The 57671-nt window shown below is 39.4% G+C and carries 38 protein-coding genes (1 of these 38 running past the window's edge); 23 read left to right on the top strand and 15 right to left on the bottom strand.

The window, feature by feature from the left end; genetic code table 11:
* The 4 genes from HCG69_RS00185 to HCG69_RS00170 all read left to right on the top strand — a co-directional run.
* Positions 1 to 37 carry the final stretch of a RagB/SusD family nutrient uptake outer membrane protein gene (locus tag HCG69_RS00185; RefSeq protein ID WP_221648342.1) on the top strand. The gene continues 1391 nt to the left of window position 1, outside the view, so 37 of the gene's 1428 nt are visible here — the last part of the coding sequence; its start codon lies off the left edge, out of view; its stop codon occupies positions 35 to 37.
* A gap of 7 nt (positions 38 to 44) precedes the next feature.
* Positions 45 to 548, top strand: coding sequence for a hypothetical protein (locus tag HCG69_RS00180; RefSeq protein ID WP_007483069.1), 504 nt, complete (start codon positions 45 to 47; stop codon positions 546 to 548).
* A gap of 28 nt (positions 549 to 576) precedes the next feature.
* On the top strand, positions 577 to 3072 hold the full coding sequence (locus HCG69_RS00175) for a glycosyl hydrolase family 18 protein (RefSeq protein ID WP_221648341.1): 2496 nt from the start codon (positions 577 to 579) through the stop codon (positions 3070 to 3072).
* 278 nt (positions 3073 to 3350) lie between these two features.
* Complete coding sequence (locus HCG69_RS00170; protein ID WP_221648340.1) at positions 3351 to 5783, top strand: glycoside hydrolase N-terminal domain-containing protein; 2433 nt, start codon at positions 3351 to 3353, stop codon at positions 5781 to 5783.
* Here HCG69_RS00170 and dacB read toward each other — a convergent pair.
* The 3 genes from dacB to HCG69_RS00155 form a co-directional block, all read right to left on the bottom strand.
* Positions 5750 to 7150 carry a D-alanyl-D-alanine carboxypeptidase/D-alanyl-D-alanine-endopeptidase gene (gene dacB / locus HCG69_RS00165; protein WP_221648339.1) on the bottom strand — a complete coding sequence of 467 codons (1401 nt, stop codon included), beginning with the start codon at positions 7148 to 7150 and terminating at the stop codon, positions 5750 to 5752. The two genes, HCG69_RS00170 and dacB, sit on opposite strands and share 34 nt — an antisense overlap.
* 16 nt (positions 7151 to 7166) lie before the next feature.
* Positions 7167 to 8510, bottom strand: coding sequence for a dihydrolipoyl dehydrogenase (gene lpdA, locus HCG69_RS00160; RefSeq protein ID WP_221648338.1), 1344 nt, complete (start codon positions 8508 to 8510; stop codon positions 7167 to 7169).
* An 89-nt stretch (positions 8511 to 8599) separates the two neighbouring features.
* Complete coding sequence (locus tag HCG69_RS00155; RefSeq protein WP_221648337.1) at positions 8600 to 8998, bottom strand: PH domain-containing protein; 399 nt, start codon at positions 8996 to 8998, stop codon at positions 8600 to 8602.
* A gap of 106 nt (positions 8999 to 9104) precedes the next feature.
* Here HCG69_RS00155 and nadB point away from each other — a divergent pair, with 106 nt between their 5' ends.
* Entirely contained in the window at positions 9105 to 10676 is a 1572-nt protein-coding gene (gene nadB / locus HCG69_RS00150) for an L-aspartate oxidase (protein ID WP_221648336.1), read from the top strand.
* A 205-nt stretch (positions 10677 to 10881) separates the two neighbouring features.
* Here nadB and HCG69_RS00145 read toward each other — a convergent pair whose 3' ends face one another.
* The 5 genes from HCG69_RS00145 to HCG69_RS00125 form a co-directional block, all read right to left on the bottom strand.
* Entirely contained in the window at positions 10882 to 11082 is a 201-nt protein-coding gene (locus HCG69_RS00145) for a hypothetical protein (protein ID WP_221648335.1), read from the bottom strand.
* A gap of 138 nt (positions 11083 to 11220) precedes the next feature.
* Entirely contained in the window at positions 11221 to 13503 is a 2283-nt protein-coding gene (locus tag HCG69_RS00140; protein WP_221648334.1) for an alpha-N-acetylglucosaminidase, read from the bottom strand.
* 148 nt (positions 13504 to 13651) lie between these two features.
* Positions 13652 to 14518, bottom strand: coding sequence for a T9SS type A sorting domain-containing protein (locus tag HCG69_RS00135; protein ID WP_221648333.1), 867 nt, complete (start codon positions 14516 to 14518; stop codon positions 13652 to 13654).
* A 40-nt stretch (positions 14519 to 14558) separates the two neighbouring features.
* Complete coding sequence (locus HCG69_RS00130; protein ID WP_221648332.1) at positions 14559 to 15794, bottom strand: glycoside hydrolase family 88 protein; 1236 nt, start codon at positions 15792 to 15794, stop codon at positions 14559 to 14561.
* Between the two features lie 123 nt (positions 15795 to 15917).
* Positions 15918 to 17027, bottom strand: a complete 1110-nt coding sequence (locus tag HCG69_RS00125; RefSeq protein ID WP_221648331.1) for an alginate lyase family protein — start codon at positions 17025 to 17027, stop codon at positions 15918 to 15920.
* Between the two features lie 363 nt (positions 17028 to 17390).
* On the opposite strand from HCG69_RS00125, the gene HCG69_RS00120 reads away from it, so the two are divergent.
* From HCG69_RS00120 to HCG69_RS00090, 7 genes are all read left to right on the top strand, one after another.
* Positions 17391 to 18329 carry a hypothetical protein gene (locus tag HCG69_RS00120; RefSeq protein WP_221648330.1) on the top strand — a complete coding sequence of 313 codons (939 nt, stop codon included), beginning with the start codon at positions 17391 to 17393 and terminating at the stop codon, positions 18327 to 18329.
* Positions 18326 to 20713, top strand: a complete 2388-nt coding sequence (locus HCG69_RS00115) for a polysaccharide lyase family 8 super-sandwich domain-containing protein (RefSeq protein WP_221648329.1) — start codon at positions 18326 to 18328, stop codon at positions 20711 to 20713. The genes HCG69_RS00120 and HCG69_RS00115 overlap by 4 nt, the downstream gene beginning before the upstream one ends.
* A gap of 328 nt (positions 20714 to 21041) precedes the next feature.
* A complete protein-coding gene (locus tag HCG69_RS00110; RefSeq protein ID WP_221648328.1) occupies positions 21042 to 22859 on the top strand; it encodes a beta-galactosidase family protein in 1818 nt (605 codons plus the stop codon).
* Positions 22860 to 23078: 219 nt separating this feature from the next.
* On the top strand, positions 23079 to 26165 hold the full coding sequence (locus HCG69_RS00105; protein WP_221648327.1) for a TonB-dependent receptor: 3087 nt from the start codon (positions 23079 to 23081) through the stop codon (positions 26163 to 26165).
* A 6-nt stretch (positions 26166 to 26171) separates the two neighbouring features.
* Complete coding sequence (locus HCG69_RS00100) at positions 26172 to 27875, top strand: RagB/SusD family nutrient uptake outer membrane protein (protein ID WP_221648326.1); 1704 nt, start codon at positions 26172 to 26174, stop codon at positions 27873 to 27875.
* Between the two features lie 30 nt (positions 27876 to 27905).
* Entirely contained in the window at positions 27906 to 30893 is a 2988-nt protein-coding gene (locus HCG69_RS00095) for a SusC/RagA family TonB-linked outer membrane protein (protein ID WP_221648325.1), read from the top strand.
* Positions 30894 to 30906: 13 nt separating this feature from the next.
* Positions 30907 to 32649, top strand: coding sequence for a RagB/SusD family nutrient uptake outer membrane protein (locus HCG69_RS00090; RefSeq protein WP_221648324.1), 1743 nt, complete (start codon positions 30907 to 30909; stop codon positions 32647 to 32649).
* Positions 32650 to 32809: 160 nt separating this feature from the next.
* Here HCG69_RS00090 and HCG69_RS00085 read toward each other — a convergent pair whose 3' ends face one another.
* On the bottom strand, positions 32810 to 36946 hold the full coding sequence (locus HCG69_RS00085) for an ATP-binding protein (RefSeq protein ID WP_221648323.1): 4137 nt from the start codon (positions 36944 to 36946) through the stop codon (positions 32810 to 32812).
* 205 nt (positions 36947 to 37151) lie between these two features.
* On the bottom strand, positions 37152 to 37730 hold the full coding sequence (gene rbr, locus HCG69_RS00080; RefSeq protein ID WP_002558465.1) for a rubrerythrin: 579 nt from the start codon (positions 37728 to 37730) through the stop codon (positions 37152 to 37154).
* A 266-nt stretch (positions 37731 to 37996) separates the two neighbouring features.
* Between rbr and HCG69_RS00075 the strand changes: the two genes are divergently transcribed.
* Positions 37997 to 39700, top strand: coding sequence for a SulP family inorganic anion transporter (locus tag HCG69_RS00075; RefSeq protein ID WP_221648322.1), 1704 nt, complete (start codon positions 37997 to 37999; stop codon positions 39698 to 39700).
* A gap of 121 nt (positions 39701 to 39821) precedes the next feature.
* Here the strand turns inward: HCG69_RS00075 and HCG69_RS00070 are convergent, their stop codons facing one another.
* Both HCG69_RS00070 and HCG69_RS00065 read right to left on the bottom strand, forming a co-directional pair.
* Positions 39822 to 40595, bottom strand: coding sequence for a radical SAM protein (locus HCG69_RS00070; protein WP_221648321.1), 774 nt, complete (start codon positions 40593 to 40595; stop codon positions 39822 to 39824).
* 62 nt (positions 40596 to 40657) lie between these two features.
* Positions 40658 to 42688: a helix-hairpin-helix domain-containing protein gene (locus tag HCG69_RS00065; protein ID WP_221648320.1), complete on the bottom strand. Its 2031-nt coding sequence runs from the start codon at positions 42686 to 42688 to the stop codon at positions 40658 to 40660.
* A gap of 95 nt (positions 42689 to 42783) precedes the next feature.
* Here HCG69_RS00065 and HCG69_RS00060 point away from each other — a divergent pair, with 95 nt between their 5' ends.
* Positions 42784 to 43389, top strand: coding sequence for a DUF4294 domain-containing protein (locus HCG69_RS00060; RefSeq protein ID WP_229091608.1), 606 nt, complete (start codon positions 42784 to 42786; stop codon positions 43387 to 43389).
* 79 nt (positions 43390 to 43468) lie between these two features.
* On the opposite strand, the gene HCG69_RS00055 is transcribed toward HCG69_RS00060, so the two are convergent.
* Positions 43469 to 44008: an RNA methyltransferase gene (locus tag HCG69_RS00055; RefSeq protein ID WP_044094798.1), complete on the bottom strand. Its 540-nt coding sequence runs from the start codon at positions 44006 to 44008 to the stop codon at positions 43469 to 43471.
* A 467-nt stretch (positions 44009 to 44475) separates the two neighbouring features.
* On the opposite strand from HCG69_RS00055, the gene nadA reads away from it, so the two are divergent.
* The gene (gene nadA, locus HCG69_RS00050; protein WP_007483044.1) at positions 44476 to 45414 is read left to right on the top strand and encodes a quinolinate synthase NadA; all 939 of its coding nucleotides are present in this window, start codon (positions 44476 to 44478) and stop codon (positions 45412 to 45414) included.
* A 57-nt stretch (positions 45415 to 45471) separates the two neighbouring features.
* Here the strand turns inward: nadA and HCG69_RS00045 are convergent, their stop codons facing one another.
* Together HCG69_RS00045 and HCG69_RS00040 are read right to left on the bottom strand one after the other, a co-directional pair.
* Positions 45472 to 47784 carry a two-component regulator propeller domain-containing protein gene (locus tag HCG69_RS00045; protein WP_221648319.1) on the bottom strand — a complete coding sequence of 771 codons (2313 nt, stop codon included), beginning with the start codon at positions 47782 to 47784 and terminating at the stop codon, positions 45472 to 45474.
* 10 nt (positions 47785 to 47794) lie between these two features.
* The gene (locus HCG69_RS00040) at positions 47795 to 48376 is read right to left on the bottom strand and encodes a non-canonical purine NTP diphosphatase (RefSeq protein ID WP_221648318.1); all 582 of its coding nucleotides are present in this window, start codon (positions 48374 to 48376) and stop codon (positions 47795 to 47797) included.
* A 42-nt stretch (positions 48377 to 48418) separates the two neighbouring features.
* Here HCG69_RS00040 and HCG69_RS00035 point away from each other — a divergent pair, with 42 nt between their 5' ends.
* From HCG69_RS00035 to HCG69_RS00005, 8 genes are all read left to right on the top strand, one after another.
* Positions 48419 to 49948, top strand: a complete 1530-nt coding sequence (locus HCG69_RS00035) for a phosphoethanolamine transferase (protein WP_182416626.1) — start codon at positions 48419 to 48421, stop codon at positions 49946 to 49948.
* 2 nt (positions 49949 to 49950) lie between these two features.
* Entirely contained in the window at positions 49951 to 50949 is a 999-nt protein-coding gene (locus HCG69_RS00030; RefSeq protein ID WP_221648317.1) for an acyltransferase family protein, read from the top strand.
* Positions 50950 to 51337: 388 nt separating this feature from the next.
* Positions 51338 to 52591 carry a tail fiber domain-containing protein gene (locus HCG69_RS00025; RefSeq protein WP_221648316.1) on the top strand — a complete coding sequence of 418 codons (1254 nt, stop codon included), beginning with the start codon at positions 51338 to 51340 and terminating at the stop codon, positions 52589 to 52591.
* Positions 52592 to 52604: 13 nt separating this feature from the next.
* Entirely contained in the window at positions 52605 to 53642 is a 1038-nt protein-coding gene (locus HCG69_RS00020; protein WP_221648315.1) for a leucine-rich repeat domain-containing protein, read from the top strand.
* 8 nt (positions 53643 to 53650) lie between these two features.
* Positions 53651 to 54256 (top strand): leucine-rich repeat protein, encoded by a 606-nt coding sequence (locus HCG69_RS20595; RefSeq protein ID WP_255585201.1) that lies wholly within the window; start codon positions 53651 to 53653, stop codon positions 54254 to 54256.
* Positions 54257 to 54315: 59 nt separating this feature from the next.
* A complete protein-coding gene (locus HCG69_RS20590) occupies positions 54316 to 54681 on the top strand; it encodes a T9SS type A sorting domain-containing protein (RefSeq protein ID WP_255585200.1) in 366 nt (121 codons plus the stop codon).
* A 100-nt stretch (positions 54682 to 54781) separates the two neighbouring features.
* The gene (locus tag HCG69_RS00010) at positions 54782 to 55798 is read left to right on the top strand and encodes a leucine-rich repeat domain-containing protein (protein WP_195351281.1); all 1017 of its coding nucleotides are present in this window, start codon (positions 54782 to 54784) and stop codon (positions 55796 to 55798) included.
* 7 nt (positions 55799 to 55805) lie between these two features.
* On the top strand, positions 55806 to 57623 hold the full coding sequence (locus tag HCG69_RS00005) for a C25 family cysteine peptidase (protein ID WP_255585199.1): 1818 nt from the start codon (positions 55806 to 55808) through the stop codon (positions 57621 to 57623).
* Positions 57624 to 57671 lie beyond the last annotated feature (48 nt).

The following is a 57671-nucleotide window of genomic DNA, read 5'->3' as shown; positions in this document are numbered from 1 at the left end:
GGAACAGAATCCAGGATATGAAACTACTAAAAAATAAAAGCGATATGAAATCAACATTCAAGCTACTTCTGCTTTTAATGACTCTCTCATTCATTGCTTGTGACAAGAACGAAGATGACTTCTCAAAAAAAGACAGTTATCTGTATGTATGGAACATACGCACATGGAATGTGGGTACGGAAAGTAAACTTTCTGATATAAAAGTAACCTATTTCTTCAAAGGGGATACCACCCGGATACAGAATATTAACTTCTGGGTAATCAAAGAAAAAAGTACCCTCTATGCCGAAGAGGCCATGAAACATACCGACAGGGCTTTTCAGGTAACGTATCCTCAGAAAGATCCTAACCAGAAAGAGTTCAAGAACCAATGTTCTTTCCGCTTCAGTGAAGGATTCAATGTAGATTATGACGGTGATCCGATTGTACCGGGAGGAAAATACAGACTGGTAGTAAAAGCCATTGCTACCGACAACAAAGTGGTAGACAGCCCTACCACCGAATCGGGGGTATTCGAGATATACGACCCTAACAGTCCTGAAGAATAAACTTTGTTTAATTTAAAATAGATACCAAATGAAAAAGAATTTGTTTTTATGCCTGCTGTTTTTGTTAGGCATTCTCAATGTATCTGCCCAGACGACAGGTAACAAAGGTTTCAAGTTGAACGTAAATGCCGGAGATGCTTATCTGGATTGCGGAGATATCACACAGCTCAACAAAGCCGGAGCTTACACCATAGAGGCATGGGTGAATATAACCCTGGATGAGCTGGCCGATCGTTTCATTATCTTCAAAAAAGAGCAACCCGACGAGCGTAACCGTATTAAGGTACAGGTAGAAAAAAATGGACAGATCTACGTTATGCAGGCTAACGGAGATGGTGCTTATGCACAAACATCTGCCGGATGCTATCCGAAAAGTGGCTGGCACCATGTGGCTTTAGTTTATGACGGAACAAAATCAAGCACCGACGAAGGAGTTATCATTCTCTATATCGACGGTATCCGCCAGTCTTTCTCTAATGCTTTCTTCAAACCTACCACAGGTGACATTGACGCGCCATTCGTATTGGGTGGTGCTTCTCTTGCCTGCTACGATGAAGTCAGAGTATGGAACAAGTCTCTCAGCCTTGAAACCATATCTAAATGGAAAAGCTATAAAGTGCTCGATACACACCCGGATAAAGCCAACTTAGTGGCCTATTATGATTTCCAGAATGTAACAGATACCAATGTTCCCGATTTACAGGGTGCTTATCCGGCTACTTTTAAAGCAACGGAAGCTGAAGTAAAAAACATCGACCTGAAGATCTTTGAAGAAGTAGGCGAAATGACTATCGAAAGCAGTATGGTTTCTCAGAAGACAGGTAATGCCTATGCGAAAGAAGACAACATTGAATTGCTTACTCTGAAAGTAAACACCGTTGGTGCAGGCGAACTGTCACTTACCGGACTGGACTTCTCGCTGAACGGTACAACCAAGCTGACTGATATTGCTACTATCAATGTGTACTATGCCGGTGACAAAGCACAGATCACAGACGAATCACTCACAATGAACTACCAGGCACTTCGCCCGGGTACCGGTAAACTGGAGTTACGTGATGGAGATAATGCAGGTAAACAACCACTTAGTGTAGGAAATAACTTCTTTATCGTAGCCATCCGGTTGAAACCGACAGCCACTGACGGAAATAAACTGGACGGGCAAATCACCAAACTGTACTTCAGTAACGGGAAAGATGTAGTTCCTGAATCTTCTGACCCGGATGGTGATATGACAATCCGCCAAATCAACAAGCTCGACGCAGCAGCCTATACACAGAAGTGTACTGACTATAACAATAAGATAGTATTCGGCTGGTTCCCCTGGTTCAGTGTTACCACTATTGACAAAGTAGACTGGAAAGGCCTCACTCATATTGCTCCTATTGGTTTTGAAATCGACAAGGGAGGTTATACCCCCACTTTCGAAGATAAAGGTATCGACCTGAAATGGCCCTGGATTGACTTTATTAACGCAGCGCACAAAAATGGTGTGAAAGTATTGGCTGCCATCACCGGTAATGTTCGTGACGGTGGAAATACAGCTTTCTATGTAGATCTGTTTGGCGATTCACAAAAGATGCGTGCTGCAGCCGTTGCCATAGCTAAGTTTGTTGACAAATACAACCTGGATGGTATTAATATGGATATTGAAGAGTTTTACAACTCCGTCCCCAATCACGGTGCAAAATATAATGAACTGGCTAAATATATAAAAGAAGAGCTCGACAAAATCAATCCGGATTTCGAACTTTCTATTGCTACCTATCCGGGAAATGAAAGCAATGAATGGGATTTCAAAGGAATGCTCAAAAGTGCCGACTACCTTACTATCATGATGTACAACATCGGACAAACATTCACTTGCCCGCTGAACGATGCACAAAGAAGAATCAAGCAGTTCTGGCTGGATATCGACATTCCTGCATCTGACATTGTTATCGCATGGCCCTACTATGGCAATATCTACAAGAACGGATCAAAATTCGGAACAGCTACTTTAGGTGATGTACCCAAGTATGCCAAAGACAATGATATCACTTGGGATGACGCAGCAAAATGTAATGTTTATAAGTATACCGAAGACGGTGCCAATATGGTGGCTTATGCCGAGGATCTTCAGAGCCTCCGCTTAAAATATGACTATACTACCAAAGGCGGCTTCAAAGGTATTGGTATCTGGGCATTGGGTCAGGATGCAGGTATGGAAGACCAGGCATACGGATTGATTCGCGAATTCTACGATTCTACCTATCAAGGAACAGGAATCAGCAAGAACCAGTCCAATGGTAACATATCCGTTTATCCTGCTGCTGTAGAAGATGAACTGTTCATCAACTTAAAAGACAATGACGGAGCCAATGTTACAGTTACTGTTTACAATATGATGGGACAGGCATTGAAAAACATAAATTTAGCTTCCGGCGTACGGTCTGTTCACCTTAACAGCCTTTCTACCGGTTGCTATATAGTGAAAATTCAATGTGAATCAGAAGTGGCAAGCTTTAGAGTTGTAAAGAAGTAAACCTTTCCGCTCTTTTTGGCAGATATTAAAACTCACCACAGAGTAACACAGAGTTCCACAGAGTTTAAATCTTTATTGAAACGCAGATGAACGCAGATTTTCGCAAAGGAAAACAAATATATGATAAAGAACTACAGTCTTTTAATCTGTGTTCATCTGCGATCATCCGCGTTTCATCAGATAAATACTACTCTGTGAAACTCTGTGTTACTCTGTGGTGAAAAGACTTCTGATACACCCGCTTTTTCTTCGGTAGATTTCCAGTAAATACAGATATTATGAGGTACAAAATTCTTCTGCTACTCCCGATAATGGCTTTTCTTGCCACCTTACCAATACGCCTGTATGCAACTAATGAATGCTTATCCCCCAATGAGACATTATGGTTTCGCTATCCGGCCCAAAGCTGGTCCGAACAGGCTTTACATATCGGCAATGGTTATATGGGTGCCTCTTTTTACGGGGAGGTAGAGAAGGAACGTTTTGATATCGCTGAAAAAACATTCTGGGCAGGAGGTCCTCATGCTGCCTCCGATTTTAATTACGGAATAATCAAAGGAGGTAAGGACAAGATAGCCACTATCCGGCAGTTAATAGTAGAGCGCCGGTTTGCTGAAGCCGATTCCCTCTCCCGTATCTACATGACCGGAGATTATACTAACTATGGCTATTTTTCAATGGTAGGTAATCTGTGGATTGACTTTGGCAAAAACAAACAGCCCGTACAAAATTACCTGCGCGGTATCGATCTATCCACATCCCGTGGTTTCGTTGAATATACACAGGGAGGTGTACAGTTTAACCGTGAGTATTTCTGCAGTTATCCTGATAAATTGATGGCACTTCATTTTACGGCCGATAAAGCAGGAAAGATTAGTTTCTCTCTTTCCCATTCACTCGTCTATCAGCCCGAAGAGATCATAGAAAGTGAGAATGGACTTACTTTCAATGGGATCATCCGGGAAAATGGATTAGGCTATACCATCCGTATTAAAATTGTTCAGCAAGGCGGAAGTGTCAAAGTAGCCCATCAACGGATTGTAGTAGAAAAAGCCAATGAAGCCACTGTATTCTATGCGGTCGACACTGAATATGCTCCTGTATACCCCCTATATAAAGGAGAGAACCCGCAACAAAATACCGGGAAGGTAATAACAAAAGCCATTACAAAAGGCTACGAGACAGTCAAAAACACACATATATCCGATTATCAGACGTTGTACAATCGGGTCAGATTCACTCTTACCGGAGACACGGCTTCCGAACAACTTCCAACCAATGTACGTGTGAAACAATTGCAGGAAGGATTTACCGACGACGCCTCTCTGAAAGTTTTAGGGTTCAACCTCAGCCGTTACCTGCTGATAAGTGCCTCCCGCCCCGGCACACTACCTTCTACCCTGCAAGGTGTATGGAATACCTTTGAAAAGGCTCCGTGGAACGGAAATTTCCAAAGCAACATCAATCTCCAGGAGATGTATTGGGGATGCGGACCGACCCAATTACCGGAATGTGAAGAGGCTTATCTGGAATGGATTGAAGGTCTGGTAGAACCCGGACGGCAAACAGCCCGCGAATATTACGGGACGAAAGGTTGGGTGAGCCATTCTACCGGAAATATATGGGGGCACACCGTTCCCGGTGATGATATCCTGTGGGGACTCTATCCTTCAGGAGCTGCCTGGCATTGCAGGCACTTGTGGGAACATTATGCTTTCAACGGAGATAAAGAGTATCTCAGAACAAAAGGATATCCTATTATGAAAGAAGCTGCCGAATTCTGGCTGGAAAACATGGTAGAATATCAGGGATATTTCATTATTGCCCCTTCCGTATCAGCAGAACACGGCATTGAAATGAAAAACGGTTCTCCGGTAGAATATTCTACCACAAACGGCGAGCAAACGGAAGGAAGACTTTTTACCATGCCCGCCTACCAGGATATAGAAATGGTATATGATCTATATACCCACGTAATTAAAGCAGCAGAATGCCTGAACACAGATTCTGTATTCCGCCAGAAGCTGCTCATTGCTAAAAATAAGCTACTACCCTTGAAGATAGGACGCTATGGACAATTGCAGGAATGGATAGATGATGTGGACAACCCACACGATCATCATCGCCACCTTGCCCACCTTTATGCTTTGTATCCGGGAAATAGGATATCATACACCCAAACACCTGCATTGGCCCAGGCTGTCCGGAAATCTTTAGAGATGAGGGGTAAAGGTAAATTTGGCGACAGATGGCCTTACACGGGAGGCAACTGGTCTATGGCATGGCGTACCGCTTTATGGGCCAGACTCTACGATGGCAATCAGGCTATCGGAACTTTCAACCGGATGATTAAAGAAAGTGGTTACGAAAACATGATGTCCAATCAATCGGGAAATATGCAGGTAGACGCTACAATGGCTACTTCTGGGCTTTTTGCTGAGATGTTATTACAATCTCACGAAGGCTTTATACACCTCTTGCCTGCCCTGCCTACCGAATGGCCGGAAGGCAAAATCGAAGGATTGATGGCAAGAAACGGCTATCAGGTAACGATTGAGTGGAAATATGGGAGACTGACAAAGGCAGAAATTGTAATCCCACAAGAGATGGACAGACCGACAGTAAAAATACAAGGCGTTCCTTTGTCAGAGACAGACGGCAGAGTGAGCTTTATTCCCTACTCACAAAGCACCTCACACACTTTATTCTGAAACTCTCTTGCTTTGGCTGCCGAAAGTACATTCTGATTCATAATGGCAAAGGCTATTTCATGCCCGTTAGCAGCCTTCAGATAGCCTGCTAAGGCGTTAATTGCTGTATAGGAACCTGTCTTGGCATGAACATTCTTACAGGCTTTTCCTTGCTGCATTCTATACTTCAATGTTCCGTCTACTCCGGCAATGGGAAGAGCCTTGTAGAGTTTCTGAAACACATCCGTACGGGAATAGGCAAATTTAAGGAAATCGACCAAAAGGGCAGGAGAGAGGTAGTCATAGTTGGATAGTCCACACCCATCGGCTATCTTATAATGGTCGGGATTGTGTCCCAGCTGCTTTATCATCTTCTTTATCTCAGCAATGCCCTCTTTGGCCGAGACATACTTCTTCCCGGTAGCTTGTACCCCCAGACGACAAAGCAAAGCCTCTGCACTCAGGTTATCGCTTTCCTTCATTATCTGGGTAACTACCTCCTGTACAGAGCACTCCGAACGCGCCATGCAAACGGATGAACTATCGGGAGTAAAAACAGAAAAGGCATAGTTTAGAGGTACCTCAATGCCTTTGTTGCGGAGCTTTTCAAGAAAAGCATGCATAAAGAAGTCCTGTGAAGAGAACACATTAATATCTGCGCTACGCCTCCCCTCTACATTGCCTGTGACCGTGATATTGTTCTTATTTTCAAGCCATCCCCTGGTTACGGTAAACTTCCCGGCAGAGGGAGTACGTGTCCGGGTTGCATTGCTGAGACTGTAATAAGAGGACTCCGGATAGCAGGAAACCCGTGCCGTATCGCCCTGAACTGCACCCGGAGCAGCTGTTACCGTCACCATTCCTTTGTGATACATCAACGGAGAAAGATAAGGCTGATAAGCTTCCGGCGTATCATCCCATGCCCATCCGCTCCCCCAATAGAGGGAGTCTTTCATGGAAATATCTCCATAGATCCTCCCATCGATAACGGAGAAAGGAGAAGTAATGATGGCATCTACCAGCGTATCCATACTAAGTTCATCAAATTCGGGATCAAAACCTCCTACTACATACAAATCTCCACGCAAAGTATCATGCTCTATGACTCCATTGTACCAGACCTCGGTACGAAACGGCTCGTCGGCATCCGAACGGGAAAGGGCAGTAATAGCAGTCAGCAGCTTCATAGTCGATGCCGGGCGCGAAAGTTTAGTATCCCGATACGTATAAAGCGGCTTCTTATCAGTAAGATCATAAACAGATATACCGACTTCAGATCCCTCAGGCAAGGTTTTCAACAATGAGTTGATACGGGAAGAGAGAACCTCCTGCCCCCATAAAACCGGAAGGCAGGAGAATAAAATAAGGGATAGGAAAATTCTTTGCATACGTTTAGTTTCTTAATCACAGGGCTTCCCTGAATATTTCGGCTACTGTGGGGTGGGGGAATACAATCTTCTTCCACTCCGTAGTTGTCAGTTTTAACTCCACTGCCATGCCGGCAAGGGTGATAATCTCGGAAGCAGGATTACCAAGTACATGGGCACCCAGGATCGTTTTATCCTCACCGATCAATAGTTTGCACATGCCGTTTACGCCTTCATTCTCAGCAACAAAACGGCCTGAATACGCCATGGGCAATTTAACAATGTGATGAGGAATACCTTTTGCCAGCAGACTTTCTTCGGTATGCCCCACTCCGGCAATCTCCGGATTGGTATATACTACACCGGGGATAGCACGATAACTCATCACATCGTCCCTACCAAGAATGGTATGTACAGCTACTTCTGCTTCGCGAACCGCCGTATGGGCAAGCAGCGAAAAGCCTGTAAGGTCGCCACAGACATATACACCCGGTTCGGAGGTCTGCATTTTAGAATTAACGGCAACGTTCCCACGTTCCGTCAATACCAGTTTCAGATTTTCGAGTCCGAAACCTTTGGTGACAGGACGACGGCCTACACTCATCAGTAGCTTTTCTGCAATCACACTACCGGAGCCTTCGGCATTCTCATAAGAGACTACAGTTCCTGTTTCATTTTTCGACAGAGAAATAACCTTCGTGCTCAGGAGGAATCGGATACCTCGTTTCGCATATTCGGCACGAAGCAAGGCAGAAAGCTCTTTATCCATTCCGTTCAGTATCTCATCCAGCATTTCTATCACTGTCACCTGTACGCCAAGGCTATTGAAGAAGGAAGCAAACTCCATTCCAATAACACCACCGCCAACGATAGCCAATGAAGCAGGTAATTCTTTGTTATCAAGCGCATCGCGATGCGTCCAGTAATTCACCGTATCAATACCTGCGATAGGAGGAATAAAGGTTTCAGAGCCGGTACAGAGTATCAGATTCTCGCATTCGTAAGTCTCTTCACCACAACGAACCGTATTCTTATCCACAATCTGAGCCATGCCCTGTACAATCGTTACATTGTTGGAAGTAAGTTTACCTTTCACTCCCAATACCAATTTACGCACTACTTTACTCTTACGGGCAATTATCTTCGACAAATCAAAAGAGACCTCCGGCACGGTTACAGCATATTTGGAAGCATGTTTCGCTCCGTCATACGTCTTTGCCGAATAGAGCAAAGTCTTGGTAGGAATACATCCTTCATTAAGACAGACTCCACCTAAATTCTGCTTTTCAAAAAGCAAAACACTCAGTCCGGCTTTGCCGGCTGTTTCGGCAGCTGTGTAGCCCGCAGGACCGCCGCCAATGATAATTACCTGGTATTTCATATGATTCGAATTAGTAATAAGTGATGAATGATAAGTGATGAATGGCTGCGCAATTATACTGCATAGTACTAATCACTTATCACTGATCACTAACCGTTATTTTTTATCTTCTCCAGCAACTCTACAAATTCCCGCTCTTTGACCGGCATCACCGATACATATTTATCTTTACCGTATTCAATCAATACATATTCGGTTACCGAGAAACGGCCGAACTTCATTGAATGATGCTTTTGCACAGAGATAATATCTTTGACAGGAATTGTCTTCTTACGTGTAAAGCGACCGTAAGAAAGAATAAGTTCACTTTGTGACGTAACGGTATAGGTGGTGTGAATTACCTGTTCGATCACCACAATGAGCAACAGCATCATAAAAACGGCAAGCAGAATATACTTACACCACAGGAAGCCAAACGCGTTTGCTCCCAGTACCACCAGAAGAAAATATTGATACCAGGCAATGCGGGCATGGAAAACTCGGTTCATTTTGTCAGATTTTTGCTGCCAAGTTAGCAATTTTATGAATTAATGGCAACGAAAAGTACAATGAAAACAGTTATTTTGTAGTTTTGCGGTAATAAACATTTAGATTATGGTTAAAAAGTTCGATTTCCTCGTCATCGGTTCCGGCATTGCCGGAATGAGCTTCGCTTTGAAAGTGGCGCATAAAGGAAAAGTAGCCCTTATCTGTAAGAGCGGTTTGGAAGAGGCAAACACTTATTTTGCACAGGGAGGAGTGGCCTCCGTTACGAATCTCCTGGTAGATAATTTCGATAAGCATATTGAAGACACAATGATTGCCGGTGACTGGATCAGTGACCGTGCTGCCGTAGAAAAAGTTGTACGGGAGGCTCCGGCACAAATCGAAGCACTTATCAACTGGGGAGTGGAATTCGATAAAAACGAAGAGGGAGAATTCGACCTGCACCGGGAAGGAGGACATTCGGAGTTCCGTATTCTTCATCACAAAGATAATACCGGAGCTGAGATTCAGGACAGTCTTATCAAGGCTGTGCAACGCCATCCCAACATTACAGTAATCGAAAATCACTTTGCGATTGAGATATTAACCCAGCATCATCTTGGGGTGACCGTTACACGTCAGACACCGGACATCAAATGTTACGGCGCTTATATTCTCGACCCGAAAACCGGAAAGGTAGATACATACCTGGCAAAGGTTACACTCATGGCAACCGGTGGAGTAGGAGCTGTGTACCAGACAACTACCAATCCGTTGGTAGCTACCGGAGACGGTATTGCTATGGTATACCGTGCCAAGGGAACGGTGAAAGATATGGAATTCGTACAGTTTCATCCTACAGCGCTTTATCATCCGGGCGACCGTCCTTCTTTCCTCATTACCGAAGCCATGCGTGGCTACGGTGCCGTACTCCGTACGATGGACGGTAAAGAGTTCATGCAGAAATATGACCCCCGTCTTTCATTGGCTCCACGCGATATCGTAGCACGTGCCATTGACAACGAAATGAAAAACCGGGGTGATGACCATGTCTATCTCGACGTCACTCACAAAGATCCCGAAGAGACCCGGAAGCACTTCCCGAACATTTATGAGAAATGCCTCAGCTTAGGTATTGACATTACAAAAGATTATATTCCGGTTGCTCCGGCCGCCCATTATCTCTGTGGAGGTATCCTGGTAGATCTCAACGCCCAGTCGTCTATCGAACGGCTTTATGCGGTGGGCGAATGCTCTTGTACAGGCTTGCATGGTGGCAATCGCTTAGCTTCAAACTCTCTGATCGAAGCCGTTGTGTATGCCGACGCAGCTGCCAAACATACGCTGGAAGTAGTAGACCAATATGATTATAATCCGGATATCCCGGAATGGAATGACGAGGGTACCCGCTCGCCCGAAGAGATGGTATTGATTACCCAAAGCATGAAAGAGGTGAACCAGATTATGAGTACCTATGTAGGCATTGTTCGGAGTGACCTTCGCCTGAAGCGTGCGTGGGACCGGCTGGATATTCTTTATGAAGAAACAGAAAGCCTCTTCAAACGCAGTGTAGCATCTAAGGAAATTTGCGAGTTGCGTAACATGATTAACGTGGGATATCTCATCATGCGTCAGGCGATGGAGCGGAAAGAGAGCCGCGGATTACATTATACAATCGATTATCCGCATGCAAAGAAATAGTTTCGTTTTGACACTTTGAATATTCTACCGCTCAGGAATACGCTATTTCCGCAGCTAAATCCGGTGTCATGAAATAAAAGAAACAGAGAGGCATTTGTCAAAATCAATAAGCCATTATTGAACGGACAAATGCCTCTTTTTATCACCCAATATAGGGAGTTTACGCCTATACGATCGCTATCTGGCTATAAACTACTCCGTTTTATCATTTCCATTTCCCCGGCATAAAGGAAGCTAATAACTCCCGGAAGTATCTCTTTTGCACCTGAAACATCTTCCCCGGTGAGGAAGAAAGAGCCCGGCTCCGGGGAGGGAAGTGTTCGGCTCCGGGGAACCTCTCCTTCCCCGGAGCCGAACAAACAATTTCGCTCCGGGAAAAAAGTACTTTTTTACCGAAAAAGCGCATTTTTATTCCTATAACAGAGGCATTTCTGCATATTATTACGAATAAAGATACGCTCTTTTTTCTATTCCATCCGTTTTATCTTAAGAGCCTGTTAGCATAATACACAATTTGCTATCTTTTTGCTCCAAAAACTCACAATTATTCTTCTCCTAAATTTTCATAAGTCCTTTCTCCCGAAGATTTCTCCGTAACCTTCACCCCTCCGGCATAATACTCCTGAGAGAGTTTGAGATACTTATCAAACAGGCGTTTAACCATAGCAACCTCATCGCCTTCGGCAACCGGAGTACGCGCCTTGCCGTAACTATCGACATAAGCAAGCTCCCACTCAGCCAGGCCGTTATAGAAATCATTGGCACGGAAAGCCTCCCGGCCATAAATCTGCGGTAAACCGGCTTCTTCATAAGAAGTACCTGCATCAAGATGCTGTTGCAGCATGGCATAGAACTTCTGCCAGCGCGGGAGATAATAACCATTGATCAGCCCCGACCACTCCCGCCAGGAATAGTCAAAGATACGCGGATCACCGTCAGCTCCCCAGATAGTAACCAAAGAAGTGGCGTCACGTTCCATCAGATTCTTCTCCTCTTCGGTGTCTCCCCAGCTACGGGCCTCTGTCAGCCAACGGTCAAAACTGTACTCGCTGCGGGTACGAAGCAGCTGGTCCATATCAGCTAACATCTCAAGGAACCGCCCGGAATGAAGCGTAAAAGCACGCTGGTCTTTCTTCCTGAAGGCTTCTGCCGCCTGACGGTGAATAAGCTGGCCAAGATTAGTCATCAGCTGCCGCTGCACATCTACAATATCGAAACGGTAGGGACGGGAAGCGGATAGCTTATCTATATCTTTCAGCAGCAGACTCTGGGCACGAATCACCAAAGCCGGATCGTAAGGTATTTCAAGAGCGGCATTCGGACCGGACTTCTTTACGTCCAATGCAGGGCGGGCAGCCACGATTGAACTCTTCTCCGTACCATTTGTACCCGGACGATACGGCCCATCGAGCAGCAGCATCCATGCTTCCTGTGCTGCCGGCGAAGAGGCCCCATAACGGCGGGTAGCATACTGTTTCAGCCAGGCTTGCAAATCAATGCTATCGGCATGGCAGGGCATTTCAAAAGCTAATTCATAATATACCGGATTCTGCTCAATGGCTTCCATAAACAGCCCCGAACCACAAACTGCGGGATTCAACCGTTTGGCCTTACTGTATTGATTGGAAGCAAGAAGCTTCAAATCGCCGTGCATATTGATGCGTCCGCCGAAATTATGTAAGTTACCCACTACCGTAGAATATCCCCAGAACAGGGCTTTTGAGGTACTTTTACCGTTCAGGTCAAGAATCAGCAAAGCATCTTTCGGAACAGCTTTAACAATATCTTCACGCAGGCTCCACGACTGCATGGCCCAAGTGCTATGCGGGTCGAAGTCACGGAAAAGGTGGTGAATTCTTTCTCCCACCGCTCTCAGATATTCGGGAGTATCTACCGGAGGAGCACTTTCATGGAATGGATCGGCAGCATAGACTCCGTGTGCACCAAACAACCGGGCCTGTTCTTCGAGGAAAACACGCCCCATACGGGTAAACAACGAATCGGTAGGATCCAACTGAGCAGCCCCTTTGAAACCACACCAGGAACGTTGCTGGTTGATATTCGCTGTGGGGTACTTCTCTTTCAGCTCACGCGGAACGTAACCGGAGAAGCCTTGCTGAATGGGTTGCATGCCCAATTCCAGTTGCCGTGCAATGATCTTTTTGCCCAATGCAGCATGTTTATCGATCACGGACTTCGGAAGGGGGCCACCATAACTCTGAAGGTTTTGCATCCACTGCCAGGCGGCATGTCCGGGACCGGCGAGGAAAGCACGTGCCTCCCCATCTGTGAAGTTGAAGTGCAACAAGGTATTGTACCACACAGCATCCAGACCGATAGTAAAAAGGGGCATGTTAATGGAGTTCATCGCCATAAAGTCCAGCTCCTTTTGCCAGCGTTCCCAGTTCCACCAGGCAGCAGTGTAGCTCACGGTACAATAGTTCATATACACACGGTAACGACCGTTGATTGTACGGCGTTCCTTTTGAAGGGGCTGAGGAAGTTTCTTCGGAAGCTGAAGTTGATTGCCAAACCAGGAGACGTGCGCCTGGCAGGTATACTTTAAATACCAATTAAAGGCGGTAGCCAGAGCTACGGACGTGTTACCGCGAAGGATGATTTGTTTGCCGTTACCATCTACTTCGTATACATCAGAACCGTCATCGGGAGCAATTAATTCCAAACGGTATTGCGAAGAGTAACCGGGGGTAACCCGCTCTATCAGATCATAAACGGCCCGGATACGTTTGTCTTTACCCGAAACGGATAAGGAACAGACAAAAAGTAACAAAAGAAGAGTAGTTTTGCTTTTAGTAATTAAATTCATAGTATTCCAAAATTAAAATAACGCATCTTTATTCTCGTAACACACAGCACTACTGCCTGTTATTACGGAACAAAGATGCGCTTTCTTTTCTAATTATCCCAATCTTATCTCAATACCCTGCTATTATTATAGCTTCTTTTAAAGAATTTTATTTAACTACTACCTTACGGGTTACCTCTCCATCGGCTGTCTGCAACTTTACAAGATAAAGTCCGCTGCCAAGGCATATGTTATCAGTTCCACCATTTGCAGCTTTCTGAGCAACTACCGAACCTACTGTATTGAATACGGTAACCATTCCTTCGGCACCTTCAAAAGAGATACCATTATCGTTAGAGTAAACATTGAAAGCATCCTTTGCATTTACATTGATGATACCTACACCTTCGGGAATTTCACCAAATCCTACTTCCAGATCATCAATATACCGAACACCGTTACTTCTGAGCTGAATATCGAATGAAGTAAGGTCCAATTTGGCAAGTTCTACATAAATACCATATTGTTTCCATTCGGTAGTAAGCTCCACATAAGGCACATTGTCCCAGCTTCCTCCGTTTGACGGATTATATAACTGACCAGTACCAATATGCATTTTAGTTCCATCTACATCGCTTTTTGCCCAAAATGTATAATAGAAATCATCTCCTTTATCAATAAAGAACGGATCAGCAATGTAATCTTCTGCATAGACACTTGTCACCTGTGATACACCTACGTGCCAGCTAAACCAGGTAGACACAATACCTGTAGTAATAATCTTACAAGCCTTATCAGCTTCCCCATTACGGTTCTCTGCTTTTTCAAAGGTTACTTCTACCTTATTAGTACCCGAAGTCCAGTTGTTATTAGAAGGAGATACCCAGCCGGCAGGTCTTACACCTATCACGTTTTCTTCTGAATCTTTGATGTCCACCCAACTGTCAAAACTGGTATTATACCCATCTACAAAATACTGTGCACTCATGTTTGCACTTACGAATAATAATGCTACTGCGTAAAATAATTTTCTCATACGAATTGATTTAAAAAGTTAATAATTATGTTATTGAAGTTTACTTCTTATTGTCGTAATGGCCATACCGGTTCAGAGCTTCCAGAAAGTAGTAATCGGCATAAACCAATGGGACATCAATTTCTTGATTGTGAGGGATACTACCCACACTATGCATCAGGATAAAGTTATTGTTAGTGCCCGGAACCGCCCGGTAAGCCGGTGAAGAGAGTGATTTAAGTATCTTAACTGCTGCATCGTAATATGTCTTTTCATTCGGTACATACGTAGCCAGTTCCAGAAAAGCAGAAGCAGCAATGGCCGCCGCCGATGCATCACGGGGAACTACTTTAAAGCGGTTAGGGTCATAGGCCCAATCGGGAACATACCCTTCCTGTCCGGCATTAAAGTCCCAGTAAGGAACCCCGTCTTCGGGAAGATTCGGATGGTTAAGCCAATAGTCTGCCGTATGTATGGCTATTTCGAGGAATTTCGGATTCTGCGTTTCACGATAAGCCATTGTGTAACCATATATAGCCCATGCCTGTCCGCGTGCCCATGCCGAATTATCAGAGAACCCCTGACAAGTGGCCTGATGAAGAACCTTACCTGTCAATGTATCATAATCTACTACGTGATAATTGCTATAATCTTTGCGTAACTGATTCTTCGCAGTTGTCTCCGCATGGGTGGTTGCTATCTTGGCATATCTTGTATCACCTGTCACTTTAGAAGCAAAATAGAGTAACTCCAGGTTCATCATATTATCAATAATCACCGGATAGAACCATTCATCTTTTCCATTCCAGGCTTTCCGGTAATTCCATGATTTTATACACCCTGTCACTTCACTGAAACGGGTAGTCAGAGAATTGGCAGCTTCTATAATCACATCTTTATATTCTTCTTTACCTGTAAGCCGATACCCGTTACCAAAACTGCAATAGATAAGAAAACCAATGTCATGATGACTTGTCAGCTTTTTCATCGGCTCCAGAGCCTCGGTCCATTTGATAGCACTCTGTTTCCAGCTCTCTTCCCGGTTGTGTTCATAGATATACCATAAACATCCCGGATAGAACCCTTCCGTCCAGTCATTCTTCGGAGTAGCAATCAACTTTCCGTCTTTACCCGTAGTACGTGGATACACAGTAGGTTCGGGAACCGCTTTGAGTTGATTGCTCAAATGTTGTTCGGCAACTAAAAAATCGTCATCAATGAGTGCTTTCTTTTTATCTGTTTGTACACAAGACATACAAAGAGAACAACTCAGCAGTAATAGTCCAATAATTCGCATATAGGTTAATGATTTCGTTATGTATTTTTTCTTTAGTAGTCAAGTAGTTATCACTTCGTTAGTAGTAAGTAGCAGATAGCATTCTACTTAACTACTTTGACTACTTACTACTTAACTACTATTTTACTGTTCTCCAGTGCCATAATACCAGCGCAGGTTACTAAGTGTCAGTCGCCAGGTATAAAATGGGTTACCACCACGATACTTCTCAACAGCACGGATAAGATCATGATCCATTTCAAAAATCTCATCAGCAGCATACATGGTGCCACCGGGGTTATAAGGTTTGTTATAGTCACTACGTTTCTTATCGGGCGCCCATTCTGTTTCTACGAATTCCAAATGTGGATTCTTTGCCGGATCAAGCAGGTATGGTTTCCAGAAATCAACACTCTTCTTTATTGAAGCTCCCCAGTTAACATCCCGTGCATAAAATTCATCGGCCGCTTCATAACCCTCATAACAGGCTATTGCATGACAGATTTCAGCAAAAAACAATAAGTCGTAAGCATGATAAGCAAAAGCATCACGTCCTAACAAGTCGGTAGTAGTACCATTGGGATAGAGATTGTTCTTTACCCAGTTGGAATACCTATTTCTGAAATAAGTAGTCACAATTGTTTCATCATTCAACGCTGAACCATAATAGTAAAACTGCTGTAAAAGACAAGTTCCCCAGTTATTTTCCCGCAAATCATTGTCTTTGATAAATACATTGACACGTTTCCTGAACCAACTGTCTATCTCTTCTCTATCTTCCTGTGAAATCACATTACGAATGATACTATATCCTTCTACAGCCGGAGTATAAACACTCTCATGAATATTTGATTTGGACACAGCTACATTTACTTTTCCCCAAGCTTTCAGATATTCAACCGCTTTATTCAGGAATTTCTCTTCCTGAGAGAACGCATAGACAACGCAAAGCTGGTAGATGGCATTCATCTCATCTTTAATCTCTATATTAGCAGGATTGTTGGAAGTTGAGACCGCAGTAGTAGTTTTCCTATCATTGTTTACAATACTTTCCGCCGGGTTTCTCATCTGTTTAATGTATGCGCTTTTAGGAGGATTATTGCCTTTCTTCTCAATATCTTCTTTCATCTTATCATAATGATAACGGGTCATCATCAGATTTGGAAACATCAAATCTACATTATCCGTAGATTGGGCTTTTACGGCAAGCGAACTGCCTACCAATAGAAACAGGAGTAAAATGTGCTTTTTCATCGTCTATTATATTAATGTAACCAATGTGGAATAGTTGTTGTCAACTGATCACAGGAGCAAATGTAGGGAGGATACTGCAAACATAGGTTGATGTATTGTATCAGCAGTAGTATCGAATTATCTTTCGGACAATATAAACCTATAATACGGATAAAAATGCCCGTATACGGCCATATACACAGAAAACAAAGAATAGGTTTCATGCAGACAAAAACAAAGGAATACTCAAGGCAATATAATCCCCATTTCGTCCAACGGACAATAAAATCATCTATTTCGGACGATAGACAACATCTCATTTTCACAACATCCTCTACTTTTGTAAGTAGTAAAACAAAATCAGCCTCACAAATTGATTAAATTATGAAAAACAAGATCATTACCTCTGTGCTGTTAGCAGCATCTATCTCTTTCTCCGGTAACATGTCCGCACAAGAACTTTTCCGGGCAGACTTTGAAACCTACGAAACAACTCCTTATTTCTTCCGTTTCGGCAATAAAGGAAAGTTAGGCGATTACAAACCCAAGTCACGCTGGATGTATTCGCATGAAGTAATAGATAATCCGGTGCCCTCTGCCGAAAGTAACAATTCGGCCAAAGTATTACGTTACTCCTCCATGGAAGCACGCGACTACGGACTAAAGTTCCTGTTTGATACCCCCATTGGCATTGATGACTTAAAAGTAGTAGAATTTACAATCTATCAACCACTCAATGTGATTGGTAAGGATACAGATGACTTTGAAGATCCGGCTGAAAAACAAGATATTTGCATCAAGCTGCTTTCTAAGTTTAATACTACGAATGATTTCAGACAAGACGAAGGTATACTCCTTAACAAATCTGTCTACGATTTTACTACTGAAGGGCAGTGGATCACCTATACATTCAAGTTCAATAAAGCAGCTTACTCCAGCCAGATAAGTAAATTCACGAACGGAGTATTGGGAATAGCCATATTGCCTACTTACAATTCAAATGTCACGCTGTATGAAGACGAACAACATGTTTGTTATATCGACAATATCATAGTTAACCCTGTACCTACCGGTATCAACAACCAGAATACCGAAAAACTGATGATCAACTACAGTAACGGACAACTCATTATTTGCGGCACAGAAAACGGCCCTGCCCGTGTGACGGTTTATGACACAAACGGATGTTCGGTAACAACATCAGAAGTCACCGTAGAAAACGGAAAAGCTTCACTAATTTTGCCGCTTGATAATAATAAGGTATATTTGGTAAATGTAGTAACACAAAATCAGAGTTATCGCCAAAAGATCAGTAAACTATGAAACGCATACAAACCTGTTTGATACTAATCGGACTGCTATGTATCAGTAACCTGTACGCAACAGATAATGAAAAGACAGAAACAATCCGTCGGCTAAGACAGGAGTTTACAAAACATATCAACGGGACTCCTGTAACCGCCTATACATTGCAAGAGTCTCTGGCTCTGATTGACGCGGAAGGCCGTTTTACAGACAAACGTGCAGAAGAAGAGCTAATTATCCGTAATAATTATGCTGCCGGAACTAACATGGCTCACTGTATCCAGATTAATAATCTGACACGGGACTGCTTTGAACGGTTACAGGTCATAGCAGAATCCTATCGCGGGAAGAAGAATCTTGATCCTCAGGATAACGGGGTACAAACCCTTTTACGTGGCATCGCCTTTTACGGCAAAATGGAAAATGAACGTAACAATGATGCTCCCGGGCGCTTTCATGCTTCCTGCTTTGCCACTCCACGGGCAGCCGTAAAAATCTACTTTGCGCTGCTTGACCTGATGGATAGAATCGAAACGGGTGAAGTAAAAGACTCAACAGCCCTTCTGGCACATCAAAAGCTATTTGACGTGGGTTTTCAATCATGGACACAACCCTACAGACACGATGAAACAGACAAAAACGTGGTAAGCGTAGAGAGATTTCGCAAGCACGTCTGGTGGGTAGGAGGCAATGCACTCGATTATCGTCCGGTATTGGAGGCAGCTGTCATGATGAGTTCGGTTCCTATGATAGACGTACTTGCCGAAGTAGCCATCCGTTCGCTCTCTGTCGTGTCACAAACCACTTATGACGAGGCTTTCTGGACAGAAGGCACCACTGCCGATGGGGCCGGATGGGGACATGGAAAGCAATGTCTCGTTTGGGGATATCCTATAGATGGACTGAAGGGAACGTTCCGTATACTAAAATACCTGCAAGGATCTCCGTGGGCCAAACAACTCTCGCGGGAGAATGTGGAAGTAGTACTCAACTATATCCGTTGCTCTGCCTTTTATCATCATAAAGGCATCATTCCACCACTTGTAGACCGGGGAAATATGACACGCAAAAATAACCGCCGGGGGAATGTACCTTCACATATCCTGGCCAGAACATTACTGGCCGACTGGCATTCGTCACTCACTCCTGAAGAGGTTAATGAACTGAAACTGTTTGTTGATGAATCCTCCCGACAGGATGTACAAATGGCCTCCGCACCCGATGGATACTATCACGGTACCCGTTATTTCTATAACAATGACGACCTGATAAAGAAAACAAATGATTACTATCTCTTTATCAATATGGGATCTGTCCGGGTAGACGGATTGGAGAGTGCTTATCCCGGTGCAGCAGGCTATAATCTCTATAGTGCCGATGGAGTCACTCTTTTCCAACACGATGGAAGTGAGTACCGTAATATCACAGGAGCCATGAAACTTACGGCTTGGCCGGGTGTCACTACACGCCAGACTCCTACAGAACTAAACCCAATCGAAAACTGGAGTGGATATACCAGTTCTTATGACTTCGCTGCCGGAGCAACTGATGGTAAAGGAGATTTTGCAACTGGTTTCATCTATCAGAAAATCAATGCAAAGATGAAAGGAAACCCGGATGCCTCTGAAGCCAAAGATGTAAACAAAGACATATACGGTGTACGGGCTTACAAAAGCTACTTTATGTTTGACGATGTATTCCTTGCCCTGGGAGCCGGAATCACCAACCTCTCCCCGGAGAAAGAAGGGAATATCACTACTACGATTGAACAGACTTATAGCCCGGTTGCTCCTGAAATGGTAAAGAAGGGGAAAATCAATTGGATACGCCACGAAGGTTTCACCTACGGAGTAATTCCCCAGCAGACTTCAGGTGAAGTGAAATGGAACCGCGAAGAGCGTATCACCGACTGGCAAAGACTTTGCAAAGCCAACACAGAACCGGAAACAACAGTACCGGTATTCCAGATGGAAATCGTACACGGACGGGAAATAAAAGATGCTACCTATGCTTATGTAGTAGATTGTAAAGGCGAATTCCCCCAAAAGATACCTGCCATACTGGCTAACAACACCCATCTGCAAGCAGCTGAAAACCCGAAAGGAACAAAGTTAGGAGCCGTTTATTTCGATACCTCCGTTACAGCAAAAGGTAAATTCGGGACATTCAGGGTATCTTCGCCCGCAGCCTTGTTTGCGGAGAAAAAAGATGGGAAACTCATTCTCACAGTTACAGATGCTTTGATGAAAAAGGGGCTGAACAGCCTGACTGTATATACCTCTGTACCCGTCAGAGGTGAAGGAGTCAGCAAACAGTCTAAGAATATCTATGAAATAAAGATTCCCCTACCGGCAGGAGCACATTGCGGACAACCTGCTACGGTAACATTAGAATTACTCTGACAACTCTATGAATCAACCTGTATGAAACAAACGCACTTTTAAGTGGATTCATTTTCCGCCTTCTGCTCCGGTTTATACACTACTATAAATCAGGGGCAGAAATGCGGAAATTGATATAATGTGAAATCTAACTAAGTAGTATTTCAAATTTAGTTCATACTATGACAGTGTTTTATTGAAACGCAAATGATCGCAGATTTTCGCAGATTAAATAGCTGCGCTATACTTGAGCGATAATATGCTTTGCGTGAATCTGCGAGTTTCTGCGTTTCAATAATAATATCATATAATTTCGAACGATTACTTACCATTAATAAACTATCATTTTATGAAAAAGAAGCTTTTAACTTTTTTAATGGCACTGGCTCTATTAACAGGCGGCGGTGCATTGGTTCAGGCACAGACAAAAGGTACACATTCTTTCCGTCTGGGCGATAATCAATTCTGGCTGGATGATAAACCGTTCCAGATTATCTCCGGTGAGATCCATCCGTCACGTATCCCCGCAGAATATTGGAAACAACGAATACAAATGATCAAGGCAATGGGATGTAATACCGTAGCTTGCTATATCATGTGGAACTATCATGAAAGTGAACCGGGTGTATTCGATTTTCAGACAGGCAATAAAGATCTGGAGAAATTTATCCGGACTGTGCAGGAAGAAGATATGTTCCTTTTATTCCGTCCCGGACCTTATGTTTGCGGTGAATGGGATTTCGGTGGATTACCTGCTTATCTGCTATCTACACCGGATCTGAAAATCCGTTGCATGGATCCACGGTATACTGCTGCTGTGGAGCGTTATGCTACTGCAATAGCCCCTATTATCAAAAAGTACGAAGTTACCAATGGCGGTCCTATCATCATGGTACAAGTGGAAAACGAATACGGAAGCTATGGCAATGACCGTACATATATGAAGTGGATTCATGATCTTTGGAGAGACAAAGGTATTGAAGTCCCATTCTACACAGCTGACGGAGCTACTCCTTATATGCTCGAAGCAGGAACACTTCCCGGTGTAGCCATCGGTCTTGACCCGGCTGCTTCAAAGGCAGAATTCGATGAAGCCCTGAAAGTACATCCCGATGCCAGTGTATTCTGTTCCGAGCTTTATCCCGGATGGCTTACTCACTGGCGTGAAAACTGGCAACACCCGTCTATCGAAAAGATTACAACGGATGTGAAATGGCTGCTTGATAATGGCAAATCGTTCAACTACTACGTGATACACGGTGGAACAAACTTTGGATTCTGGGCAGGAGCCAATTCCCCCCAGCCTGGTATTTACCAACCGGATGTGACCAGCTATGACTATGATGCTCCTATCAATGAAATGGGACAGGCTACCCCCAAATATATGGCGTTACGTGAATTGACCCAGAAGTACAGTAAAAAGAAACTTGCTCCGATTCCTGCTCCGATCCCTGTCATTACATTCTCTGCAACAAAAACACAGAAATATGCAAGCATCTGGGATAACCTTCCTGCTGCTAAACCAATTGTTCAACCACTTCCGATGGAAATGATGAATCAATATGAAGGAATGATATTGTATCGTACGAAACTGATTGGTCATAAGAGCGGTACACTCCGTGTAGATGAAGTACACGATTACGCTACTGTCTTTCTAAACGGACGCTACATCGGAAGTATCGACCGTACACTGGGGCAACACTCCATTGACCTTCCGGTTTCCAATGTAGAAAATCCGGTACTTGATATCCTGGTAGAGAGTATGGGACGCATTAACTTTGCCGCACAGATGATTGACCGTAAAGGTATCACCGACCGTGTTACTCTGAACGGAATGACATTAATGAATTGGGACGCATTTAATATCCCCATGTCTACAGAATATGTATCAAAACTGAAACAAACCGACACTGTGCGTCCGGGTATGTTCTTCAAAGCCACTGTACAACTGGATAAAACCGGAGATTGCTACATCGACATGAAAGACTTCACAAAAGGACTTGTTTATGTCAACGGACACAACCTGGGACGCTTCTGGAATGTGGGTCCTCAGTACCGTCTGTATTGTCCGGGAGTCTGGTTGAAAGAGGGTGCAAACGAAATCATCGTCTTTGACATGCATCAGACAGAACCAGGGGTAATAAAAGGAGTAGAAACACTGGAATAAAACTACAAAAACCAGGATGTACCCTGTATAAACTGGTACATTTTGTCTGTAATAGGGGGCATTTTTGTCCGAATACACTATTGTAGCATTCACCAATACACAGAGTGCAGCCTGGTTCAAATCAAATGCATTTTATTTGCACTACCGGAATGGGAGATAAACGTTATGTCTCTACACCGCTAATTTATCAAATAATTAATTTTTTAATCTTAAAAAACTATGAACACAGAAACGTTACATTTTAAATTTCTAAAAGTGTTTTGCTGTGTATTGCTACTGCAACTGGGATGGAGCCATGCGCTCGGATCTGTGACAGAAGCAAATCAGACCCGCCATATACAGGGTGTGATCACTGATAGTCAGGGAGAAACTTTACCTGGCGTAAACGTGCTGGTAAAGGGTACATCTATCGGAGCTATTTCCGATATCGATGGTAAATTCACTTTGCAGGTACCGTCACCCAAATCTGTATTGATCATCTCCTATATAGGATATGAAACATATGAAGTGATTGTGGGTAACAAAACATCGTTTAACATTGTACTGGAAGACCAGATGAATGCATTGGACGAAGTAGTGGTAGTGGCCTACGGATCACAAAAGAAACAAACGGTAACCGGCGCCGTAAGTATGATGAAAAGCAGTGAATTGGTAGCCGCTCCGGTAGCCAACGTTACCAACGCACTGGTTGGTAAATTGCCGGGAGTAATTACTCAACAACCAGGTGGACGTCCCGGTGAGGATGCTGCCACTATCCTGATTCGTGGTAAGTCTACTTTCAACGATGCCTCTCCTCTTATTATCATTGACGGTGTAGAACAGGAATCATTTTCACAACTTGATGCAAATGAAATTGAAAGCCTTTCCGTACTGAAAGACGCTTCGTCTACTGCCGTATATGGTATCCGTGGTGCAAACGGTGTTATCCTGATCACTACCAAAAGAGGCAAAGAAGGAAAGCCGAAAATTTCAGTCACCGCCAACTGGGGATTACAACGCCCTACACAGATTCCCGAATTCCTGGGTTCATACGAACACCTGGTACTTCGTAAAAAAGCATGGGAGAATGATGGAAAAGATCCGTTGCAACAAGACAACGGACTGCTTACAGACGAATCACTGGAAGGTTTCCGATTGGGAGAAGATCCCTATCGTTATCCGGATGTAAACTGGTATGACGAAATGGTAAACAAAAGAGGTGCCCTTCAACAACAGTATAATATCAACATTTCCGGAGGTACCAAAGCAGTGAGGTATTTTATCTCACTGGGATACTTAAATCAGGGTGGTATGTTCAAATATACCGACCTGCAGAAAGACTACAATCCTCAGGTGTACTATCGCCGTTTCAACTTCCGCTCAAACATCGATTTAAATATCAATAAGTATCAGACCTTATCTGCCAATATTTCCGGACGTTCGGGTGAAATGAATGGATTCAAAGGTGCATCAGGCAGTTATTTTCAGGGATTGATCGCCAAAGAACCCTGGAGACATCCTATCTATAACCCGGATGGTTCTATTGCCGCTGTGCAAGGTTCGGGTAATCCGCTTACCAGCATTGCATATAGTGGATATGAAAACTCAAAGACTAACTATTACGACATTGTAGGAACTTTGCACAATGACCTGAGCTTTATCACAAACGGCTTGTCATTTGATATGAGTATATCATTCAATAACAATTTCGGCTCAACAAAAAAATATACGGATGGTATTGATACTTATTATTATGAGCCTAACACAGGACGTTATGACCAATTAGGTGAAGATTCGCCCTTCCGCTTTAGTGAAGATAAAAAGACCGATCCAATGCGACGTACCAACTTACAGCTGAAGGTAGGTTACGGACGTAGTTTCGGTAAACATAATATCAATTCCATATTGGTTTACAACCAACAGAAAACAACAAGCGGAAGTAGTATACCAAGTGCATTGATGGGATATGCCGCCCGCGTAGAATATGGCTTTGCTGATAAATATCTGGGTGAAGTCAGTCTGGGATACAATGGATCAGAAAACTTTGCCAAAGGTCATCGCTTCGGATTCTTCCCATCCGGTTCATTGGGATATGTGATCTCCGAAGAAGCATTTATGGAGAAAGTGAAAAAAGTTATCCCTTATTTAAAGGTAAGAGGTTCGGTAGGTCTGGTTGGTAACGACAAATCAAAAGACCGTTTCCTCTATATGGGTGAGTTTTCCGGACAAGGTATATACGCAGGAGGAGGAACTCCCAGTTTCGGTTTCGGTACAACCAATCCTTCAACCAACGGAGGTATCTATGAAAAAAGAAACGAAAATAAACTGTTGACCTGGGAAACGGCTTTGAAAGGTAATATCGGTCTGGAAGCCCGCTTATTCTCAAATGATCTACTCAGCTTTACAGTAGACGTTTTTAAAGAACACCGTAAAGACATCCTTCTTCAAGGACGTTCTACCCCGCAAATTATTGGCTTATCCAGTCCTTACCTCAACATAGGTGAAGTGAAGAACTGGGGATATGAATTTGAACTCTCTCACCGTCATCATATCGGAAAAGTAGACTACTATATTCGTGGTAACTACAGTTTCGCACGCAACGAAGTTATTAACTATGATGACCCGGCAGGAACACCTGATTATCAAAAAATAGCCGGATTCAGAATTGACCAGTTCAGAGGATATCAGGTACTCGGATTTTTCCAGAATGCAGAAGATATTAAAAGTTCACCAGATCAGACAACTCTGGGAGGCCCTATCATTCCGGGTGACCTGAAGTATTGGGACCGTAACGGAGATGGCTCTCTGACAGATGCAGATAAAGTAGCTATCGGCTATTCACGTATACCTGAAATCATGTACTCAATCACTCCGGGTATTATCTGGAAAGGTTTGGAAGTATCGGTTCAGTTCCAGGGAGCCGCTCACGCTTCCGTATTGTTTGCCGGAAATGCCGGTTATGAATTCGGTGGTGGTGCAGGAGGAGGACAGGTTTCAGAAATTCACAAGAACTACTGGACTCCCGATAATCCTAACGCAGCGTATCCGTCACTACACATGGCAGCAAAACACAGCAACAAAAACATCAACTCATTCCATTTGAAATCTGCCGATTACATTCGCTTGAAGAACGTGCAGATTACCTACTCGTTCCCTTCCAAAATCTATCGTAAACTGGGAATGACAGGACTGAAAGTTTATTTGAACGGAAGCAACCTCTATACATGGTCCAAGATTGATAACTTCGACCCGGAAACCGTAAATAACAGTGGAGAGGTTTATCCGCAACAAAGTGTCTATAATTTTGGTGTAAACATTAACTTTTAATCAATTATGAAGAAATTATTTATCATATATGTTATAGCGGCTTCTATAGGCCTCTCTTCCTGTACAGGATTATTTGGAGAAGGTCAGCTGGACATGGCTCCGGTAGAAGACATCAATGAGGATAAGATATTTTCGGACTATGCCATGTTCCGTCAATATGCAGATCAGACTTATTCTTATATGCCCGGTCATCTGGGACGTTTATGGAATTCATTGGTTTCCTCTATGGGGGATGAATCACGTAATAAAGGAGGATGTACCGCCATCTTCAACAACGGGGCATGGGACGGTACCCAAATGGAATCAAGCAACAAAATGTTTGATGCCAATAATGAGATTTCAACTATGTGGCAGAATATGTACATTGGTATCCGTAAAACCAATAAAATTATCGAAAACATAGACAGAATACCTAATTTCCCATCACAGGAAATCAAAGATCGTTGTCTGGGAGAAGCTTACTTCCTGCGTGCTTTCTTCTACTTCGAACTGATCAAACGTTGGGGAGGAGTACCTATCATTGATCATACACTGACTTTGAACAAAGATAATCTGGACTTACCACGCGACACCTATGAAAAATGTGTTGAGTTTATCGTAGGGGATTGTAATACGGCTGCCGGCCTGCTGCCCTCAAAGTATGCCGATGCTGACAACGGCCGCGCTTCTGTAGGAGCGGCAAAAGCACTGAAATCAAGAGTACTGTTGTATGCTGCCCGACCATTACACAATCCTTCCAATGATATAACAAAATGGGAAAAAGCAGCCAAAGCAGCCAAAGATGTAATCGACCTGAAACTCTATACGCTTTATCCCGATTATGTGAACATGTTTTTCCAGCCGGTTTGCAGCGAAATCATCATGAATCGTCCGCGTATCAAAATGAACTTTGAACAGGGACATACCAACGGAAGTACATTCTGGACTCGTTTCATTGCTACACAAGGATATGACGGATGGGCAGGAGAATGGGTAACTCAAAATATGGTTGACATGTTTGAAGACTCTAAAGGCTATCCAATTACGAATTCTAAGATTTACAAAGACGAAGATCCATATGCAAACAGAGACCCCCGTCTGGATATGTGCGTACTGCGTAATGACCGGTTCTGGTATAATCGTAAACTGGAATTTTGGGTATCAGCCAATGGAAAAGAAACAGGACGTGACAAAGGAACCACTCATATCAATGTATTGGGTTATGCCATAGCCAAATTCTGGCCGGAAGCACATCAACGATATAAAGGTACTTCCACCTACATGAACTATATCTTCTTCCGCTATGCAGAGATTCTGCTGAACTTTGCCGAAGCACAGAATGAGGTAGGAGGTCCGGAAAGTTCACTGGAAGGACTCTCTGTAAGAGACGTACTGACAGAGCTTAGAGGACGTGTAGGACAGGTGCCTGTCCCAACAGACATCTCGGATACAAAAGAAAAAATGCGTGAACGTATCTACAATGAACGGGCCGTGGAACTTTGTTTCGAAGAACATCGCTGGTATGATGTGCTGTCCTGGCATAAAGGAGTAGAATATTTCAATAAAGATATTTATGGTATTCGTGTAGTGAAGAATACAGATGGAACCTTCACTTATTCCCGTGAAAAATATGAAACTCCTACATTTAAAGAGCACATGCATCTCTATCCGATACCTAACAATGAGGTATATAAGAGTGCCGTTTTGGAACAAAACCCGGGATGGAAATGATGATGGTATAAACCCTAAAATATGATTCAAATGAAGAGATTTATATATTTGTGCACGTTTCTGTGTGCACTACTTCTATCGGTAACGCCGGTAAAAGCACAAAAGACCCAAAAAAGCTCAACAGTAACTGTTGAGGGTATTGTGGTCGACGAAAATAATGTCCCTATGCCCGGTATCACAGTTAACGTACAGGAGAAACAAACAGATGCCGTGACTGACGAAGATGGTAAATTCTATATGCTGCTCGATCCGTCGGATGTACTGGTAGTTAACTTAAAAGGATACCGTCCGGTTGTTACACGCCTCAATAACCAATCAGTTTATACATTGAAACTGGTAAAGTATATGACTCATGAAGACGAAATGATTGGCGTATCTTACGGAGAACAATCCAAGAGAAGTATGACTTCGGCTGTATCAAGTATTGGTACCGATGTTATCGAAAAGAATACGGTAACCAATATTGAACAGGCTATGAACGGAACTTTATCCGGACTTTATTCACTGAAAAACGGAGGTGAAAAGTTCGGTAAAAGTAACTATACTTTTTATGTACGTGGTATGGCAACCAATGCCAATGCTAAACCTCTGATTTTAGTTGACGATATAGAAGCCAACATTGACTTGATGGATTTCAATGAAGTGGAAAGTATCTCTGTACTGAAAGATGCGTCGGCTTTGGCCATGTATGGTATGCGCGGAGCCAACGGTGTTATTTTAATAAAAACAAAACATGGTAGTGAAGTAAAGCACTCTATTAATGTGGATATCCGCGCAGGATTCCAGACAACAGAAAGAATGTCCGACCGGTTGAATGCTTACCAATACACTACTCTCTATAATGAAGCATTAAGAAATGACGGTTCGGCACCAATGTATAATCCCGATATGTATCTCCGTGCAGACAGAGATCCCTATCTTTATCCGGACGAAAATTACAAAGACCGTTTCATTGGTAAGAACTCTCCTTTCCAGCACTATAACTTTTCAGCTTCAGGAGGTAACGGACTGGCACGTTATTTTGTAACTGCCGGTTATATGAAACAGGAAGGTATCTTCAAAGATGCTGCTGCCAATAACACATACGAACGTTTCAACTACCGTTCAAATCTGGATATTAACCCGATTAAGGGAATGCTGTTCAATATTCTGGTTTCTGCAGCTATTGACAAGAGTTCGGCTGCTAATACAGGTTCGGAAGTACCTGCCGCTACTAATTCCGTATTTAATACTCTGATGACTCTGCCGGCAAACGCTTTCCCAATGTTCAATAAGAACGGATCACTCGGAGGTACTTCTGAGTATCAGACGAATCCTTACGGACTTTTGAACCGTCACGGTTATCGTAAAGACGAATCTCGTCTGCTCAATGTACAGGTGAAAGGTAAATATGACCTGGATATGCTGTTACCAGGGCTTTCGGTTGATGCTTATTATGGTTTCGAAAACTTCAATATGCAGTACCTGAGCATCAATAATACGTATGCTGTATTCCAGGAAAACGCAGATGGTACCTATACGCAGTTTGGTAAAGATGAATATAAAAACAGCCGTAAATCAGAGATGATGGGTGGATTCTACCGCTATAACACACTGGGTGCAGGAGCCAACTACAATCATACTTTCGGAGATATACATGATCTGGCAGTTCGCTTGTTCTATAATCATTCCAGTGAAACAGTTCCGGGTGATAATCCCGATTACAAATATCAGGGGCTGGCATTGCGTGCACAATATGGTTTCAACAAACGTTACTATGCAGAAGTAACTGCTTCTTATCAAGGTTCCAGCAATTACAAAAGCGGAAAACGTACCGGACTTTTCCCGGCTATCGGACTGGCATGGGTTGCTTCGGATGAGAAATGGCTTCAATCAGCAGAAGCAATCGATTTTCTGAAGTTCAGAGCATCTTATGGCATAAACGGTAATGACCAGACCGGTGGACGCCGTTTCCCTTATCGCCAGGAATTTACCTCTTCAGGTGGGTATGCATTCGGTAATCCCAACGGAAGTACGGACGGCTCACAAGAAGGAACATTGGCCAATCCCAATGAAACATGGGAAAAGTCATACAAACTCAATGTAGGATTCGACCTTGAACTCTGGAAAGGACTTTCATTGACAATGAACTATTTCAATGAAAAACGCCGTGACGTATTGGTAGACTACTCTAATATTGTTCCTTCACTGATTGGTATCGGTCTGTCCAAATACAATGGCGGATCAATTGACAATCAGGGTATCGACCTGAACATCCTTTATAACAAACAATACAAGGATGGTGGATTCTTTATCGGAGGAAATATGGTATGGGCAAAAAACAAAATTATCGACTTAAAAGAAGTAGCTTACAAATATGCTCACCAATACCGTAAAGGACATTCTATTAGTACACAATTTGGTTTTCAGACCAATGGATTGTATACCAATGCGGATCAACTGGTCAATGCTCCTACAGGCTCTTTCGGAACTCCTGTACTGGGTGATATCATCTACAAAAACCAAAGCCCGGAGGATGATAATGTAATTGATGAGTCTGATAAGGTAGCATTAGGAAATACCCTGCCGGAAATTATTTTCGGTGCTACATTAGGTGGTAACTATAAAGGATTTGATATTCAGTGTAATCTGGAAGGATCAGCCTTATTCTCTACTTTTTATACTCCGAATAAGTTTACTCCTTACGCTTACGAGAACCGTTGGAATCCGGCTAATCCTACCGTACAGACAGCATATCCGGGTCTGAGTATCTCTCGTGATTACAATACACAGACTTCTGATTTCTGGGAGAAAAAGACCTCCATGCTTCGCATTTCGTCGGCAGAGGTGGGATACACATTCCCCAAGCAACTGGTAAGAAAAATATTCCTTTCTTCATTACGTCTTTATGTGAATGCAAACAATCTGTTTACTTTCTCAAATGCAATTGACGGTCGTAACCCGGAAGCTATGAATGCCGGATATTCTGAATATCCCCTGCTGAGAACATTCTCGGTTGGTATATCTATAAAACTTTAAAAACACTACGATTATGAAAATCAATAAATATATTATAGGTTTAGGTTTGACTTTCTCTTTTCTTTTCACCGGCTGTGATTCATTTCTGGACCCGGAGAAAGACGGTAAACTGGGAGAAGACGACATATGGAATGAAACCCGGCGAGCTTTCGGATTCATGAACGATGCGTACAACAAACTACCCAGCGGCTACAACCGGATTGATAACGCCATGTTGGCAGCAGGATGCGATGAAGCAGTACACTCGGACGTGACAAGTGACATCAAAGGTTTCAATAATGGTACATGGGATTCTTATTTCCTTGTAGAAAACGTATGGACTAAAAACTATGAGGGAATCCGGATCGTAAACCGGTTTCTTGAAAAGATTGATGAACTTAAAATGCCGGTAAAGCCGACTACTTCCGGAACGAATGAAGAGTTGGTCCGCACCCGCGAACGTATGAAAGGAGAGGCCCACTTCCTGCGTGCTTATTTCTATTTTGAATTAATCAAACGCTACGGTGGCGTACCATTGATTACAAAATCATTGACAGTTGAAGAGGCCCAACAAGTAACACGTGCGTCCTATGACGATTGTATGAAACAGATTATCGCTGACTGTGATACTGCTGCCAACCGGTTACCGGAACAATACAAAGGAAGTTCCGAAAGTGTAGGATTTGATGATAAGAAAGAGTTGGGACGACCGACTACCGGTTCTGCATATGGTTTGAAATCACGTGCACTTCTCTACTGGGCAAGTCCGTTGAACAATCCTAATAATGATAAGCAACGTTATAAACTCGCGATTGATGCCGCTCAAAAAGTTGTTGCATCGGCATTCAGATATAAGCTGATGGCCTTTACTGAAGAAGATGAAACCTTTACCGACTTGTATGCTGTTAGTGAAAACTTCCTGCAATATCATCGGGAGATAGTATTCTCTACCAAATATAACACTACAACAAGTGTAGAAAGCCAGAATTCCCCACTCACTATGGGAGGAAAGGGATTGACGAATCCGACACAGAACCTGGCAGATGCTTTCGGTATGGCTAACGGAAAAGGTATCAACGAACTGGGGTCAGGATATGACAAAGATCACCCATATGTAGGACGCGATCCGCGCTTCTATATGACTTTTGCTTATGACGGTTCTACATTTACAGTAAATGACAAAACTCAAACTATTGAAACATTTGAAGGTGGAAAAGATGCTACTGCTACTAATAAAACCGCTACTAAAACCGGATATTACCTGAAGAAGCTTCTTTCACCGCAAGCTGTATGGGATGGACGAACCAATAATATCACCCGTACCTGGATATTGATGCGCTATGCTGAAGTATTACTGAATTGTGCAGAGGCAATGAATGAGTATTATGATACACCAAGTGCTGCACCCAAAGATTCAATCTACAAAGTAGTGGAACTTATACGTAAACGTGCTCAACTGAACCCATATAAACTGCCTGCCGGACTAAGTAAAGAAGAGATGCGTGAAGTAATACGCAACGAACGCCGTGTAGAACTGGCATTCGAAGAGCACCGCTTCTTTGATATTCGCCGCTGGCGTTTGCTGGATAATCCGACAGAGAAAGCAAACTATTTGAAAATAGAAGGTATGCAAATTGTAAAGGATGCCAATGATGAACCTACTTATAAGAAATACACCGTAGAAAACCGGGTATTTGATGAGCGAATGTATCTCTATCCGATTCCAAAATCAGAGATATTAAAAGCACCGGGAATCACCCAAAACCCGGGATGGTAATCCGGATTATAGTTATATGATACTACAGAAAAAGCTGCTTCAATTACGAGGCAGCTTTTTTTGTAGTATCATATAACTTGTTTCAAAGCTTCAAACAAAGTGTTTCATTACTTCAAACAAAGTGTCTCAAAACATGAAACAAGACAAAAGGATAATGGGGTTAATCTTCTTCTGACTCTTCACTCTTGTTTTTACCTTTTCTACAATTCTGTGGAGATACACCATAGAATGATTTAAAACACTTACTAAAATAACGGGGCGATGAAAAGCCTAGCTGATAGGATATCTCAGAAACATTCAGATTAGGCTGATTAGTAATTAAATACATCGCTTCTTCAAGCTTTATTTTAAGCGTCAGCTCATTGGGAGTAAGCCCGGTTATTTCTTTTATCCTGAGATACAATTTACTCCGGCCAATACCCAATTCGGCAGCCAATACATTCATATCAAACTCAATATCCTCAAAATATTTTCGAATAATAGCAGTAGCACGATCTATTAATTCCTGATCCTGCTCATTGATGGCATTAGAAACAACCGGTGCCTTAGAAACATGGTTAAATCTTTCAAGCAACATTCTACGGGTCCGTACCAGATTATTGCAACGTGATACAAGTACTTTGATATTAAACGGTTTTGTTACATAATCATCTGCGCCAAACATATACCCTTCAACCGTATATTCCACTGAGGTCTGCGCTGTAAGTAAAACAACCGGGATATGTGATACGTCCAGACTGTTTTTAATTTTATGGCACATCTCTTTACCAGACATCTCCGGCATCATCACATCACTCAAAACAATATCAGGGTGTAACTCGCGCGTAGCTTCAAAACCCTCTTTACCATTGGTAGCTTTGTATACATGATAAATAGGAGCGAAGATATCTTCCAACATTTCCAATATCTCCAGATTATCTTCTACAATAAGAATACTGGGTTTATTATCAGAATCCTTCGAATCAACATCCATTTCTCCGGCTTTCTCTTCATTAGTAAGCTCCTGCTCTTTAGCCGGTTCCTCCAACATTAACTCCTCTAAAGCCAGATCTTCCAATACTCCATCTTTTATCAGATGGAAATTGGATTCACTATCACTCAACACCTCTTTTGGGAAATGCTCATTGCCCGTCAGCAACGTAACAATGAAAACACTACCCTGACCAACTTCACTTTCAACCCGGATGTTTCCCTTATGCAACTCCACAATTCCTTTGGATACAGCCAATCCGATACCTGTACCCAATGTAAACTCTGAACTTTGCCCGTCAACCTGATAGAAACGATCAAATATCTTGTGAATAGATTCTTTGGAGATACCTACACCATCGTCTTCTACCCGTATTTCCACTTCATTCTTGATTTTCCGGATGGAAACAGTAATACTGCCTTTTGCTTTGGTATATTTAAAGGCATTAGATAAAAGATTGAATATTACCTTCTGTAACTGAACCGGATCAAACCAAAGATTCAGTTTTTCCTCCATATGTTCGAACTTATAGTTAACAGAATGCTTCAAGGCATATTCATAAAAAGACATATAGATCTCTTTAGTGAAAGATACAATATCCATATACTCTACTTTCAGCTTCAGGAATCCTTGTTCTTGTTTCCGGAAATCGAGTAACTCTGATACCAGATCACGCATATGTCTGGCATTCTTATAAATTTTAAGTACCCGGTTGTAGACGGATGGATTGAGTTTGTTAAGTTGCAATAATAGTTCTACCTGTACAATAATAAGGGTAAGCAATGTACGGAACTCATGCGAAATGTTGGTAAAGAAACGAAGTTTTGTCTGATTTAATTCTTCAATATATTCCTTCTCCTTTCTTTCATATTCCAATGAGGCCTTCAACTTTGCCTGCCGCACATTGAAGCGGAAAATAGCATATAAAATACCTACCACCAATAATGCGTAAAGCAAGTAAGCCCAGACCGTAGCATAAAATGGCGGATTAATTTTGATACCAAGTTCAATTTGTTTTGTTTCCGTTTTAGCATCTTCCCATACCTCCCGGACAAGCAAACGATATTTTCCCGGACTTAAATTAGTGTAACTGATAGTAGTAGAATGTGCCGGAAGCCAGGTATCATCAAGCCCTACCAACTTATATTCATACTGAAAATCATTGTTAGAAACATAGTTTGAAGTAGCAAACTCAATAAACAGGTTATTTTTATTGTAATCAAGTTCAATCTCCTTATAGTTGGACAAAGTTGAAGAAAGAATACCGGATTCATCTCCCGGTCTGACTTCCCTGTTGGATATCCAAAGCTTATCAAAATAAAGCTGGTATTCTTTTTTAGTGGTATAAAGTAGCTGTTCATAAAGGGATGTCAATCCATCAATTCCACCAAAGAAAACCTCTCCGTCTTTGGTAGAACAGACACTTGAACCCTGGTTAAAACTCATTTGAGGTATTCCGCAAACATGTTTCAATGTTCTGGTCTCAGGGTCAAAAAAAGAAACTCCTTTGTTATGCAGTACCATAAGATGATCATAAGGTGATTCGGCTATATAATAACAATAGTTACTTTGCAAATCTCCCTTTTCTGCTGTAAAATTCCTGAATGTATCCGTCTCGGGAAGATAAAGGAACAATCCGGAACCTAAAGTTCCAAAAAAAAGTTTCCCCTTACTATCCTCTAAAATATGAGTAATTCTAAATTTACCAATAGAAGTAGAATCCTCCATTACAGCATTATATTCTCTTACTTTATAATCGTTCAAATCAATCCGCACCACTCCTCCGTCCGATTTGGCAATCCACATCCTGTCTTTATTATCAATCAAAAAAGTTTCATAATAAAACTTCCTTTCTACTGCCCGGTTAATTTCCTCATTAGTAGAAAGAGAAGAGAACGTCTCACTTTTCAAATCCATACTACAAACTCCTGCCTGAGTCAATACAATGAGTTTATCTTTATAAAATTGTATATCGTTCACAATATCATTGGGCAATGATGCAGGATCTCCCGGGTTATTCTTCAAAACCTTGACCGTTTGGGATTTTATATCAAATATATTAAGTCCACCGGTATGCGTACCAATATATAGCAGATCTTTATCTTTTAGATATTTAATACATTTCAAATTATTATGACTAATGCTTCTGGGGTTATCTTCCTGCATGAAACTCTTGAATTGTTTCGTCTGGCGATTAAAAAAATTAAGCCCTCCTCCTTCAGTACAAATCCATAAATTACCGTTTTTATCTTCTGCCATCTTACCTACGAAAGGAAAACTAAGATAGTTGGGATTATTTCGCCCTATCGCTCCATAGAAATGGTAAATATCAGCTCTCGGGTTAAAATGATTGATGCCACCAAAATAGGTCCCTACCCAAATATTTCCCTGTAAATCTCTATAAAGACCGAAAACGGATGAATGACTTAAACTATAGGGTACATTGTCTATTTGAGTATAACATTTCCATTTATCAGTAATAGGATCATATTTATTTAATCCATAAAACGTGCCAATCCATATATTTCCAAATTCATCCTCAACAACACTTCTCACATGATCGTCGGAAATTCCATTTTTACCTGCTGAATAACGGAAGTTTGTTATTTGATTCTGAGATGAAATACGATAGGCACCACTCGCATCCGTACTTACCCATAAATCGTTTCTCTTACTCTTATACAGGTATTTCACAAAAACACCAGATAACACCACTTTGGGAGAATCGGGTACACTGAATGGTATAGACAACAAGTTATTTTCTGTTCCTATCCATAAATATTCATTATCAGCCGTAAAGATACAACTTCCGTTTCCCAGGCCCGGATCTATATCACAAAACTTATGCAAACCTTCTTTATCCTCCAGATAATAAAATACAGCATGATCGGATATTACCCAAAGCGTATCATTTGAATAGCAAATACCATTAATTTCTTTTTGTGCCAAACAGGTAAATTCCTGTGTTGAAACATTATATTTCACCAGATCGTGTCCGGCCCGTAAATAGATAGAACCTTTCTTGTTACCGCAAATTGAATAGATCTCATTCTGGGTCAGTCCCTTATTATTTTGTGAAGGACGAAAGGCAGTAATCTCACGTCCGTTGTATCTATTCAGTCCCTCAAATGAGCCAAACCACATAGCTCCTATTTCATCCTGATAAAAAGAGAAAATACTTATTTGCGTTAATCCGTCCTTTACCCCCAAATGATGGAAATACACATCATTTGCTTTGGAAAATGAAAAGAAACAGAAGCAAAAAACAAATATCAACAGAGTTTTTATCGCTATTCTATTTAATTGATCATGCACTTTTTTTGTCATAACAAGCGGAGTATTTTGCCTTTTAGTATTAGTTATACATAAGAAGCAAAAATAAGCATTTAGAATGAATTATACAATATTACAACAATAAGTCTTTCAATTTACAACAAACAAATTAAAGAACCAATAGCTACCATCAACCAAATTAAAAAAGCGACCCATCCTACCGGATGAGCCGCTTATCAAAATCATATAATAATCTCTATTAATAGTTTTCTTTCTTTACTTCAAAATAAGCTTGTGGATGGAGACATGCCGGGCAAACTTCGGGAGCCTCTTTACCTATAGTGATATAACCACAATTACGACATTGCCATACAACTTCACCTTCTTTGGCAAAAACAGAAGCTGTTTCAATATTATTTACAAAAGCGCGATATCTTTCTTCATGTCCTTTTTCAGCAACAGAGATATTACGGTACATGGCAGCAATTTCATAAAAACCTTCTTGCTCGGCAACATCAGCAAAATGAGGATAATCCTGTGACCATTCTTCATGTTCACCAGCAGCAGCTTCGAGCAGATTATTGAGAGTAGTACTGATAACACCTGCCGGATAACTGGCAGTAATTTCTACCATTCCACCTTCCAGATACTTAAACATACGTTTTGCATGTTCCTTTTCCTGATCAGCCGTTTCAGTAAAAATAGCAGCGATTTGTTCATAACCTTCTTTTTTGGCAACACTTGCATAATAAGTGTAACGCATTCTTGCTTGTGATTCGCCAGCAAATGAAGTCAGTAGATTTTTCTCAGTCTGAGTACCTTTAATACTTTTAGCCATAATAATCTTATATATTTAATTAATTAGTAGATTACGCTTGTATTTGTTTATTTATAACACAAATATACGGAATTAGTTCAAAACAAGTCCTTCTTTCTTTATAAATAAAATCTATGAAGTCATTGATAAAATTTATCATTTACAAATAATATGCTCAAAAACATGTTATTAGATTTATTTTATGTAATTTTGCAATCCTTATTTAGCAAAATCAATAAAATCACATCGTAAATCTATATATGCACTAATTATATTGTATCGTTAAAATGAAAGTCTTAGAATTCAAACCCAAGCTGTTTTCTACACTCAAAAATTACTCGAAAGAAACATTTACAGCCGATCTCATGGCCGGGATTATTGTTGGTATTGTAGCCCTCCCATTAGCCATTGCATTTGGTATTGCCTCCGGTGTATCTCCCGAAAAAGGTATTATCACTGCTATCATTGCAGGATTTATCATTTCACTATTGGGTGGTAGTAAAGTACAGATAGGTGGTCCAACAGGAGCATTTATCGTTATTATCTATGGTATTATCCAACAATATGGAGAAGCAGGACTCATCGTAGCCACTCTAATGGCAGGTGTAATGCTCATTCTATTAGGTGTATTCAAGTTGGGAGCAGTCATTAAATTTATTCCTTATCCCATCATTGTAGGTTTCACAAGTGGTATTGCCGTAACCATTTTCACTACACAAATAGCTGACATTTTCGGACTGACTTTCGGAAATGAAAAAGTTCCGGGAGATTTTGTAGGAAAGTGGATGATTTATTTCCGTCATTTTGACACAATTAACTGGTGGAATACTATCGTAAGTATTATAAGTGTTATAATTATTGCTGTTACTCCAAAGTTTTCAAAAAAGATACCGGGGTCTCTGATTGCGATTGTTGTAGTGACAATTGCTGTATACCTCATGAAAATTTATGGAGGAATTGATTGTATCGATACAATTGGTGATCGTTTTACTATTAAATCCGAATTACCCGATGCCGTTGTTCCTGCACTGAACTGGGAAGCCATTAAAAACCTGTTCCCGGTAGCTATTACAATTGCTGTATTAGGTGCCATCGAATCATTACTTTCGGCCACAGTAGCCGATGGTGTAATAGGAGACCGTCACGATTCAAATACTGAACTGATAGCTCAGGGTGCAGCCAATGTCATCGCTCCTTTATTTGGAGGTATACCTGCCACAGGTGCTATTGCACGTACTATGACGAATATCAATAATGGTGGAAAAACGCCCATAGCCGGAATTATTCATGCCGTTGTATTACTGCTTATTTTATTATTCCTGATGCCATTGGCACAATATATTCCAATGGCATGCCTGGCAGGTGTGCTGGTTATTGTTTCTTATAATATGAGTGGATGGCGCACATTCAAAGCACTGTTGAAAAATCCGAAATCGGATGTCACTGTATTGCTTATTACCTTCTTCCTGACCGTTATTTTTGATCTGACAATTGCTATCGAGGTAGGTTTGATCATTGCTTGTGTACTGTTTATGAAACGTGTCATGGAAACAACCAAAATATCCGTCATCACCGATGAAATAGACCCAAACTCAGAATTGGATATTGCCGTTAGTGAAGAACATCTGATTATTCCGAAAGGAGTTGAAGTATATGAAATCAATGGTCCATACTTCTTTGGTATTGCAACACAGTTTGAGGAAGTAATGGCACAATTGGGAGACCGTCCCACTGTACGCATTATTCGTATGCGTAAAGTTCCGTTCATCGATTCAACCGGTATTCATAACTTATCTAACCTGTGCAGAATGTCTCAAAAAGAAAAAATTACAATTGTACTTTCAGGAGTAAATGACAAAGTACATAAAGTATTGGAGAAATCAGGATTCTATGAATTACTGGGAGAAAAAAATATCTGTCCGAATATCAATGTAGCACTGGAAAGAGCAAAAGATATTATAAGTGTACAAACCGTAAACACAGAGAAGTAAACTCTGGATAGCTTTTAATTTATTAAAATTATATACTTTACTATAATAACATCCCCATGTTCTATACTAGACATGGGGATGTTGTATTATAAAACATGGGGATGTTTTTCAATTCCTTCTTCTAATAAGAAGCAGATGCAGAAATACCTGCTTCGATAAGTAAAGATAGTATTCTATCTAATTCTTCATGTGTAGCTTTCTGTAAATCATGGTCCGGAGTTTCACGATCAATCGTATAAATCATCACTTGCCGGGGAGCAATCTCCTTTATCATTTCTAACCAGGGTAATACATACTTATCAGAAGTATTATTCACATCTTGTCCCCGATAAGTACCTTTCATAAACATTGTCTGAATAATACAGTTTCCTTTAAAAGCTTTCAGATTATCAATTATCTCTGATACAGAATATTTACCGGCAGGACGGTCAATGAGTTGAATATAATCACTATCCACTGTATCCAGTTTTAAAATATTATTATCTATCCTATTCAATGCTTCGAATACAGCCGGACGATGAATAAACGTTGAATTACTCAATACGCTCACTTTTGCTTTCGGGAAATACTTATCACGAAGAGCCAACGTATCTTCAATAATTTCCGGAAAATAAGGATGTGCCGTAGGTTCACCATTCCCGGCAAAAGTCAGCACATCAGGAAAAGGACCATTAACCAACATATCTTTCAAGCGGGTTTCAAGTGCTTCACGTACTTCCTTACGAGTAGGCAAGGGCTTAGAAGGGCGATGATCTGCATTAAAACCACATTCACAATAGATGCAATCAAATGAACATACCTTTCCGTCGGAAGGTAAAAGATTTATTCCCAAAGATACCCCCAACCGGCGGGAATGAACAGGGCCAAATATAGGGGAAGGATAAATAACAGTCATGATGAGATTTTACAATTTGACGATTTACAATTTACGATTGATAATACTATCATGCAAATATATTAAAACTTCAGGCGTAATTGCATCTGTAAGTCTGCTTTTTTATTATTTCGTATCAAGTCATATCCGGAACCTATTTCATTACGATCATAATACATTGTCTGTCCTAACTTCCCTATAATCATCCAATGTGTATTCAGATCATAGCGCAGATTGATTGCCAGACGTATTCCTTTACCTTGAAACGAAGGAGTGTAAAAAGTATAAAGCAAACCTTTTTCTGCAATGTATACACGGGTATCATAATTATCGGTATGAAAGAAGCTTCCTTGTAGTTCAGCCCTTAGTGGAATACAGGATAAACGGTAAGCTATCATTTGCGTAATCTGATAACCCTGTCCGGCTACTTCCCCTGAAGAATGAAAGTTATTATAATCAACCGTTGTGCGAAGGGAAAACAAATTATCCGGTGAATAGTTCAGCCGGTAACGCAACCGATGATGATACGTTGGCAGGGTAATTTCACCATTCGTTCCGGTCACATCTCTTTCTTTTCGTTTATAACGATAATTCAGATACATAGTAAGTTCTCTTCGAGGAGTAAAGTTCATTTGTAATACTCCATCAACACCCTGCGAAGGTTTACTTATCCTGTACCTCCACCAGGGAAAAGAAAATAAATCTATAGATGCAAAGAATTTCCAATGACGGAAAGGAGATATTTCACCGGCAAGATACCAGCCATTTTCATTCTGCACATTACTACCTTCACCAAACGAACGGGCAAACATTGCCCAATAATCATGTGTATAATAACGATGTATTAACAATAAATTGGCCCCTTGTACAGGAGAATACTGCAATTTATTTAAAAGAGCAAATCCATTTTTACCAATAGCCGCTTCTCCCTGAAAAGAAAAACGATGCCAACGATATCCATAATCCAGTCCTACATTATAAAACCTGTTACCATGAATATTATATTTGGAATACTGTCGCAGTTCGGGTTCAAAAGGATGATCAAAAAAGTAGTAAATACCAGTCAATCCCAATTTCAGGTGATTATTTGTATAAGTCATATTTCCACCTGTTAATTGCATTGTGAAAACATTCTTTTTATCAGCCTCCTTCTGACTACGATGTAAACCAGTCTTATAAATAGAAGTTATTTCACCTTCCTCTATCACTCCATCCATACTGCGATGTGAATAAAAAGCAGATAATACCAGATGTTTACTTAGTTCTACAGCAGTAGCTACTCCCCGAAAATAATTATATTCATCCGTAGAAGAATGTTTTCGTATACCTCCGTTCCGGAATGTCAATGAAGAAAGATAAATACTCTTTCCCATAAGAAAATCAGTATTCACTACCAACCCTTGACCAAAGCTTAACCGATAGTTGCCTAAAGCCAGAGTTTTCAACCGTCCTATTTTAGTTATTAACAAGTAATATGAATAGTAATCATAGCCCTGTTTATTATGTAATGCACCAAAAGGTTCACCCGCGTCTTTTTCTCCGGTTATACCGGCATAAACATTCTCACTATACCGAAAGCCATATCGCAGAGAGTGGTACATAGAGGGTCCCAAATAAGTTTTTTCATATCCCTTACGTGTATAGAACGGAATATCCAAACGAGTTAACACTTCATGTTTACCATACCTAAGCACATCCTTTAAACGGGGCAAAGACTCTTTCTTATCAACAGGTTGTACACAAACAAAAGGAAGTAAATAATGAATAGTCCGACGATCCATCTCTTCTACCAACTGTAATTCATAAATGGTTTGCATCTGCCCGTGAATATAAACATAAGCCAACAGGTTCTCAATCTGAATATCAGATAGAAAAGGAAGCTGCTCCAACTGTTCTTTGGTAGCGGTATTCAGATTGACAGGTTGCTGAATACGTTCAGAAAGTTCTTCAATCTTATCTTCCCAATTCATCTCTTCACCGTCATCGTTATTAACCGAAATATCCTCAATTACCTCCTCCAGAATATCCACAGAAGGCTTCTGAGCTTTATTAACAGGTATTATCAACAAGAGGTTAATAACTAAAAACAGCCGAAAAAGGCATGTGCTTTTCATTCATTTTTACTTTTGTCAGATAGCGAAGATACTTTAAATAGGTTAACACTACAAGGAATTGAACAAATAATAAAATAATCTTGTAATTTTGCGACATGAATACAAGACCTAACATAGTAATACTTACACTGTTTGCTCTGTTTCTTTCTTTCCAGTCCGTTCTGGCACAAGATAAACAAAGCAGAGGAGGATACCTTGTTCCGGTTTGTATTTATGAAGGAGATACCATACCCTGTGTACAACTACCTACCGTTTATATTTTTAAGCCATTAAAGTTTAAAAATGATAAAGAACGCATGGAATATTATAAGTTAGTAAGAAATGTCAAGAAGGTATATCCCATAGCCCGGGAAATCAATCGTACCATACTCGAAACTTATGAATATCTGCAAACTCTCCCAAATGAAAGAGCACGTCAGAAACATATTAAAAGAGTAGAAAAAGGTCTCAAAGACCAATATACTCCCCGGATGAAGAAACTCTCTTTTGCACAGGGGAAATTGTTAATAAAACTGGTAGACAGACAAAGTAATCAAACCTCTTTTGAATTAGTAAAAGCCTTTATGGGACCCTTCAAAGCAGGTTTCTATCAAACTTTTGCCGCTCTCTTCGGTGCCAGTCTTAAAAAAGAATACGACCCGAATGGTGAAGATAAACTCACCGAACGGGTGGTGATATTGGTGGAAAACGGACAAATTTAAAATAGTGATAAGTGGTTTAGTGATAAGTGATTAGTTCCATGTGGTATATTCGCGCAGCTTACTAATCACTTATCACTACTCACTTATCACTAATTTTTAGCTTCTTAAAGAGGTCCCATATTACAATCCCCGTCGTCACAGATACGTTCAGTGAATGTTTAGTACCATATTGGGGAATTTCTATACAACCATCCGAATGGTTAATAACTTCCTGTTGTACCCCTTTCACTTCATTTCCCATAACGATGGCATATTTCTTTGTCTTATCCAGTTCCAGTTCATCCAGCATGATACTACCTTCAGCCTGTTCCACCGAATAAACAATATATCCTTCATTTTTAAGGTTATCAACAGCTTCAACAGCGTTATTAACATACTTCCAGTTAACTGTAAATTCGGCACCTAAAGCTGTCTTATGCATTTCCGGATGTGGAGGAGTAGCCGTAATCCCACACAGATAAATACATTCAATACGAAATGCATCTGACGTACGGAACACAGAACCAATATTATGCAAGCTCCGGATATCATCCAGTACTACTACCAAAGGCAGTTTATCCGCTTCTTTAAATTCCTCTGCACTTATCCGGTTCAGCTCGGTTATTTTCAATTTTCGCATGTTCATATCCTTATTATTTCTTAGCTACTGCAAAAGTAATTCTTTTCTGTTAACACACCTGTTTATAACCGTTGAAAACCTGTCAAAACTTTAAGCAAAGATTTTGAAAACTAACTCTTGCATTATTCAGAAGAAGGTATAAGGAAGACTCATAATGAACAATACAAAAAAGTTAATATAAACTTTCAATGCATTCTTGAACATATTTTTCAGCACTTATTACCCTGTTTATATCCATAAAGTTTTTAACTTTGCACTTTATCAACAAGGTGTTAATACAAATTGAGAGATAGCTTATTATCAGCCAATAGCCTCTTTTCAGTCCGTTCATAATATACTGATAACTGTGTATTGGAGACTAATAACTTATCTGACAAGAAAAACAGCTTTTATTTGCTAACACTATTAACAGCCTATTATCACTAACAAAGGATTTTTCTTTAAAAAGGAGAGAAAATAAAATTATTATGAATGAACTCATAAAAGCTATTAACGAGCTGAAAAAAGAAAAGAATGCAGTTATTCTGGGTCACTACTACCAGAAGGGTGAGATACAAGATATCGCCGACTATGTAGGCGACAGTCTGGCATTGGCTCAATGGGCTGCCAAAACAAAAGCGGATATCATTGTGATGTGCGGTGTTCATTTTATGGGTGAAACGGCAAAGGTGCTCTGTCCTGAAAAGAAGGTATTAGTGCCTGATATGAATGCAGGTTGTTCATTGGCCGATAGTTGTCCGGCAGATCAGTTTGCACAGTTTGTCAAAGAGCATCCCGGATATACGGTGATATCCTATGTCAATACAACGGCTGCTGTGAAAGCTGTAACCGATGTAGTGGTAACTTCTACCAATGCAAAGCAAATAGTAGAAAGCTTTCCCAAAGATGAGAAAATAATTTTTGGTCCGGATCGCAATCTTGGAAATTATATCAACTCAGTTACGAACCGGCAGATGTTATTGTGGGATGGTGCCTGTCATGTGCATGAGCAGTTCTCGGTAGAAAAGATTCTGGAGCTGAAAGCACAATATCCTGATGCCATCGTACTTGCGCATCCTGAATGTAAGAGTACAGTATTGAAACTGGCAGACGTTGTAGGTTCTACAGCTGCCTTATTGAAATATGCTGTTAACAGCAGTGAACAACGATTCATTGTAGCTACCGAATCGGGTATTCTTCATGAGATGCAGAAGAAATGCCCGGAAAAGACGTTTATTCCCGCTCCACCGAATGATAGTACCTGTGCATGTAACGAGTGTAGTTTTATGAGACTAAATACGCTGGAGAAGCTCTATGAGTGTCTGAAGAATGAGTCACCGGAGATACTGGTTGATCCGGAAATAGCAGAGAAGGCGGTAAAGCCGATAAAGCGGATGTTGGAGATTTCGGAGAAATTAGGATTATAAAATCAAAAAAAAAGAATGGCTTGCTGTTATTAAAGCAAGCCATTCTTTTTTTGAGGGTTATTTGATAAATAGTATTTTAGTTGCTATTCCTTCTTTACCATCTGCATCAGCAGCCAATACAAAATAAACCCCTGAAGGAACACGTCTTCCTTGCTGATTCTTTCCATCCCATGTAAATTGTCCACCAACAGAAGTTCCGGCATAAATAAGTTTACCACTTACATTGGTTATTTTTATATCCGTATCCTGCACAAGTCCGGTTACGGTGACGACCCCTGTATAATCAGGTTTTACAGGATTAGGGAATGCATATACATCTTCTTTTTTAAAACTACTTTTTGGTTCTATCGCATCACTCTGATAAGATACCAAACCTTTGCTTGTTCCTATGAAAACCTCTCCTGTATTTGGATTGATAGCAATAGATTCTATACTATTTGATAGTAACGGACTATTTTCTGTCGTAAAATGATGTATAGTTTCCAATCCGTCGGGACTTAATAAATAGACTCCATTGGTTCCTGTTCCTATCCATTTACGGTTTCCTCCATCTATGGCGATGGCATTTATTTCATCATTTTCTAATAAGAAATCCGCCAGATTGGTTCCGTCATTACGGGGAACTTTTATTTGTGTACAATAAAAATCGTCATCAAAGAACTTTGAAGGATTATTAAGAATAATTGGTCCTTGTCCGGTTCCTATCCAAATAACTCCATTTTTGTCTTCCGCAATGCAATTAATACTTTTATGATTAAGAGCTGTACCATCCTGATTGGTAAAGTTACTGACGAATTTATGCTGGTGATCAGAAACATCTTCTAAAGTATTTTTAGTATTAACACAAAATACCCCGTAATTAGCCATCCAGGCCGAAGTAACCCAAAACCATCCTCTTTTGTCAAAAAGAGTATTTTCCAAGTTATTAACGCCGGTAATTTCCGGGTAACGTAAACTTACCCATTTTCCGTCTGCTTTTAATATTTTAATTGGATTTTGGACTCCTGTTGCTTTATATCCCCCATAATTAGTCATCCAGAGATTATTATCATTGTCAAATTTGAGTCCATTGATACGTATATATGTGTCATAGCCATTACTTGATTCAAGCGGACTGTTATGCATACTGTATTGTTGAACAAATTTTCCGTTTTTGAATTCATATATTCCTTCTCCTACCGAAGCTGCAAAATAGTGTTCTGGATCATTAGGATCTTGTATGACGCAACTAATGTCTTTGTATAATTGTTTGGTTATTTCTTTTATGCCTTCTTCCTGAAAGTTATTCCAGGTATTATCTTTAAATTCCATGATAGTACCTTCGCGATCCAATCTGTTTCCTATTTGTCCTCCTCCGGCAATCAGGAGACTTTCATTTCCAAAAGTCATATAGTAAGTATAATTCCTTATGGGACTATCCGGAATGATGGATTGAATGGTTTCTTCCAATTTATTTGATTGTTCATTATACTTGTATCCCATTAATCCGCTATTATAACGACTGGCCCAGTATACACCATTACCATAAGAAAAGTCTGATACTCCTAATTGGTGATTCAGCTTATTATGTTTATCTAATCCAGAGAATATGGCAAGTGAATTATTATTTCCTGCAATAAGTTTATCTCCATAAGTATACATAAAGTTATAATATCCATTGACCAGTTGTGAATAACTATAATTTTCTTTGTTAATAAGATAGATTCCCCATGATGGTATATTTCCTATTAATTCATTATTATAGATTGATAAACAACTAAATATGGTACTTGAAGCTTTCTTCCAGTTATTAACATCCAGCAAATTATCAGTTAATAATCCTGTTAATAATCCTTCGGAAGATGCCGCATATATTTTCTCATCATCTACCGCACAAGCATTGATTTTCTTGTTTAGAATATATGCATTACTAATCTCTTTTTTCTTTAAATTCAAAACAATAATTCCAAAAGGAGTCGATAAATAGGCATATTCTTTAATAAAATAGATATGATTGATATCTTTATTTTGTGCCATATTTTTATTCATATAATCGGGCAGATTGTACACATCTTCGTCATTTACCAATAGGTCTATGTTTGCATTGGCGTATACGATGATCAGTGTCTTATAGGTACTTTGATATGCTATATAAGCTATATCCGTATCATTTAACGGATTTCCTTTCTGATAACAACGAACCGATGTATCTTCTTTATCATAAGAAAATAAACTACCGTTGCCTAAAGCATAAACCAGATTGCCTGCTGGTTCAGAATGAGTCACATTGTGATAGGACAAATAAGTTTGCCAACTTCCAATAGCATGTTGTGCATAAAATGGCATAGCAGCAAAAAGAGCAACAATGGTATATACTATCTTTTTTTTCATAAGTTAGTTATTATAAAGAGTGAAGAAATTCACAGAGCTTATTTATAGCTAACGCACGATGGCTTATTTTATTTTTTATATCGCTTCCAAGTTCTGCAAATGTTTCATTATATCCTTCCGGAACGAAGATAGGATCATATCCAAAACCAGAATCTCCCTTTTTTATAATCCCTATTTCTCCTTTTATTATTCCTTCAAACAAATATTCTTTTCCATCAATAATAAGTGAAATGGCAGTACGGAATTGTGCTTTACGATTCTTTTTTTCTTTCAAATTATCGAGTAATTTAATCATATTAGCTTCCGAATTATGACCATCTCCGGCATAACGGGCAGAATATATCCCGGGGGCTCCCTCCAGTGCTTCAACTTCAAGACCGGTGTCATCAGCAAAACAATTCATTCCATAATTTTCATAGATGAACCGTGATTTTAATAATGCATTTCCTTCCAGAGTATCAGCGGTTTCGGGAATGTCAGTATGACAATTTATATCGTTTAAGCTGAGAAGCTCTATTTGATTTCCTAAAATAGCGGATACTTCTTCTAATTTATGAAGATTATTGGTGGCAAAGACAAGTTTTCTTTTCATTCTACGTTATATTTGATATAATATATTTCACAAAAATACAGAATGAGACGGATTTTGAAAACAAATAACGTAAAACTTTGGGTTTTAATCGCATTACTTACATTGTTTTATGGATTTGCATTTATTTTTTCAGAGTTTTACGGTTCACCTTTTGGAGGCATTAAAGACTTTTGTATTCTTGCTATGCAATGGGGAGTTGTTGTAATGGGAACTATGGGGCTTTTATATGCTTTGGTATTGAATAAATACGTGTTCGCTGTTTTCTTTCCTTTATTGACTGTTTTGTGTACTCTACTGACTTATTTCAGATATACCCTCCAAGTTGCATTGACTCCGATGATCATTGACCTGGCTTTGATAAATGATGTACGTACCTGTATGGATGTTGTTAGTTTTCAGCTTATTATTTGGATTATACTGTCTCTTTGCTTTTCTGCTTTTTGTGTTTATTACAGGTGGAAATACATAAAAGTGGAAAAATGGTATTTTCATTTATTGGTTGCATTTGTATTCATAATGTTGACTAATGCATGGATACCCAGATTTATTCGTCCTGTGACAGAAAGAATGCCGTATTCTATCTATTATAATATATGTCGTTATTTAGACGAAAAAGAAATTGTTGCAGAAAAGAGGGATACTTTTAATGCATCCCAGGCTACATGTCATAGTGATTCTCTGACAGTGGTATTTGTATTGGGAGAGTCTTTGCGATACGATCATCTTCAACTGAATGGATACGAACGCAATACAACTCCACTTTTGGCTAAAGATACATCTGTAGTATCTTTCCCTGATATATATACGGAAGAGTATTATACCCATACCAGTGTTCCCCATATCCTGACCCGTGCCGACAGTATTTATCCTGAAAGAGCATACAATGAACAATCTTTTATAACTCTGTTCAAGCAGGCTGGTTATCGTACTTCCTGGATTGCCAATCAGGAATCTGTTGATACCTATGTCTATTTTATGAATGAATGTGATACATTGATTTATGCTAATAGAGGACAATCATTATATAAGTTTGATAAATGGCTTGATGGTGATTTACTGTCTTATTATGAGGATGAACTTCAACACAGAAATTCAAAGAAATTCGTTCTCTTGCATACTATAGGTTCCCATTGGTGGTATAATGCCCGTTTCCCTGATTCTTTTGAGCAATTTAAACCTGTGATTAAAAGTAGGGTTGTTTCGGCTTGTACACATGAAGAGATGATAAATTCTTATGATAACACCGTTTTATATACAGATTATGTCATCAGCCGCTTAATTGATGAATTGAAAGAAAAGAAGGCTATTTTGTTTTTCTTGTCCGATCATGGCGAAGCTTTGGGAGAAGATGGTTATTATCTTCATGCAGAAGATTATCCGATGTCGCATCGTCCGGCATGCTTTGTCTGGTATTCTTCTTCTTATGCTTTAGCATATCCTGATAAGATTCGCAATTTAAAAAATAATAAGATGAAGCGTTATAGAACAGATTTTATGTTCCATAGTATATTGGATGCTGCTGATATAGAAAGTGAATATATGAATAAAGATTTTAGTATATTGAAAGATTGATTATGAGGCGTATAGGATGGATTGATTATGGTAAGGTAATAGGAATATACTTAGTGGTATTGGCGCATACCAGTTTATTTATCCCTTTGAAAGATGGTATTTATACATTTCTTATGCCTGTATTCTTTTTTATTTCAGGGTATCTTTTTTCTTTTTCACGAAATCCTGTTTATAAAGATTTTATAAAAAAGAGGTTCAGGCAATTAATTATTCCCTATATATGGATAAACATAATTACTTATCTGTTTTGGTTGGTTTTGGGAAGACATTTCGGAGATGATGCCGGTACAAATATTCCATGGTACGAACCGTTAATCAATGCTTTATTAGGAAACGGAGGGAAATTAATACATGATATTCCAATTTGGTTTTTAGTATGTTTATTTGTAATAGAAAATTTGTTTTATTTGGTATTCAAAAGAGTAAAGCGTTTTTGGATTGGATTAATAGCTTTTATTATACTGGCTTATCTTAATTATACCTTTAATCCATACACTTTGCCTTTTAGTTTTAATACTGCTATTGTTGCTATGATATTTTATACATTTGGATATATGATGAAAGAAAAAGAATTTTTCAGAAAATCCAATGCATTGTATTTAATTGTAGCTTTGGGAGTAGTAGTAGTGGTTTCCATTATGAATGGAAGAGTAGCTATGTATAAAAACTTTTATAATAATTATTTTCTGTTTTTATTAGGCGGGATGGCTGGTATAGTTTTTATAGTCAATACGTGCCTTTATTTATCTTCATGGTTTGGCGATACCAACTGGATCAAATACCTTGCGAAGAATACTATAATCATAAGTGGATTTCATTTGATGACTTTTTCTTTTATAAAAGCTGTGATGGTTTATATTTTATGTATTCCTCTTACTGTTTTAGAAGAAAAGATAGGAGTTAATATTCTATTCAGTATTATTAGTATGATTCTTTGTCTGCCTTTGATTTTCTTTATAAACAAGTGTTGTCCTTTTATTGTAGGTAGAAAAATTAAATAATTGCTTACATATTAAATAATAGAATTATCTTTATTCTGAGAAAGTAATTTATACATTCTCAGAATTTTTTTATTATTAAAATCACCAGAGGTTTTATATTTTCCGGTTTATTTCCGGGTATTTTAAATAATTGATTTTGAAGGAAGAAAATATTTCTAAATATATTTTCATTTTTCGAAATCAATTATTTTTTTGAATGTTACTAATCTGTTTTTTGAAATCAATCAAAGTTTATTTGATATAGTAATCAAGTTTAATACGGATATTATGTGAATAATATTAAATATAGATAAATTATTGGTATACAATATCAAATATATCTGTCTTTAATTGTCTTCTAATTTTTATTTTTATAATTTTATAAAATATAACTTTAAAAATACATAATATGAAAACTAAAACACTATTCGTTGCAATTATTCTCTCTTCTTTTTGTTTGATGAGTCATGCACAATTAAAAGTACTTTCCAATGGTAAAGTTGGAATTGGTACTAATACTCCGACGTACGGTTCTTTAGAAATCGGAAAATCCGGGATTAATAATGGATTAGCCATTTACGATAGTTCGTTAACTGATGCTCTTCCTTTAAAATTATATTCTAATGGAAATTATGGGTATTTAAATTTTGGAGGAGTAGCAAAACAAGGAATAACAATAAATAAAAATGGTGGTATTGGTTTTGGGGCCGATCCTTCCATAGGATTAGATACTCCTTCGTATATTAATATATATACTTATAACAGGTGTCCATTTATGGCTTATGCAAAGTTTCCGCATGATTATGGTGATATAATAAAAGTTTATTCATGGCGGGATACCGATATGACCTATGTAGTGAGAAATGCACGGGTTAGTGGGAGTCCGTTTACTTTTTATGTGACCGGAGATGGAAGCGTATATTCAAAAGGTAGTTTGCTTACGGCTTCCGATGAATCTTATAAAGAGAACATAACTTCCATAAATAATAGCTTGAACACTATAAAGCGAATGCGTGGGGTTACATATAAACTAAAAGGGCAGGATAATGAAATGGCTACTGTAAATACTCTTCAAAGTGATGTTTCTTCCAGAGATACTTTATCCGCTCAGTCTCCTGTACCGATTGAAATCGTCAATAAGATAAAAGCTGAAAAGAAAAGAAAGAAGGCCGGTTTTATCGCTCAGGAATTGGAAGAAATATTTCCGGAAGCTGTTTATACATTACCCAATGGAAAGAAAGCCATTGCTTATTCTGAAATAATTCCTTTATTAGTGGAAGCTATCAAAGAACAACAGAATGAAATTGACGAATTGAAACAAGCTAAAAGCATTCAAACCCGATCTGCTATTAGTGATGCAGACGAGCAATCGGATGTAAACTCATTGCTGGATGAAAAGCTGAAAGCCAAACTTTATTCCAATATACCCAATCCTTTTAAGGAGCAGACTACTATTTCTTTCTTTATCCCCGAAGCATCTTCCAGAGCCAGTATCCATATCTATAACCTTCAAGGAAAACAGATTAAACAAATCAATATTGAGTCACGAGGAAATGGTTCAGTAACTATCAATGGCTATGAGTTGATTCCGGGAATGTATATGTATTCATTGATTGTAGATGGTAAAGAAGTTGATACGAAAAAGATGATATTAACCGAATAAATGTGAGGTAATTATGAATAGAATATTACAATTTACGATTTTCATGTTTTTGGGTACTTTATTGTATTCTCAGAATGTAATTATTGATGGTGTCATATTTTCCGCTGATGGGAAAACATTGATTAAGTATCCAAGAGAAAGAATAGATGAAAAATATGTTATTCCGGAGGGTACGGAAATTATAGATGAAGAAGCTTTTTTAAGTACTGCCTATTTACATGAGATAACTTTACCAACCTCGTTGAAAGAAATAAGGGATGATGCCTTTGCTGGAAGTTCTGCTACTTGCATTGTTTGGTCGAATTTTCCTGCAATAATAGGTAAAGGTATTTTTGAATATTCACATATAAAAGAATTTAGATTATCAAATAATAATTTAGATTGTTCGTTAATAGAAGGAGTTTTATTTTCTAAGGACAAGAGAGTATTACTTAAATATCCTCCCCAAAAAGATGGAGATTATTATATCGGGGAATATTCAATTCCTGAAGGAACTGAATTTGTAGAAGAAAGAGCATTTGAAAGTGCAACCTTACAACATGTCATATTACCCTCTACATTAAAAGAAATAGGCGATCATGCTTTTTGGGTTATTTCTCCTATTCCAACAAGAACTGATGATCCTTATTATCGAAGATTATGGAGAGTTACTTGCCGTACTATTACTCCTCCTCTTATTATTGGAGATCCGTTTGCGTATCCCCGTGCAATAGAGCTCTATGTACCAGATATTAGTTTTGATGTATATTATAATACTGTAGGTTGGAAAGAGTTTAAGACTATAAATGATGTAGAAACTCCTTCATCTTTAAAACTGCTACTATCTCCTACTACTTTGAAAGTAAGTTTGACTGATGGTTATTTGAATTTGACAAGTGAAAAAGAACTGTCGAGAGTAATGATCTATACTTTAAATGGTTTAGAAATCGCGAGCTATACTTTGAATGGTTATCGCTACAGTGAAGAGATTACTAATCAATTTCCGGAACTCTTTGTATTGAAAGTAATCTATGCAGATGGTACGGAAGATATTTTTAAACTTTATAAATAGTTGATGTTATGAATAAAATATTTTCGTTTATAATTTTCATATTTGGGGGTACTTTATTGTATTCTCAAAATGTTGTGATTGATGGGGTTACCTTTTCGGCAGATGGAAAGACTTTGATAAAGTATCCACAAGATAAAATGAATGAAGAATATATTGTTCCAGAAGGGACAGAAGTGATAGGTGAAAGTGCCTTTAAATCTAATTATTATTTGCGGACTATAATACTTCCATTGTCATTAAATAAGATAGACGATCACGCTTTTGTGGGCCTTTATTTAACATCTGTCACTTGGAAACATTTTCCTGAATCTATAGGAAAACAACTTTTTGGAAAAAGTAATGTATTAATATTTGACACATTGAATGATAGCGATAATTGTATATCAGTAGATGGTGTACTCTTTTCTAAAGATCAAAAGATTCTTTTACGTTTTCCAAATGCGAAAAATGGTAGCGAAGAAACCTATGAAATACCTGAAGGTACAGAAGTTGTTTCTACCAGAGCTTTTGAAGATAGTAGAATTTATAATAGAATTACTTTACCTTCTTCGTTGAAACTAATAGAAAATGAAGCTTTTGCTGTGGAAGAGCGAACTCCAACTACCCAAACGTAAGATATGGTTATTACTGGATTTGGAACGTAGTTTGTAATGCGTTAATTCCTCCTACTATAGTGGGCGATCCTTTTATTAACCATTATGAGGTTAATTTATTTGTTCCCGAAAAAAGTATTGAAATCTATCGTAGTACTCCTTATTGGCAAGATTTTCGCTCAATAAATGGGGATACTGGTATAAATACGACTCAAGTGGGAAATTCTTTTTCAAAAATTTGGATACAGAGTGGAATACTGTATTTGGAAAGTGGCAAAGAGGTTGAAACGGTAGATGTATATGATGCTAATGGAGTTTGCATCTGGAATGAATATATCAATAACAGAACGTGGGAATTGATTACTTCTAAACTATCCAAAGGATTACTTTTAGTGAAAGCTACTACTGTTGATGGTAGTCAGGAAACTTTTAAACTATCAAATTAGATTTTGTGATAAGAATGTTTGAGTAAGGAAGTTTGTAGATGTGTTATATATAAAAATAAAGAAGTCGTAAAAATAAACTTTTAATAAAATATAGAGGATTATGAATAAAATATTGCTATTTTTTATTTTCATATTTTGGGGAACTTTATTGTATGCTCAGGATGTAGTGTTTGATGGTGTCATTTTCTCGGCTGATGGAAAAACGTTAATTAAATATCCACGAGATAAAGTCGGTGAAGAATATATAGTGCCAGAAGGTACAGAAATAATAGGTGAAAATGCATTTGAATTTACAAATGTAATTAGGGTTACATTGCCTTCTACTTTAAAGGAAATCAGAGATTTTGCTTTTAAGGACTGTCGATTTTTAGAATGGGTTGTTTGGAAAAATTTTCCTAAAATAGGTAATAGCATTTTTTGGAACACCCATACTCAATTTGAAATATCTGATGATAATAAAGAGTCTGTTTTGGTTGATGGTGTTCTTTTTTCAAAAGATAGAAGGTGTTTACTACTACATCCCCCAGTTGTTAATTCCACATGTAACAATTATATTGTACCTGAAGGAACGGAAATTATAAGTGAAAGAGCTTTTGATGGTACGGAAATATCTGAAGTGATTCTACCATCATCATTACAGAGTATTGAGAATTTAGCTTTTAGAGTAAGGAGAGGGGTGTCTGTTAGAGCTCCAAATTACGACAATTATTTTTTATATTTAAAAAACCTTGTTTGTAAATCACCAATCCCTCCGTCACTTATTGGAAATCCATTTATATATCCAGAGGGAATAGAACTACGGGTTCCATATGAATATATAGAAACTTATCAGAATTCACCTGTTTGGAAAGATTTTAAGGGTGTTTATGGACTTTCTATAAATAATCAATCAGTGAAATCAACAAAGGTATGGTTAGATGGGCAAACAATGAATGTACAAAGTGATCAATTTATAGTAAAAATTCAATTGTATAATTCGATTGGTATATTGTTACATGATTATACTGTTGATAATTTATTTTATTGTTTTGATATAGATCAAACATCATATGATTTGTTGTTGATAAAAGTTAATTATGCTGATACTTCTGAGGATGTTTTTAAAATTAGTAAATAGAACAGATATGAAAAAAATTATATGTTTTTTGTTGGTAATAATTGTGGCTAATACAATATTGTATGCACAAATTGAGGGTGTAATAAAATGGGAGGAAAATAAAGATTTTACTTATCAAGAAATAGATAAATATGTCAATATTACTTCCGCATCAGGATATGTAGAAACTATTGGAGCTCCCCAATTACCTTATTGTATAAAAACATTTCTTGTACCCATAAACTCCCAAGTATCTTTACAAGTAAAAAAAGTAAAAAAGCAATTACTAAAAGAAGGTATTTTATTATATCCAGTTCAACCTCCTGTATCTGTAGGTCAAGAAGATTTGGAGTGGGTAGACCCAGATAGCCTTATTTATAATTCTTTAAATCCATTTCCGGGCAAATACGCTGAAATTATATCAGAAAAAGAAGATTTTGGTTATCATTTAGTAAAAGTTAAATTCTATCCATTGGAATATATTCCTAACAGTAGAGAATTATATATATGTGACATTACTTTTTCTTTAAATTATTCAGTTACAAAAACTGCAATATCTTCTTATTCTGTAGCGAAACAATCGGAATATTTATATCAATTAGACCAAGACTATATTCGGTCAGTGATAGACAATAAAGAAATACTAAAAGATATAGTTCCTAATATAAAAGAACTGGTAAGAAAAGAAAGTTATGTGATAAAAAACACGATACCAACTTATAATATAAGTTCTACTATTGGGATACAATTTCCAGAGTATTTGATTATTACTAATGAAGCTTTAAAAGATAATTTTCAAATATTAGCTGATTGGAAAACAAAGAAAGGAATACCGACCATAATAGAAACTGTAGAAAATATTGCTTCTGCATATCCGGGAAGTGATTTGCAAGAGAAAATACGTAACTATTTGATTTATGTGAGGCAGAATTACGGACGCTTGTTCGTGTTGTTAGGTGGTGATACTAATATTGTGCCTGCACGTATAAAAAAATCAAGAGAAGGAGGCTCTAATTGGGTTGCTACAGATTTTTATTATTCGTGCGTAGAGGGAGGAAATTGGAATTCTAATGGGAATAATATATTTTTTGAATCGACAGATTATGATAATCGTAATGATGTTGGATGGTCGTTTAAATTAGGGAGAGCACCTGTCGAAAATTTGGTAGAAGCCAAAGCATTTATAGATAAAGTTATTCACTACGAAAAGGCTGATATGAATATTGATTATTCTTATATTAATAATTCTATGGCTGCGGATGCTTTTATTACAAAAAGCGAAAATACTTTAGGTAACTTGTCTAATAGTGGAAGAGAAGAAATTGCTAATTATTATAATGGAAAAGGATTAAATCGTTGGTTAATTTATGATCACTACAATTGTAAAAGTAATACTTCAGTTTGTAATGGTAGGCATACAAATGATACATATGTAGATTCATCAAAAAAAGGAGAAGAACTGAATAAAACTAATTTTGTTGCAGCTTTACAGAATGGTGGAAATTCTGGTTTGAATCATTTTCATCTAATTTATCATATGGATCATTCATCTCCGGGAAGTATGGGTACTTCATCTAAAGATAAAAATGAATCAATATCAAATTGGGATGTTGACAATTTGGATAATGGAAGTTATTATAGTATCCTAATGTCGGGAGGATGTTTTCCTGCAGATATTACAAAAGATTGTATCGCGGAACATTTTTTAAGTAATTTGAATAAGGGAGCTGTTGCTTTTTTAGGGAATACAGATAATGGTTGGGCTGATGAATATGGTAGGTTTAATATTTTGTTGAATGAATTATATAAAAGTAATTCTAATAGTTACTATGTTTGTAAACACTGAAAACCAACGCTCGTCGGGACGGGTGGTCCCGCCCCTTGCCGCTGGGCG

The organism is Bacteroides sp. K03, from assembly GCF_019734355.1.
In the GTDB taxonomy this organism is placed as follows: domain Bacteria; phylum Bacteroidota; class Bacteroidia; order Bacteroidales; family Bacteroidaceae; genus Bacteroides; species Bacteroides nordii.
The sequence above is the reverse complement of the archived record's forward strand: the minus strand, read 5'-3'. Positions and strand labels throughout refer to the sequence as shown.

Excerpts from the sequence above, each read along its gene's own strand:
- HCG69_RS00180 (WP_007483069.1), top strand. The coding sequence starts at position 45 with ATGAAATCAACATTCAAGCTACTTCTGCTTTTAATGACTCTCTCATTC.
- HCG69_RS00175 (WP_221648341.1), top strand. The coding sequence starts at position 577 with ATGAAAAAGAATTTGTTTTTATGCCTGCTGTTTTTGTTAGGCATTCTC.
- HCG69_RS00170 (WP_221648340.1), top strand. The coding sequence starts at position 3,351 with ATGAGGTACAAAATTCTTCTGCTACTCCCGATAATGGCTTTTCTTGCC.
- dacB (WP_221648339.1), bottom strand. The coding sequence starts at position 7,150 with ATGCAAAGAATTTTCCTATCCCTTATTTTATTCTCCTGCCTTCCGGTT.
- lpdA (WP_221648338.1), bottom strand. The coding sequence starts at position 8,510 with ATGAAATACCAGGTAATTATCATTGGCGGCGGTCCTGCGGGCTACACA.
- HCG69_RS00155 (WP_221648337.1), bottom strand. The coding sequence starts at position 8,998 with ATGAACCGAGTTTTCCATGCCCGCATTGCCTGGTATCAATATTTTCTT.
- nadB (WP_221648336.1), top strand. The coding sequence starts at position 9,105 with ATGGTTAAAAAGTTCGATTTCCTCGTCATCGGTTCCGGCATTGCCGGA.
- HCG69_RS00145 (WP_221648335.1), bottom strand. The coding sequence starts at position 11,082 with ATGCGCTTTTTCGGTAAAAAAGTACTTTTTTCCCGGAGCGAAATTGTT.
- HCG69_RS00140 (WP_221648334.1), bottom strand. The coding sequence starts at position 13,503 with ATGAATTTAATTACTAAAAGCAAAACTACTCTTCTTTTGTTACTTTTT.
- HCG69_RS00135 (WP_221648333.1), bottom strand. The coding sequence starts at position 14,518 with ATGAGAAAATTATTTTACGCAGTAGCATTATTATTCGTAAGTGCAAAC.
- HCG69_RS00130 (WP_221648332.1), bottom strand. The coding sequence starts at position 15,794 with ATGCGAATTATTGGACTATTACTGCTGAGTTGTTCTCTTTGTATGTCT.
- HCG69_RS00125 (WP_221648331.1), bottom strand. The coding sequence starts at position 17,027 with ATGAAAAAGCACATTTTACTCCTGTTTCTATTGGTAGGCAGTTCGCTT.
- HCG69_RS00120 (WP_221648330.1), top strand. The coding sequence starts at position 17,391 with ATGAAAAACAAGATCATTACCTCTGTGCTGTTAGCAGCATCTATCTCT.
- HCG69_RS00115 (WP_221648329.1), top strand. The coding sequence starts at position 18,326 with ATGAAACGCATACAAACCTGTTTGATACTAATCGGACTGCTATGTATC.
- HCG69_RS00110 (WP_221648328.1), top strand. The coding sequence starts at position 21,042 with ATGAAAAAGAAGCTTTTAACTTTTTTAATGGCACTGGCTCTATTAACA.
- HCG69_RS00105 (WP_221648327.1), top strand. The coding sequence starts at position 23,079 with ATGAACACAGAAACGTTACATTTTAAATTTCTAAAAGTGTTTTGCTGT.
- HCG69_RS00100 (WP_221648326.1), top strand. The coding sequence starts at position 26,172 with ATGAAGAAATTATTTATCATATATGTTATAGCGGCTTCTATAGGCCTC.
- HCG69_RS00095 (WP_221648325.1), top strand. The coding sequence starts at position 27,906 with ATGAAGAGATTTATATATTTGTGCACGTTTCTGTGTGCACTACTTCTA.
- HCG69_RS00090 (WP_221648324.1), top strand. The coding sequence starts at position 30,907 with ATGAAAATCAATAAATATATTATAGGTTTAGGTTTGACTTTCTCTTTT.
- HCG69_RS00085 (WP_221648323.1), bottom strand. The coding sequence starts at position 36,946 with ATGACAAAAAAAGTGCATGATCAATTAAATAGAATAGCGATAAAAACT.
- rbr (WP_002558465.1), bottom strand. The coding sequence starts at position 37,730 with ATGGCTAAAAGTATTAAAGGTACTCAGACTGAGAAAAATCTACTGACT.
- HCG69_RS00075 (WP_221648322.1), top strand. The coding sequence starts at position 37,997 with ATGAAAGTCTTAGAATTCAAACCCAAGCTGTTTTCTACACTCAAAAAT.
- HCG69_RS00070 (WP_221648321.1), bottom strand. The coding sequence starts at position 40,595 with ATGACTGTTATTTATCCTTCCCCTATATTTGGCCCTGTTCATTCCCGC.
- HCG69_RS00065 (WP_221648320.1), bottom strand. The coding sequence starts at position 42,688 with ATGAAAAGCACATGCCTTTTTCGGCTGTTTTTAGTTATTAACCTCTTG.
- HCG69_RS00060 (WP_229091608.1), top strand. The coding sequence starts at position 42,784 with ATGAATACAAGACCTAACATAGTAATACTTACACTGTTTGCTCTGTTT.
- HCG69_RS00055 (WP_044094798.1), bottom strand. The coding sequence starts at position 44,008 with ATGCGAAAATTGAAAATAACCGAGCTGAACCGGATAAGTGCAGAGGAA.
- nadA (WP_007483044.1), top strand. The coding sequence starts at position 44,476 with ATGAATGAACTCATAAAAGCTATTAACGAGCTGAAAAAAGAAAAGAAT.
- HCG69_RS00045 (WP_221648319.1), bottom strand. The coding sequence starts at position 47,784 with ATGAAAAAAAAGATAGTATATACCATTGTTGCTCTTTTTGCTGCTATG.
- HCG69_RS00040 (WP_221648318.1), bottom strand. The coding sequence starts at position 48,376 with ATGAAAAGAAAACTTGTCTTTGCCACCAATAATCTTCATAAATTAGAA.
- HCG69_RS00035 (WP_182416626.1), top strand. The coding sequence starts at position 48,419 with ATGAGACGGATTTTGAAAACAAATAACGTAAAACTTTGGGTTTTAATC.
- HCG69_RS00030 (WP_221648317.1), top strand. The coding sequence starts at position 49,951 with ATGAGGCGTATAGGATGGATTGATTATGGTAAGGTAATAGGAATATAC.
- HCG69_RS00025 (WP_221648316.1), top strand. The coding sequence starts at position 51,338 with ATGAAAACTAAAACACTATTCGTTGCAATTATTCTCTCTTCTTTTTGT.
- HCG69_RS00020 (WP_221648315.1), top strand. The coding sequence starts at position 52,605 with ATGAATAGAATATTACAATTTACGATTTTCATGTTTTTGGGTACTTTA.
- HCG69_RS20595 (WP_255585201.1), top strand. The coding sequence starts at position 53,651 with ATGAATAAAATATTTTCGTTTATAATTTTCATATTTGGGGGTACTTTA.
- HCG69_RS00010 (WP_195351281.1), top strand. The coding sequence starts at position 54,782 with ATGAATAAAATATTGCTATTTTTTATTTTCATATTTTGGGGAACTTTA.
- HCG69_RS00005 (WP_255585199.1), top strand. The coding sequence starts at position 55,806 with ATGAAAAAAATTATATGTTTTTTGTTGGTAATAATTGTGGCTAATACA.